The organism is Bacillus sp. ME78, from assembly GCF_903970865.1.
Lineage (GTDB): Bacteria > Bacillota > Bacilli > Bacillales > Bacillaceae_G > Bacillus_A > Bacillus_A cereus.
The window spans coordinates 1-57,671 of sequence record NZ_CAJCKK010000012.1; the positions used below are offsets into that span (position 1 = coordinate 1).

Genomic DNA, 57,671 nt, shown 5'->3' on the forward strand with positions numbered 1-57,671 from the left:
CAGGAGATCGCCGGTTCGACCCCGGTCGGGACCGCCATTTTAATAAGGCTCGGTAGCTCAGTCGGTAGAGCAGAGGACTGAAAATCCTCGTGTCGGCGGTTCGATTCCGTCCCGAGCCACCATTTTGAAGTCGCAAGCCGGCTTAGCTCAATTGGTAGAGCAACTGACTTGTAATCAGTAGGTTGGGGGTTCAAGTCCTCTAGCCGGCACCACTTTCAAAATGAGCCATTAGCTCAGTTGGTAGAGCATCTGACTTTTAATCAGAGGGTCGAAGGTTCGAATCCTTCATGGCTCACCATTTTCAATTTAATGCGGGTGTAGTTTAGTGGTAAAACAAGAGCCTTCCAAGCTCTGGTCGAGAGTTCGATTCTCTTCACCCGCTTTTCAATTATGGGCCTATAGCTCAGCTGGTTAGAGCGCACGCCTGATAAGCGTGAGGTCGATGGTTCGAGTCCATTTAGGCCCACCATAATTGTTCCGCAGTAGCTCAGTGGTAGAGCTATCGGCTGTTAACCGATCGGTCGTAGGTTCGAGTCCTACCTGCGGAGCCATATTTATAGAGAAGTACCCAAGTGGCTCAAGGGGCTCCCCTGCTAAGGGAGTAGATCGCGAACGCGGTGCGAGGGTTCGAATCCCTTCTTCTCTGCCAGTAATTGGCCCGTTGGTCAAGTGGTTAAGACACCGCCCTTTCACGGCGGTAACACGGGTTCGAATCCCGTACGGGTCATACTAAAAGAGATAGCATAATCTGCTATCTCTTTTTTGTTGTATAAAAGTAGACTTTGGATAGTCTGTTTTTTTTATGCAATAGAAGAAATATGAAGTATTCGCTGTTGCAGTTAGGTACATAGAGAGCCGTAAATACAATCATGTTATTTATTTGGACCTGTATGGATATGAAGGAAGTATGACTGTAGCCTCCTATACTTGGAGAAACCGATGAAAATACATCCGGGAGCTACTGTGGAAAATAAATAATATATAGAATACAGCTTTTTTAGGTTGTCATTATTGTCGAGTTTTGTCGGTAAGTCGATATATTGCAAAAATCGCTGATATAATTTGAGTTACGATCGATAAATTTCAATAATCGCTGATATATTTGGAGTTACGGTCGATATATTCTAAAAATCGCCGATATAATTTCACTTACCGACAAAAACATAAGAAAATCCCTTTCACAATCTAAAGAAAACGCCTCCATTGAAATTGATTCCACACCTATTCTAATAACTTTACACTCTATGTGAAAAAGTTCACAAATAGGTCATAATTTGTGAAGTAATTCACAATAATACGTGCTACAATATGAATGTAAAGAAGTTAAACAACATTAAATTAGTATTTTAATTAATTACTTAAACAATCATAAAAAATAGATGTGAACAATAGAGAGGGGAAATTACCATGAAAAAAGGTATCAATCGTGTAGTATTAGTAGGAACAGGAGCTGTAGGTTGTAGTTACGCTTACTCAATGATCAACCAAGGTGTAGCTGAAGAGTTCGTATTAGTAGATGTTAATGAAGCAAAAGCAGAAGGGGAAGCAATGGACTTAAGCCATGCGGTACCATTCTCTCCATCACCAACAAAAGTTTGGAGCGGTAGCTATGCAGATTGTAAAGATGCAGATTTAGTAGTTATCACTGCTGGATTACCACAAAAGCCAGGTGAAACTCGTTTAGACTTAGTTGAGAAAAATACAAAGATCTTTAAACAAATCGTTCGCGGTATTATGGATAGTGGATTCGATGGAATCTTCTTAATCGCAACTAACCCAGTTGACATTTTAACTTACGTAACTTGGAAAGAATCTGGTTTACCAAAAGAGCGCGTAATCGGTTCTGGTACTACTTTAGACTCTGCTCGTTTCCGTTACATGTTAGGTGACTACTTAGATGTAGATCCACGTAACGTTCATGCTTACATCGTTGGTGAACACGGTGACACTGAACTTCCAGTATGGAGCCACGCTACTATCGGTGTACAAAAACTAGAAACAATCTTAGCTAACAACGAACAGTACAATCAAGAAGATTTAGATAAAATCTTCGAAAACGTACGTGATGCAGCTTACCATATTATCGAGCGTAAAGGTGCAACTTACTACGGAATCGGTATGTCACTACTTCGTGTAACTAAAGCAATCTTAAACAACGAGAACAGCGTATTAACTGTATCTGCATACCTTGAAGGTCAATACGGAGAGAAAGATGCTTACGTAGGTGTTCCAGCTGTAATTAACCGCGAAGGTGTACGTGAAATCGTAGAACTTGAGCTAAATGAAGATGAAAAAGCGAAATTCGCTCATTCTGTAAAAGTATTAAAAGAAACAATGGCACCAGTACTATAATAATTGCTAAATAATTCAGAGGTGGGAAACTGCTTCTTACCTCTGAACTTATATAATTTAATATAAATTCCTTTTCCGGTTTCCCTTGTATATCCCCAATATACCCCTTTTGCTGGATAAGGGTCGTTTATAGAAAAGAGCACTCTACTTTACGTAGAGTGCTCTTTATTATCCCGCATTAACGGGCAGTAAGATCCCCACCTCAAAATGCAGCGAAAGCAAAGAAGTTAGTTTGGTGATCAACTGCCCGTAAAAGCCCGATTGGTGAGGGCTGATAATCAGTGGGGGATGAACACCCCCCACTGATTAAAGTTTCACTTTATCATTTTTTAGGCGTTAATCCCAATTTCTTTAAAATATCTGTCAGTGTACCGCTTTTTGATTTTTCTACAGGTGTTTGTGATTTAGATGCATCTGGCCCTTTTTTCAAGAAGTTCTTTTCAACGAAGCGAATATCTTTTTCGTCGACAATCCCATCTTTATTAAGGTCTCCGTCTTTTACAGTTAGTCCTTTTTTACCATAGTTGCTAGCAATAATTTCAGCATCTTTAATATCGATTACTTTATCAGCATTTACATCGCCGGCAAGGTTTTCGTCAGGTCTTGCATAATAATATTGGCCAAGCAGCTTACCGTCTTTTTCAGTACCAAGTTTCGTTGTTAGGCGGCTTGTTAAATGTCCTGGCACTTCTACATATAGGTTATAGTCGCGTTTATTAACTGGAAGTCCATTTAGTTTGAAGTACCCATATTTATCTAGTGAACCTTCAAACTTATGACGGTAAGAATCAGTTGCGTATACTTTTACGCCAAGCTTTGCATAATCAAACTTTTCATCTAAATATCCACGTTCATTTAAGAATGCACCAGGTTTAATATTTCCTTCTACTAGTGAATTTAAGGACATAACTGAGAATGTTTGATCTTGAAGTACACGCATTCTATTTGGTTCTGATTCACCTTGTTTCCAGTAAACAAAAATTGGTGACTCTAATTGAGCGTTTGCTTCATAAAATTCATCATTTTCTACTTTGAAAGTTACATCAATGAACGGGAAATCACCATCTAATCCAGCAAAGTTTTTGTCATCGATAGTGCCGCCAACTGTAACCGAACCTGCCTCTAGTTTCGGTTCATTTACTTTTGCGGTTACTCCTTTTTCGGAAAGTACCTTTTCAAAAGAAGGATTAAATTTTGCATTTGCAAATTTGAAGTTCTTCTCTAGGAAGTTTACATTAAATTGCCCAGCAACAAATTGTTTTACGTGTTTTGCGTTTAGTGTTACTGTGAACTCGTCATTTTTATATAATTCTTTTTTATCGTAACTAGCTTTCGCATATTGAGCACCTTGTGGGATAAACCAGTAGTTATTTACACCGCTTGGATAGTCAGCTCCTGCAGTTGCATAATCGAAAATATATACGCCTGTGTTCATTGGACCTTCCGTTCTGAAGGAGTCAGGTGTAATGCCAACTTTAAAGTCGCCATTTGCATTAATCGGTAAAAACTTATGCAAGTATGGAGAATAGTCATAGTACATAACGCCATTCGCTTCTTGCGTAATGTTTAATCCTTTTCCTTTTAAGTAGTCAACGTTTGAATCGTATACATTTCCTTTAATCCATAGTGCTTTTTTGCCATCTTCTACTGTATAATTTTCTTCATTTAACTCGTAAATACCAGGTTTTAATCCAGTTAGTTTCACTTCTGGTGGGGTATTATCAATTACAACATAATCACCTTTTACACGTGCTTTCCCAGCCTTATCATAACCGACAAACTCAATTGTGTAGTCTCCTTCTGGTAAGTTGATTTTCTCATCACCAATTGGTTTTGCAGGATCATTTGTAAAAGGATACACTTTTCCATTAAAGAATGAGTCTAAGTAGTAATACACATCAGTTTTTAGTCCACTTGTGTTTAATGTCCCAATGAAGCCCAGAGCTTTATCTGTTTTGGAATCTTTTACGATAAGATCTAACGTTTCAAGTTCGCTGTTTAATTGGAATGCCCCGTGAACATACGATTCACCGTATGGATTAAATTTAGATGTATCAGTTGAAATTGCTTTTCTTGATAGTATTGCATTTTCAATACCAGGCTCTGATACACGAATAGAGAATGGGATTTGATATGTTTCTTCTTTATTTTTCGTGTTCGTAATATGAATATATCCTTCATATCGGCCTTGTTTTACACCGGCTGGAACATTAATTTTTGCTTCAATTTCACCTGCTTTGCCAGCATCAAGAGTAATTGTTTCTGGAGCAGAGATTTTTACACCGTTTGCGACAGCATCGTTAATAGTAGACGAAGCTGGTGTATAAGAAATTTCTGTTTTAAATTCTTTTTTCTCTTGTTTATTATGATTAGTTACTTTTATATTGCGTTTTTGTTCAAGAGCTTCACCGTCTTTTTGATAAAACTTACCGAATGCAATAGATCCAGTTTCTTCGGGCACTTCAATTACTTCGTCATTTACAACAGTTTGTGTCGTATCTAATACTTTAAAGCTTGTTTCTGTACGAACGGCGTTGTAAGCATCTACTCGCCCAGCTCCAACTTCATACACCGAATATTTTTCTTTTAAATCATCAGCTGTGTTCATAAGAGACGCTTTTACATCGAACGGAGAGTAGTCTGGGTGTTCTTGTAAAATTAGAGCAGCAACGCCAGCAATATGAGGGGAAGCCATAGATGTTCCTTGCATACGCTCATAGGAAACAGCGTAGTTTTCACCCTCTTGCGGGTCGTTAATATATTCAGGAACTGTTGAAAGGACAGCGACACCAGGCGCTGTAATATCAGGCTTAATATCATCATTTGCTGTAACAGGACCGCGTGAGCTAAAGTCTGCAAGATGATCGCCTTCTGTTTGAATGTAATTAATTTCATCGAAAGTTAAGGATGTGCTACCTTGTTCAATTTGAGCTTTTAGTTTTTCACCGTCTTCTTTCGTTAGGCGGAATGCTGGAATGTATTTTGTGCTTTCACCAACGTAGAAAGGAATTTCTCCATCCACGTTGTTATAAATAATAACGGCCTTTGCACCTGCTTGTTTTGCGTTAGCAATTTTTTCATCAAATGAGGTTGTACCACGTGCAACGAGAGCGATTTTTCCTTTCACATCTTTTTTACTAAACTCGTCAGGCGTACCGATTCCTACAGATTCAATAGGTAAAGTTTGTCCCTTGAAATCTTCTATTTTATCAGTGAAGTTTTTGCCGAACAAAATTAGGTTAGGGAATTGTAATTGTCCAGCATGACCTGATAGTTTCGGTAAGGAAATAGAGCTATCACTGGCTCCAACCGTAATAGCAAATGGCGAAGCACCTGGTGATCCGAGTGTTGATGGATTCGGTCCAGAGTTACCAGCAGCAACGACTGTAACAACGCCTGAAAGCATCGCGTTATTAACAGCGATAGATGTTGGATCAAGAGGATTGTTGCTATCATCACCTAACGATAAGTTAATAACGTTCATACCGTCAGAAATAGATTTATCAATTGCAGCGATAATACCTGAACTATCTCCACTTCCGTATGGACCGAGTACACGATAGTTATACAGTTCAATGTCAGGTGCAACACCTTTTACTGCTGAATCAGATTGGTTCTTCTTTTGAGCAGAAACGATACCTGCTACGTGAGTGCCGTGGGCTGTGTAGAAGGAAGAACCACGGTTATCAAATTCAGGAGCACCAGATTGTTGCCATTCTGAATAAGTAGTTTCCATTGGATCTGCATCATTATTAATAAAGTCCCAACCCTTTACTGAATTTGGATCTACTTTGCTAGAGTCCTCACCAGGTTTTGCGCGATAGCCTTTATATACGTCTTTTAAGTCAGGGTGATTGTAATCAATACCTGTATCTAATACACCAACTTTAATTCCTTTTCCGGTAATGCCCTCATTATGTAACTTATCTACTCCAATTTGCGGGATGCTGTCTGTTAGTTTTTGAGGTGCTTTTTGCTCAGCTTGTTTTGGTAAATTTAATTTCACTTCGTAATCTTTCCAAATGCGTTTTACAACACCAATTCGTAACAACTCTTCAACTGTATTTGCTGGTAATGTCATCGCAACACCATTTATCGCATGCTTATAAGAACGTTTAATTTGTACAGACTGGAAGTTTCCTGATTTTACTGATGGGCTGAATTGATAAAGACGTTTTAGTCCTTTTTCGAATTCTTCATGTTCTTGATCAATACGTGCTTTTGTATTTTCAGGAGCAGACTGTAATCCTTTTTCTTTTTGTTTTAATTCATTAATCTTTACTGGAGCAGTTTGAAATTCTACGATGATATTTACAGGCTCAGAACTACTCGTATTAATATCTGGTGAAATTGTAAAACCAGGGTTGGCATCTACCGTTTGTAATGCTAGGCGTTGTTCTTTAGAAAGCTTCGATAATATAGAATGAGCATTTAAAGATTCAATTTGGTTAATAGGACTTTCAGCAAGTACATTGAACGGAATGGCAGTTGAAAACAGAACGCCAGCCGTTACAATTCCAGTAACAAAACGGTTTTTCTTTTTCATTTATAGGCCTCCGGTAATATATATTTTTAAAAATTATTTCTCCACACCTGCTGTTTGCTCAGCATGGAATGTCCAGTTTAGCTGCAGGGAATCACCTTGAAATCTATTTTGATCTTGGTCGTTATCTTCAAATGAGAAGAGGACATGTAAGTAATCTGTTTCACCAGATTTAATACCATCTATTAAGTTATGACGTTCTAGAGACGTAGCGACATCTTCAGGTTTCATAGTTTTTAATTCTGATAGTTTTGTTTCCCACAAAATCTCATGATCATCGTTTGGATTAGATGGCTGTCCATCATTCACTAGAAACTTGACGATAATGTGATCACCTAAATCTTCACCGACATTATTTTGCGTTGCATCTGTAACTTCATATGATGTTTCAAGTGCTACTTTTGCAATATCCAATGTACCTTTATTTTCAAGCTTGAAGTTCCTTTCAATAAAATCACCTGGTTTTAAATCTTTCACATTAACGATTACACTTGGATTAATAGAAAGATCTAGTGTTCCAGCTTGAAATGAGTTACTTGATGTTTCTGAATCACTGAAATAGGCGAATACACCGCCGAATGTAAGGGATAAGCCAAGTGAAGCGGTGATAATTCCCATTCCTACTTTTTGTTTTAATGACATAAGAAAGCCTCCTAGTTAAATTTGTATAGCAACCGTTCGCAACAAGGATAAATAAGTAAACATAGTAGTCCGCTATGAATTATAGTTACGAAAGATCAGAGTTCTTTATTGAGAACAAGTATATGCTTATGAATTTCGCGTTTCAATAAAAATATGACAAAAAAATGTTGAGAAACATTTTTTTATTACAGATTATTTTGTTTTGATTTTGAGTGGAAAATAGCATGAAAAATAGTATAAACCTAATAAAATAAAGGTTGAGAAAAAAATAATAGGAGGAAATATAGAAGTAGAATGAAGCGTTTACAATGAATATTCGTCAAAATTCGATATTTTACACGGAAATGTGAAGAAAAACTAACATTTTTAAGAAAAAAACGAATGTTTTTTATAAATTAACAAGGATATTGCAGTTTTTCGCAGAAATAGTTAAAGTATAAAAAATTCTGTCATCTAAGTGAGGTGAGCATATTGAATGTAATAAATTGTGAAGAAGTGAAACGAGATGAGTTTCATACAGAAAAGTACTATGAAAGTTATAACATCTTTGGCGCGCATGTTGTGACGGAAGATGAGATTCAAGGGGTACGATTTACAGTGTGGGCTCCTCATGCGAAAGCAATGAGTGTTGTTGGGGATTTTAATGAGTGGGATTATGAGCAACATAAGATGCTACAAGTGACAGAAGAAGGCATTTGGTCCTTATTTATACCGCATATTGAAGAAGGAGAAATATATAAATATGCGATTGAAACGTTGGCTGGTGACGTCATTTTAAAGGCAGATCCGTATGCTGTATATGCAGAAGTAAGACCGAACACGGCATCTGTAGTTTTTGATATAAAAGGATATGAATGGAATGATAAAAACTGGAATCGTAAGAAAAAGAAAAAATCGATTTATAAAGAAGCGATGACAGTTTATGAATTACATTTTGGTTCTTGGAAAAAGAAAGAAGATGGAACGCTGTACTCTTACAGGGAAATGGTTGAAGAGCTCATCCCGTATGTGGTGGAACATCAATTTACACATATTGAAATTATGCCGCTTGTTGAGCATCCATATGATCGTTCTTGGGGATACCAAGGAACGGGATATTATGCAGCGACGAGTAGATTTGGTACGCCGCATGATTTAATGCATTTTGTCGACGAATGTCATAAATATGGAATCGGTGTCATTTTAGATTGGGTGCCGGGGCATTTTTGTAAAGATGCTCACGGTTTATATTTGTTTGATGGTACACCGACCTATGAATATAAAGATAAAGATGTACAAGAAAATCCAGTATGGGGAACTGTCAATTTTGATTTAGGAAAGAGAGAGGTACGTAATTTCTTAATTTCAAATGCGTTATTTTGGATGAGATATTTCCATATTGATGGTTTCAGAGTTGATGCAGTTGCGAACATGTTGTACTGGAATAAAGAAGGACAAGAGCAAAGTAATGAGCATGCTGTTTCATTTTTAAGAGAGTTAAATGAAGCAGTGTTTGCAGAGGATGAAGATTTTCTTATGACGGCAGAAGATTCAACAGCTTGGCCACTTGTAACAACTCCAACGTATGAAGGTGGGCTTGGATTCAATTACAAATGGAACATGGGCTGGATGAATGACGTGCTGAAATATATGGAGTGTGCGCCTGAATATAGGAAACACATTCATGAGAAAATGACGTTTTCTTTACTATATGCGTACTCTGAAAACTTCATATTACCGCTTTCTCATGATGAAGTCGTTCATGGGAAAAAGTCGTTATTAAATAAAATGCCAGGTGATTACTGGGATAAGTTTGCTCAACTTCGTTTATTATATGGATATTTCTTTACTCACCCAGGAAAGAAGTTACTTTTCATGGGAGGAGAATTCGGACAGTTTGATGAGTGGAAAGACCTTGAAGATTTAGATTGGAATTTACATGATTTTGAAATGCATCGTTATATGCATGATTACTTTAATGAGCTCATAGCATTGTATAAGCGCTCAAAACCACTTTGGCAGCTTGACCATTCACCTGAAGGTTTTCAGTGGATTGATGCTAATAATAATGAGCAAAGTATTTTCTCTTTTATCCGCCAAGGGGATAAACAAGAAGATGCGTTAGTTGTCGTATGTAATTTTACGAAAGCTACATATGAAAACTATAAAGTAGGTGTACCAGATTTCGAGTATTATAACGAGATTTTAAACAGTGATGCACAGCAATATGGCGGTTCGGGGCAAGTGAATAAGAAACGTCTTAAGACAATTCTAGAACCGTACCATAATCAAGCGGCACATGTAGAGATTACAATTCCACCATTCGGCGTATCCATATTACGACCAGTGAAGACGAGAAAGGGGAGCAAAAAACAAGATGGCTCAAAAACAAAAGTGCGTAGCAATGTTACTAGCAGGGGGAAAAGGTAGTCGTTTAAGTGCATTAACAAAAAATTTAGCCAAGCCAGCTGTTCCATTTGGTGGTAAATATCGCATTATTGATTTTACGCTAAGTAACTGTGCGAATTCTGGTATTGAAACGGTTGGGATTTTAACACAATATCAACCACTTGAACTTCATAATTATATCGGAATCGGAAATGCGTGGGATTTAGACCGAGTAAACGGTGGGGTCACAGTATTACCTCCTTATGCGGAGTCTTCAGGGGTTAAGTGGTATACAGGTACGGCAAGTGCCATTTATCAAAATTTAAACTATTTAAGTCAGTATGAACCGGAGTATGTTCTTATTTTATCAGGTGACCATATTTATAAAATGGATTACAGTAAGATGCTAGATTACCATATTGAGAAAGAATCAGACGTATCCATTTCTGTTATTGAAGTACCTTGGGATGAAGCGAGTCGCTTTGGCATTATGAATACAAATGAAGAAATGGAGATTGTTGAGTTTGAAGAGAAACCACAATTTCCAAGAAGTAATCTTGCATCAATGGGAATCTATATTTTTAATTGGTCAATTTTGAAAGAGTATTTAGAGATGGATGCGAGAAACCCTGAATCTAGTAACGATTTTGGAAAAGATGTACTTCCGCTTTTATTGGATGAAGGGAAGAAGTTAATGGCGTATCCGTTTGAAGGATATTGGAAAGATGTTGGAACGGTGAAGAGCTTATGGGAAGCGAATATGGATTTGCTTCGCGATGAAACATCACTGAATTTAAACGATCGTAATTGGCGTATTTACTCTGTCAATCCAAACGAACCGCCTCAATATATTGCTGAAAAGGCGAAAGTAGAAGAATCGCTTATTAACGAAGGGTGCGTCATTGAAGGGGACGTGAAGCATTCTGTGTTATTCCAAGGAGTGACGGTGGAAGAAGGAAGTATGGTGATTGATTCTGTCGTTATGCCAGGGGCTAAGATTGGTAAAAATGTTGTGATTGAAAGAGCGATTGTTGGATCAGAAATGGTTATCGAAGATGGAACAATCATTCGTCCAGAAAAGAATGTTGACGATGTAGTATTAATTGCTGAAGGGAAATAGAAAAGGGGGATGAAATGAATGGGAGAAAAAATGTTAGGAATTATTAATGCAACGGGAAGTTTTCCTTCCTTAAAGAAAGTAACAGGGCATCGTTCACTAGCGGCGTTACCGTTTGGGGGCCGTTATCGACTCATTGATTTCATGCTTTCAAATATGGTGAATTCTAGTATTCATAGTGTAGCAGTTTTTACAAGCCATAAAAATCGTTCGTTAATGGACCATGTTGGTTCAGGAAAACAGTGGGATTTAGATAGAAAACGAGACGGACTATTTTTATTCCCGCCAAACTGCCAATGTGACCAAGATGAATTTGGGTCTTTTGCACACTTTAGAAGACATATTGATTATTTTCTAAGAAGCAGAGAAGAGTACGTTGTTATTACGAATAGCCATCTCGTAACAGCATTAAATTTTCAAGCGGTGTTAGAGCGACATATACATACGGCAGCTGATATTACAGAAGTTTGCCATGAAGGGGTTTCGCTTCAAACATACGTGTTAAAGAAACAATTATTGTTAGACTTATTTGAGTCATATAAAGATGTGGAGCAATACAGTTTATTTGATGTAGTGAGAGAAAAACGCGGGAAATCATTACATATTGCTACATATGAGCATACTGGATATGTAGCAATTATTGACTCGATCGAAAGTTACTATAAGCATAGCCTAGAAATTTTGCAACCTGCTATTTGGAAGCAATTATTTAAGAAAGAAGCGCCGATCTTTACGAAAGTAAAAGATGAGCCACCAACTCGTTATTTAAAGGGTGCAGTCGTGAAAAATACAATGATTGCAAATGGCAGTATTATTGAGGGGGAGGTAGAAAACAGTGTTATTTCCCGTTCAGTTAAAATTGGAAAAGGATCAATTATTCGTAACAGTATTATTATGCAAAAGAGCCAAATTGGAGATAACTGTATAATAGACGGTGTTATTATTGATAAAGACGTGAAAATTGGCGACGGTGTCGTATTAAAAGGAAACATCGATGAGCCGTATGTTGTAGAAAAAGGAAGCGTACAAAACAGTACGATTAATAGTTATTCCTAAAGAATCAGTGGGGGCTTTTTCCCCCACTGATTAAAGTTTTAATTTAAATGAAAACTCGAAGGGAGGAAGCTGCAAGAGGAGTAATAAAAACTTTTCGCGCAGTGGGACAACAAGTGAATATTTTATTTGCAGTATCAGAATGTGTACCGTTTGTGAAATCGGGAGGATTAGCTGATGTAGCAGGTGCGCTCCCAAAAGAGCTGAAAAAATTAGGAGTGGACGTTCGTATTATACTTCCGAATTATAGCCTCATTCCACAAAAGTTAAGAGATGGATGTACGTTACATAAAGTAATTAACGTCCCGCTCGGGTGGAGGAATCAATATTGTGGAATTTTAAAAGGTGAGCAAGACGGAATTACGTATTACTTAATAGATAATGAATATTATTTTAAGAGAGATTCTCTGTATGGTCATTATGATGACGGGGAGCGTTTTTCTTATTTCTCAAAAGCAGTGTTAGAGTGTATTCCGCACCTTGACTTTGAAGTGGATGTTCTTCATAGCCACGATTGGCATACGGCTATGGTTAATTTCTTACTTCGTGAAAAGTATCAAGATAACCCGTTATATGAGCGTATTAAAACGGTATATACGATTCATAACTTGCAGTTCCAAGGTGTATTTCCTCCTGAAGTGATGTACGACTTGTTAGAGCTTGGTGATGAATATTTTCATAGTGAGCAGCTAGAGTTTTATGGAAACATAAACTTTATGAAAGGCGGTATTATCGCTTCGGATCAAATTACAGCGGTGAGCCCGACGTATAAAGAAGAAATTCAATATGAATTTTTCGGTGAGAAGCTAGATGGATTACTGCGAAAATATAATGATAAGCTTAGCGGCATTGTAAATGGTATTGATACGAGCGTATATAATCCAGAAACGGATTCGTATATTAAGGCTCAGTATGATGCAGAGTCATTATATGAAAAGAGTGAAAATAAACGCGCTTTGCAGCGTTATTTTGGTTTGCCAGAAAAAGAGGATACACCAATTATTTCAATGGTAACGAGATTAACGAAGCAAAAAGGTCTTGATTTAGTACGCACTGTATTCCGCGAAATAATGGAAGAAGATGTACAATGTATTATTTTAGGTTCAGGTGATTCGGAATATGAGCAATTCTTTGAGTGGATGGCATATGAGTATCCGGAGAAGGTAAAAGTTTATATCGGATTTAATGAAGAATTAGCTCACCAAGTGTATGCGGGAAGCGATTTGTTTTTAATGCCATCGCTGTTTGAACCGTGTGGACTTGGACAACTTATCGCATTAGCATACGGTACGATTCCAATTGTAAGAGAAACAGGTGGATTAAACGATACAGTACATTCTTATGATGAAGAAACTGGAGAAGGAAATGGTTTCAGTTTCACGAATTTTAATGCACATGACATGCTGCATACGATTCATCGTGCAATTGAATTCTATCACGATAAACCAGTGTGGGAGCAGCTTGTAAAACAAGCGATGACTGAAGATTATAGCTGGGAGCAATCGGCTCTTGCTTATAAGGAATTGTATAAAAGTCTCATGGAATAACATGTAGGTGGTGAAAAAATGTTTACTCATGTTGAAAGTTTTAAATCAACTTTTCTAGAAAAGTTAGAGACGATGTATGGGAAAAGTTTCAAAGATTCTACAACTCGTGATCAATATAATACGCTCGGCCATATGGTACGTGAGTATATGAATAGTCAATGGATTGCAACGAACGAGAGTTATCGATCCGGAGAGCAAAAGCAAATGTATTACTTGTCTATTGAGTTTTTGCTTGGACGTTTGCTTGGAAGTAACATCTTGAATTTAGGTATTAGAGATGTATGCGAGCAGGGTTTATCTGAACTAGGGATTTCGTTGCAAGAGTTAGAAGAAGTGGAAGCAGATGCAGGCCTTGGTAATGGTGGGCTTGGACGCTTAGCAGCCTGTTTTCTCGATTCACTTGCATCTTTAAACTTGCCAGGACACGGCTGTGGAATTCGTTATAAACATGGTTTGTTTGATCAGAAAATTGTTGATGGTTATCAAGTTGAATTTCCAGAACAGTGGCTTCTTCATGAAAATGTATGGGAAGTAAGAAGGCATGATCAAGCTGTGGAAGTAAGTTATTTCGGCAGTGTTGAACCGCTAGAAATTGACGGGCGTTTAGAGTTTAGGCATACAAATGCAGAAGTCATTATGGCAGTGCCATATGATGTGCCGGTAGTAGGCTATGAGGCGAGTACTGTAAACACACTTAGACTTTGGAATGCTGAACCAGTTCCTTTCCCGCAAAACTGCAAAGATATTTTGAAATATAAGCGCGAAACAGAGGCTGTATCGGAGTTTTTATATCCAGATGATACGCATGATGAGGGGAAAATACTTCGTTTAAAACAACAGTATTTCCTCGTATCAGCAAGTTTACAAAATATCGTTCGAATGCATAGAGAAAGATATGGTCACCTTCGTCAACTACATGAAAAAATTGCGATTCACATTAACGATACACATCCGGTTTTAGCAATTCCAGAACTGATGCGTATTTTACTAGACGAAGAAAAGTTAACATGGGAAGAAGCTTGGCACATAACGACGCAGACGATTTCTTATACGAATCATACGACGTTATCAGAAGCGCTCGAAAAGTGGCCAATTCACATTTTTAAACCATTATTACCGAGAATTTATATGATTATTGAAGAGATTAATGAACGTTTCTGTCATGAACTTTGGGAACGTTATCCTTATGAATGGCATCGCATCGAAGACATGGCAATTATTGCGCATGATCTTGTGAAAATGGCTCATTTAGCAATTGTCGGTAGCTATAGCGTAAACGGTGTAGCAAAAATTCATACGGAAATATTAAAGCAGCGGGAAATGCGATTGTTTTATGAATTTTATCCAGATAAGTTTAATAATAAGACGAATGGAATTGCTCATAGGCGCTGGCTTATGAAAGCAAATCCACAGTTAACAAATCTCATTTCAGAGGCGATTGGAACAGAGTGGAAGAAAGAACCGATTAAGCTTCAATCGTTGCAAACAGTTCAATATGATGCTAGTTTCCAAGAGAAATTTGCAGAGGTAAAACAAGAGCGTAAAGAGATTTTAGCGGAGCGCATTCATAATACAATGGGGATTACGATTGATCCAAATTCTATTTTTGATGTGCAAGTGAAAAGATTACATGCTTACAAACGACAATTATTAAATGTTCTTCATATTTTATATTTGTATAACCGTTTGAAAGAGGATGCTAGTTTTACATTTTATCCGCGTACTTTTATTTTTGGAGCGAAAGCATCACCTGGCTATTATTACGCGAAAAAAATTATTAAATTAATAAATGAACTCGCAAGAAAAGTAAATAATGACCCGTACGTCAGTCAATATATGAAAGTTATCTTTCTAGAAAACTACCGAGTTTCTTTAGCGGAAGATATATTCCCGGCAGCGGATGTAAGTGAACAAATTTCAACGGCGAGTAAAGAAGCATCGGGAACAGGTAATATGAAATTTATGATGAATGGTGCAATTACAATCGGAACGCTAGACGGAGCTAACATTGAAATAAAAGACCGGGTCGGTGATGATAACTGTTTCATTTTCGGCTTAACAGCGGAAGAGGTTCTTCATTACTATCAAAATGGTGGATATCGTGCAAGTGATTATTATCACCACAATAGGCACATTAAAAAAGTAGTTGATCAATTAACAAATGGTTTCTTTGCACAATCGGGAGCTGAATTTGAAGCGATTTACGATTCTCTTGTTATTCAAAATGATGAATATTTCGTTCTGCGAGATTTTGGCCCATATGCTGAAAGACAAGAAGCTGTCGGTAGAGCTTATGAGAACCGAACAAAGTGGCTAGAAATGTCGATTTTAAATATTGCACAGTCTGGTCATTTTGCGAGTGATCGAACGATTTTGCAGTACAGCAATGAAATTTGGGGTATTGGTAATGCAGTTAAACAGTTTTAAAGAAGTTGCTATATTGGGAGATATATTATCGATTTACCAACAAAAATGGATATTAATAAATAAAACGGGCTTAATAAAATTAAGCTCGTTTTATTTATTTTGCTTAAGAAAGAAATGGAACAGTGGTATATATGATACCTGCCCCATCATACTCTCCTGTCGCAAAGTATGAAAATGTAAAGAAACCTGTGACCGTAAAAATTACAATAAGAAAAAGTGTGAAGATAAATTTTAACATGTAAGGTCCCCTCATCCAAAAATAACTTCATAGAGTATTATAGTATACGAATATTTTATTTCCAATTGTTTACTGGTTAAAAATGAGAAGTCAGACATGTTTTGTATGTTGTAATGGAATGATTATTTGTAATGGATTTTGTATTTTTTGTAAATGTCATATTGTGATGGACGTGTGCATACTCCCAATCATGATCATTAAAATTTATGTTTCGGGGAGGGAGAAGTGGAACGACATCGAACAAGTTGACGAAACGAAAGCTACTAGCTACTTGTAGTTTATAATAATTTCGAAAAGCGATATCTCCTACTTTTGGAGAAGCGAATGTATAAAGTCCATACTGTGCGAAGGCAGTATTTATACGTGCATCTAATATGTGTAATGTGGCAAGCGCACCACCTAGACTATGCCCAGTAGCTAGCAGTTTTTTATGTGCTGGCAATGATACGAGCATATCCATAATAGAATCACGACAAGACTCATAAATAGAGAGAAAGCCGTTATGGACATTTCCGCTATTTAAAGCATAAGGATAAGGTTTTTGATTGACGAGAGAGTCAATAATCCAATCAGGGTCTGTTTGAGTGCCCCTGAAGGCAACGATAATTGTATCCTCAGATTCTAATATAAACCCGAACCATTCTGTTGTTTGAATGGCTTTTCCTTGAAACCCTTGTACATATTGAAAACCATCTGGTATTTCGAAAATACCATTTTGTTTATATTGTTCATACGTTAACTCACAACAAGAAGCTAACAGTATGGCAGTGTCTTTATCAAAGGATAAAGGAGTACGCATTAAGGAAGCCCTCCTTAAGAAAAGGTATAGTTTAATATATGCGGTGAGGAACTTGATTCATGCTTTTGGAAAAAAGACTTGAACCTACAGTTACGTGAGGGAGTATGATTTTTGTAAACATATTGTTAGGAGGAGTGTAAGATGAGCAAAAGGGAAGGCTGTTCAATTGGTGAGTTTGCAAAGAGGACAGGCACATCAATACGGACACTACAATATTACGATGAAATTGGACTACTTAAACCTGGAAAGAATGTTAGCTCTGGTCACCGTGTGTACAAAGGAAAAGATATATTAGAACTACAGAAAATAGTGAGTCTTAAAGTATTAGGATATAGTTTAGAAGAAATACGCGTTATGCTGAAAATGCCAAGTTTGAATGTAAATTTAAAAGAAACGTTGGAACAACAAAGAAAAGCCTTTGAAGAAAAGAGAAGACACATTGAAGTTTCGATAAAGGCGCTTGAACGAACAATGGTATGTCTTGAGGAAGATGAAGAGTTGGATAGTGACATATTAATGAGTCTAATTAACAGCATTCAAAAAGAAAACGAACAACGTTTATGGCTTGAAGGATATGTATCAAAAGACTTGGCTGATGGATTATATAATAAGTCGGAAGAAGAGGGCATAGCACTTGATAAAGAGTTTGTGCGTTTAGCAAAAGAAGTGAAAAGGTTATTTGGAAGACAAATTGAGGATTCAGAAGTGCAAAAATTGGTTGATGAACATATGAAGGCGACTCTTAAGTATGTTGGTGAAGAGACAATGTATTCTTTAGGTAAATTAGAGAATGTAGAAGAACAATATAATAATATGATGCCATCTCCTTACACGGAAGAAGAAGAGACATGGCTTAATGAAGCGATGGAGTATTATATGATTCGAAATGGTATGTATAGCCCTCCGCAGTAAAAATAAAGTGCCATAGTCATAAACTTTAGAGAAATGCCTCCGATGTTTTTTTGCATTGGAGGCATTTTTTACTCTTTTCCATCTAAAAGGTGAACAAGGCCACCTAATATACTACTTTCACCAGTACTTTATAATGCTGGGCTTGTAAGAGGTTTGAAAAAATAGCCTGTATATATTTGAACGATGATTACCTATTTACTTGTGTTTGTTCGCACTATATACCGAAAATTTCGGGAAACGAAACATATTATTTATCTGTTTGTTTTTGCTTTTTTTTCAAATACTCCGCACGTAATTGTTCAAGTTGCTGCTTTTTATCAAATTTGGCAGGCTTCTGTTTTTCATGAAACTTTGCCACAGCTACCTGACTTTTGGAATCCAATTGATATTTTCCCACTTTGTTCACCTACTTTTCTTGTCTTGAAAGAGAATCTATTCAACAAATATAATATACCTTATTTTACTGAAGTAAACCTTATTACTTTATTTCATCTGCTTTTTCTCGTTTGTAGACGTAAATTAAAACACCCTTTCACTGCATTACTGCAAGCAAGGGTGTTTAATTTTAGTATTATATTAGTCGATGGACAAGCCTGCATAAGGGCCCTTTTTACTCTTTCCCATCCAATAAACGACCAAGGCCACCTAATACACTACCTTCACCAGTACTTTGCGCTGCTGGGCTTGTAAGGCGTGCTGCTAATCGGCTAAGTGTTAAGGACTGAATCCAAACTGTTCCAGGACCTTCTAATGTTGCGAAGAATAAACCCTCACCGCCAAATAGAGCTGTTTTTACTTTTCCAACGAACTCGATATCATAGTTAATATCTTTTGTCATGGCAACGAGACAACCTGTATCAATGCGAAGTTTCTCACCAGGTTTTAATTCACGTTTATATACAGTTCCACCTGCGTGCATGAAAGCAAGGCCGTCACCTTCAAGTTTCTGCATGATAAACCCTTCACCACCGAAGAAACCAGTTCCTATTTTTTTCGTAAATTCAATTCCGATAGAAACACCTTTTGCGGCACAAAGAAAGGCATCTTTTTGACAAACTACTTTTCCTTGATATTCTGTTAAATCTACAGGAATAATTTTACCAGGATAAGGAGCAGCAAATGAGACGTGGCGTTTGCCGTGACCTGTATTTGTAAATACAGTCATAAACATACTTTCGCCTGTAACGAGACGTTTACCAGCGCCCATTAATTTGCCGAATAAACCGTTAGATGGGCCAGAACCGTCACCAAAGATTGTTTCCATTTCAATGTAATCTTCCATCATCATCATTGCGCCAGCTTCTGCGATAACGCTTTCTTTTGGATCTAATTCAATTTCAACAAACTGCATATCATCGCCATATAACTTATACTCGATTTCATGTGCTTGCATTTTTTCACCTCATAAATATGTAGTAATTATATTGTACAGAAGTTAAAAGAATTAGAGTACTGTATTTTTGTTAATTTTTGAATAAAAATAGAATGAAAATTTAAGGTTATACTAGGATTATAAAAAATGATGGAATGAAAGTGTTCTCATTTGACGTTTTCGATATAGCATGATATAGTGAAAGCACTATTGAGCTACATAATGTGGTACGGAAATAAAGCACGTTGTATTAAAGGCTGTAAGCTTGTTATACATTCATGTCCTTTATATCCACCTTTTCATGTGGATTCATAGTTTCATTTTTATTTAGGAGGTACATGACATGCAAACAGGTAAAGTTAAATGGTTTAACGGCGAAAAAGGTTTTGGCTTCATCGAAGTTGAAGGCGGAGAAGACGTATTCGTACATTTCTCAGCTATCCAAGGCGACGGCTTCAAAACTTTAGAAGAAGGTCAAGAAGTTTCTTTCGAAATCGTTGAAGGAAACCGCGGACCACAAGCAGCTAACGTTACAAAAAACTAATTAGCTAGCGATAAAAAGCATTCCGATTTTCGGAATGCTTTTTTTTATTCTTTGGAACTAGATTCATTTGAAGATAATTCACCTTTGAAGGTACGTTCTTCAAAATCATCAAGCATTTGTTCATATTCTTCATGCTCTTCTGTAGCGAAAACTTGTGGGTTTTTCCCGTACATATCCGTACCGATAAAGTTTTCAAAATCCTCCACGTAGCCTACGTTTTCTTCACTATTTACATACATGCCATTATAGTTTTTTGAATCTTGTCTTTCTAAATCAGACGGCGTTTCAGATGTTCCGTAATTTGCGACATCTTGCCACGCATCTTCCGCATCGTACTCAACAGAATGGTCCTCATCATGCTTGTGGAAAGAAGGAGACAACACTTCTTCTTCAACTGGCCGTGTATTCATATTTAACTTATTTGTCGCGTGCTGTATGCATGTTGTAGCAGTCGGCATTGCTTCCAATCTTTCAAATGGAATTTCTTCGCCAGACACTTCACAAATGCCGTACGTACCCGCTTCTATTTTTTGTAGGGCATGTTTCGTCTCCTCAAGCTGTTTATGCCAAAGTTCAATAAGCCCGAAGTCTTTTTCCCGTTCATATAGCTCTGTAGCCATATCACCTGGATGGTTGTCATAGCTAGACAGTTCTCCTACTGAATCGCGTTCAGTAGCACGATCTGTATTTTCATGAGTTTGTATCGTTTGTTCCAGTTCTTGTTTTTGTTTTTCTAAAATGGATTTAAATTGACCTACTTGTTGTGGAGTTAACATAGTCGTCCACCTTCCTACAATTCAGTTTCTTTACATAGTATGAGCGTTGAGAGTAGGAATTATGAGATGAATTTCAGATATGAAAAAGGAGCCACATAAGCAGCTCCTTTTATAGAAAGTATCCAAGTAATAATCCGATTCCCATTAGGAAACCGAAGATTGTATTTGTTTTTGCTGTTGCAATCATCGCAGGTACCATTTCCATTGGAATGCTTTTGCCGATAAAGCCTTTCGTCGCTTTAAATGCTTTCGTCGCACTTAAAAATACGATAAGCATCCATGGTGATACGATGCCCACGATAATTAAAGCAATTGTCCAAATGTAGGAAACGATGAACATCGAAGCAAGTACACCAACAGCTCTTTCACGTCCAACGAGAATTGCTAACGTTTTACGACCGTTTTCTTTATCGCCATCCAAGTCGCGAATATTATTAGCTAGTAAAATGGCGCCAATTAAAATGGAGCTTGGAATAGATAGTAAAATGACTTCTGATGTTACAGTTCCAGTTTGAATAAAGAATGAAATCCCAATAATAATGACACCCATAAATAATCCGGCTGTCAACTCTCCAAATGGTGTATATGCAATTGGAAGTGGGCCACCTGTATAAAGGTAAGCAACGGCCATACAAACAAGACCGATTGCAGCAAGCCACCAGCTAGAATTCATACAAATATAAACACCTAATAGTATTGCGATGCCGAAAAATCCAAATGCTAAGTTAAGCACTGTTTTTGGCTGAATGCCATCGCGAACGATAGCGCCGCCGATACCAACTGAACCTTCGTGATCGAGTCCTCTTTTATAATCAAAGTATTCATTAAACATGTTTGTTGCTGCTTGAATGAGAAGACAAGCAAGAAGCATCATAAGGAAAAGAGGAAGATGTATTTGATTTATACCTCCGACCTGCATCGAATATGCTGTTCCGATGAAAACAGGTACGAAAGCGGCTGTTAATGTATGGGGACGTAGTAAACTCCACCAGATGCGCCAGCCTGTTTGCTTACTTGGCTTTGGCGCCGTAGGAGAGGAATTCGTTTTGACGTTCATTTCCATGTTGAATCCTCCTTTGGTCACATATTGTACACAACTAAGTGTAGAAAAAGCATCATTTAGTGTCAACGTTTATTTTCTAGGAAGAGAAGGTGAATTTCTCAGAAATGCTAAACGTTGACAGGCCTTTCGTTTGAGGTGTATCTTAAAATCAAGCGTAATTATGACTATTTTTCGCCCATAGGGGGGGAGACAATTGTGATTCAAACGAAACAAAAAGGCTTGCAAGAAGTTCTTATTGCAGCTATCAAGCGTGCAACTAACGAAAAAACATTGGTTAGTTTTGTAAAACAAATAGACTGGGTGGATCCGCTTCTGTTCTATGCAGCAGGAAAAAGGATTTCATTCGAAAATAGATGTTATTTTGCAGACCCGGCTCAGCATGTAATATTTGCAGGAATTGGCTCTGTTTTCACTATAGCAAATTCTTCTCATAAGCGCTTTCAAACCGCTCGTGACGAGTGGGAGAAAGTAAAAGAGAATGCATTTGTCCAAAGAGATGAATATGAATTTGGAACGGGTCCGCTTTTATTTGGTGGTTTTTCCTTTGATCCAGAAAAAGAGAAAACGGACCTATGGAAAGAGTTTAAAGATACGACATTTTCACTACCAGCATTTTTATTAACTGTAAAAAATGAAAAAGCATGGTTAACGATGAATACATTTGTTGCAGCAACAGATTGTGCAGAAACTCTTTATAATGAAATAATTTCTTTAGAAGAGAAAATTTTTGAGGAGAGTAAATGTGCGCTAAACGGATCGAAATTAACTGTTATTTCTAAAGTAGAAGTGGATCCGAAAGGCTGGATGAAAGCAATTGAAAAAGTACAAGATGAGATGAAGCAGGGTAACGTGCAGAAGGTTGTATTGGCGAGGGAACTAAAAGTAGAGATAAACCATTCGATTGATTCTGCTCTTGTTTTAGAAGCACTTCGCATTGGTCAACCGGATTGTTACGTATTTTCTTTTGATTATAAAGGAGCATGCTTCTTAGGAGCGACGCCTGAGAGATTAATTCGCAAAGAAGATGAGAAATTTACATCGATGTGTCTTGCTGGTTCAATCGGTCATGGTCATTCTATAGAAGAAAGTGAACGAAATAGTAATGCGCTTCTTCATGATGAAAAGAATTTAGCTGAACATGGTTATGTTGTTAACATGATCCGCTCGGTACTAAATGAACATTGCGAATACGTTAATATTCCGGAAAGCCCAGGTTTATTAACAACGAAAAACTTAATTCACTTATATACGCCTGTAGAAGCAAAAGGCGATGCGAGTCTTTTAACAATGGTAGAAGAATTACATCCAACACCAGCTCTTGGCGGGACACCTCGTTTGGAAGCGATGAAACTGATCCGTGATGTTGAATTGTTAGACAGAGGGTTGTATGGTGCACCGATTGGCTGGATAGATGATGAAGGAAATGGTGAATTTGCGGTTGCGCTGCGCTGCGGATTATTAAACGGCGAGAAAGCATCCTTATTTGCCGGTTGTGGTATTGTAATTGATTCAATCCCGCAGCTTGAATATGAAGAAACAAGTTTGAAGTTTAGACCGATGCTTGGTGCTTTGGAGGAATTAATGAAATGAACAATCATATAGAAGCATTATCATATTATTTAGGCGCGTTCGTGGATGAACTGACGCGTCTAGATGTATGTGATGTTGTCATTAGTCCAGGCTCACGGTCAACGCCGATTGCTTTACTAATGGAACAACACGAAGGAATGAACACATATTTACATGTAGATGAAAGATCAGCTGGATTTTTCGCGCTCGGTATTGCGAAAGCGAAAAAACGCCCAGTAGCATTATTATGTACGTCAGGAACAGCAGCAGCTAATTACTATCCAGCTGTATGTGAAGCTTTTCATTCAAGGGTCCCGCTTATCGTCTTAACAGCGGATAGACCGCATGAATTAAGAGATGTGGGTGCACCACAAGCAATGAATCAATTTAATTTATACGGTACTTTTGTGAAACAATTTACAGAGATGGCACTGCCAGAAGCGAGTGAAGCGATGTATCATTACGCTCGTATGACGACGCAGCGCATAGTAGCAAATGCTTGTTTAGCGCCGCAGGGTCCTGTTCATCTTAATTTTCCAGTTCGCGAGCCACTTATCCCTGATTTCTCACTAGGAAGCTTATGGGATAAAGGACGTAGTGAATATACAGGAGTAGTTCAGCAAGGAAACGTGACGATGCCGAGTGAATATGTAGATTCTCTTGTAGGGCGCCTTTCACATATGGAAAAGGGGCTTATTATTTGTGGAGATGATAGTCATTCAGAAATTGCAATGTTTGCAACGCAACTAGCTGAAAAAACTGGCTATCCTATATTAGCAGACCCACTTTCTAATATTCGTAGCGGACACCACGATAAAACGATGGTAATTGACTGTTATGATACATTTTTACGAAATGAGCAGTTAAAAGAAAAATGGAAACCGGACGTGTTAATTCGCTTTGGTGGTATGCCTATTTCTAAATCATTAACGCAGTTCATAAAAAAACAAACGAAAGCAGTTCATATCGTTGTCGATGAATCAGGACAATGGAGAGATCCAGCTCTTGTTGCGACAGAAGTTGTGCAAGCAAGTGACATTGAATTCTGCAAGGCAGTAATAGAAAAAATGCCAGTTATGAAGAAGAATGATTGGTTCGTAATGTGGCAACATATAAACGAAAAAACGAAGGAAACGCTTCGTGAAATGGAAACATATGAAACTGCATTTGAAGGAAAGGTTATTACAGATATTGTGCACGTATTACCAGAAGACGCAACGTTATTTGCGAGCAATAGTATGCCAATTCGTGATACAGACTCATTCTTCTTCACATCGGATAAAAACATCCATGTGATGGCAAACCGTGGCGTAAATGGTATTGATGGAATCATTTCGACAGCTTTAGGAGCGAGCATTATTTGCGATCCACTTGTATTAGTGATTGGTGATTTATCATTTTATCACGATTTAAATGGGCTATTAGCAGCGAAATTACATGAATTAAACATAACAATTGTCGTTGTAAATAATGATGGCGGGGGTATTTTCTCATTCTTACCACAATATGAGAAAAAGGAACATTTTGAATCATTATTTGGAACACCAATTGGACTTGATTATGAGCACGTTGTCAAAATGTACGGTGGTTCATTTAGCCGTGTAAATGGTTGGGAGCAATTCCGTGAAGAAGTACAAAAGGGAGCAACGACAAAAGGTTTACACGTTGTGGAAATTTGTACGAACCGTGATGAAAACTTAACATTGCACCGTACGTTATGGGCAAAAACACAAGACGTAATTACTACATCGTTGCAAGGTGAATCAAAATGAACGTAACACTGCAAGGTGTATCGTATGAATATGAAGTAGTTGGAAGCGGGGAACCACTTCTACTTCTTCATGGTTTTACGGGAAGCATGGAAACGTGGCGTTCTTTTATCCCTTCATGGAGCGAGCAGTTTCAAGTTATTGTAGTAGATCTTGTTGGACACGGAAAGACCGAGAGTCCTGAAGATGTTGCGCATTATGATATCCGAAATGTGGCATTGCAAATGAAAGAACTATTAGATTACCTTCAGATTGAAAAAGCACATATACTTGGCTATTCAATGGGCGGTAGATTAGCGATTACGATGGCATGTCTATATCCAGATTATGTACACTCTCTTTTATTAGAAAATTGTACAGCTGGGCTCGAAAACGAAGAGGATAGAAAAGAACGTCGTGAAAAAGATGATCGACTTGCTAATAAAATTGAGCGAGAAGGCGTTCAAAGTTTTGTTTCTATGTGGGAAAATATTCCGCTTTTTGAAACGCAAAAACGTTTAGCAGAAAACGTACAAGAAGCGGTGCGAAAAGAACGGCTTGCTAACAATCCAAAAGGACTTGCAAATAGCTTGCGCGGCATGGGAACAGGGGCTCAGCCTTCATGGTGGGATGAGCTACACAACTTGAAAATGCCTGTTCTTTTAATGAACGGAGAATATGATGAAAAGTTCTTTCGCATATTAAAAAACATCGAAAAATACGTTTCTGATGCGAAAATTGTCAAAATTGATGGTGCTGGCCATGCAATTCATGTGGAACAACCGGAAAAGTTTGATACAATAGTAAAGGGATTTCTAAAAACTATGCAGTGATGCTTTTTTCAGTAAGAAGGAAGTCACACTTATAGAGGAGATCAGAAATATACAAGGAGGTAGTTGTAATGGCTATTGAATGGGTAACAGAAGGCAATTACGAAGATATTATTTATTCAACATACAATGGTATCGCAAAGATTTCGATTAACCGCCCTGAAGTACATAACGCATTCCGTCCAAAAACGGTAATGGAGTTAATCAATGCATTTGCACACGCTCGTGATGATGCAAATGTTGGCGTTATCATTTTAACAGGAGAAGGTGGACGTGCATTCTGTTCTGGCGGCGACCAAAAAGTTCGCGGTCATGGTGGATATGTAGGTGACGACCAAATCCCACGTCTAAACGTATTAGACTTACAACGTCTAATTCGCGCAATTCCTAAACCAGTTATCGCAATGGTAGCAGGTTATGCAATCGGCGGTGGACACGTACTTCATATCGTATGTGACTTAACAATCGCTGCAGACAACGCTGTATTCGGACAAACAGGTCCTAAAGTAGGAAGCTTTGACGGTGGATACGGAGCTGGTTACTTAGCTCGTATGGTAGGCCACAAGAAAGCTCGCGAAATTTGGTACCTATGCCGTCAATACAACGCACAAGAAGCGCTTGATATGGGCTTAGTAAATACAGTAGTACCATTAGAAGAGCTTGAAGCAGAAACAGTACAATGGGCACAAGAAATTTTAGCAAACAGCCCAATGGCACTTCGTTTCCTAAAAGCTGCATTCAACGCAGACACAGACGGTCTAGCTGGTATTCAACAACTAGCTGGAGATGCAACGTTATTGTACTACACAACTGACGAAGCAAAAGAAGGTCGCGACGCATTCAAAGAAAAACGCAGTCCGGACTTCGGTCAATTCCCTCGTTTCCCGTGATGAAAGCGGAAGCGGCTCGCTTAGAACAAGAGGGCGTTGGAACTCCTGACGTAGAGGCGCTTTTTGCCTCGTAGGAAGGCGTGAAACGACCGACTGTTCTAGCCGCTGTAGCTGGATAAGGTCAAACCGGAAACAAAACAACTAAGAGACTTGATATCATATCAAGTCTCTTTCTTTCATGAAAGGAGAATGAATGATGGAGACGATGCCAAATTGGTTAATGCAACGTGCATTTTTAACACCAGATCGCACTGCAATTGAAATAGAGGAAGAGAAAGTTACTTTTATGGAGCTACATGAAAAAGTAGTATCTGTTTGTGAACACCTCACGTATGTTGGAGTGGAGCGAGGGCAAAAGGTGGCTGTTCTGATGAAAAATGGTATGGAGATGATTACAGTTATTCACGCCCTATCTTATGTAGGTGCAGTAGCTGTGCTTTTAAATACGCGTCTTTCAAGAGAAGAGCTACTTTGGCAAATGGATGATGCTGAAGTTGTTTGTTTAGTGACGGATCAAGATTTTGATGCTAAAGATGTTCCTGTTTATTCATTCGCCGAAGTGATGAATGGACCAAAAGAGGAAGCCTCTATACAAGAAGAGTTTTCTTTAGAAGAAGCGATGACAATTATTTATACATCTGGGACAACAGGCAAACCGAAAGGAGTTATTTTAACGTACGGAAATCATTGGGCAAGCGCAGTTGGTTCGTCGCTTAATTTAGGACTTCGTGATGATGATTGCTGGTTAGCCTGCATGCCGATGTTCCATGTTGGCGGGCTATCTCTTTTAATGAAAAACATTATGTACGGCATGCGTATTTTACTTGTTCCGAAATATGATGCTGATTTTATTCATAAAGCACTTCAAACGAGAGGAGTAACAATTATTTCTGTCGTTTCTAAAATGTTAACTGATTTATTAGAGCGACTTGGGGCAGAGACATATCCATCTTCTTTACGATGCATGTTACTTGGCGGAGGACCAGCGCCAAAACCACTATTAGAAGCATGTGTAGAAAAAGGGATTCCTGTATATCAAACGTACGGTATGACAGAAACATCTTCGCAAATTTGTACGTTATCCGCAGATTACATGTTAACGAAAGTAGGATCAGCTGGAAAACCACTATTTCAGTGCCAACTTCGTATTGAAAAAGATGGCGTAGTAGTGCCACCATTTGCGGAAGGTGAGATTGTAGTAAAAGGACCGAACGTAACAGGCGGTTACTTTAAACGTGAAGATGCGACGCGAGAGACTATTCAAAACGGATGGCTTCATACTGGCGACCTCGGTTATTTAGACGAAGAAGGGTTTTTATACGTATTAGATCGTCGCAGTGATTTAATTATTTCTGGCGGAGAGAATATATATCCAGCTCAAATTGAAGAAGTGTTGCTTTCTCATCCGGCAGTAGCGGAAGCTGGTGTTGTCGGCATGGCTGACGATAAATGGGGACAAGTACCAGCTGCTTTTGTTGTGAAAAGCGGGGCGGTAACAGAAGAAGAAATTCTTCATTTTTGCGAGGAGAAGTTAGCGAAATATAAAGTGCCGAAGAAAGCATGTTTCTTAGAGGAATTACCACGTAACGCTTCGAAAAAATTGTTAAGACGAGAGTTAAGACAATTAGTGGAGGAGATGTAGGTGGAAATAAAAAAAGCGACACTGTATATAACGGAAATGCCACTCGTAATCCCGTTTGCTGCAAGCTACGGGACTTACGAAAAGCGTGAGAGTATCGTTATTGAATTAGAGGATACGGACGGGTACATCGGATTTGGGGAAGTCGTTGCATTCTCTGAACCGTGGTATACGGAAGAAACGGTGAAGACAGCGCTGCATGTACTGCAAGACTTTTTAATACCTGATTTATTAAAGGCTGAAATTTCTCATCCGAATGAGGTACCGGGTCTATTTCAACATATAAAAAGAAACCGAATGGCAAAAGCCGGAATAGAGGGGGCTGTTTGGGATTTATATGCGAAGCGTCAAAAGAAATCGCTAGCGACAGTACTTGGCGGAACTAGTCATGAAATTGAAGTCGGCGTTGTAATTGGGATTAATACGATTCCGGTTATGTTAAAACAAATCGAGAAGTACGCGGAAGAAGGATACGAGCGTTTTAAAGTGAAAATAAAGCCAGAGCATGATTATGAGTTATTAAAAGAAATTCGAAAAGAGTTTCCGCATATCCCGCTAATGGCTGATGCAAATTCAGCATATACATTAGCGGATACAGAGAGGCTGAAACGACTAGATGAATTCCAATTAATGATGATTGAACAACCGTTAGCGGATTACGATTTTCTTGATCACGCGGAGTTGCAAAAGAAAATTGAAACGCCGATTTGTTTAGATGAAAGTATTCATGGTTTAGAAGACGCACGCGTTGCGATTACGCTTGGTAGTTGCCGCATCGTTAACATTAAGCCAGGGCGAGTGGGCGGATTAACAGAGTCGGTTCAAATTCATAATTATTGCATGGAGCATAACATACCCGTTTGGTGCGGCGGTATGGTAGAAATGGGGGTTTCACGAGCGCAAAATGTTGCTCTTGCTTCACTGCCGAACTTTACGATTCCTGGTGATATATCCGCTTCTAGTAGACATTGGCAGAGGGATATTATTTCACCGGAAGTGACGCTTGAGGGCGGGAAAGTGAGGGTGCCGCAAAGCGTTGATGCTGAGTATGAAGTAGATCGCGGAAGGCTGGCGGAAATCACGAAGCAGCGAATTGTTTTTGAGCGGTAAAGGGGAGTTTCCTTAGGCTGCCCGCAAGTAGCGAGAGGATTTTGTCGTTCATTGTCGGTAAGTCGATATATTTCAATAATCGCTGATATAATTTTATTTACAAAGGTTACTTTAACGAGTAGCCTTTTTGTATTGTACAAATTGGATAGACTAGTTTACAATCGAGCGTATAAAAATGGAATGAAAAAGGGGGAGTAAAATGAAACGCATTTCAATTTTAATCGCTGATGATGAGGCGGAAATTGCTGACTTAATTGAGATACATTTAGAAAAAGAAGGGTACCATGTTGTGAAAGCAGCGGATGGGGAAGAGGCGGTTCATATTATTGAAACGCAGCCAATCGACTTGGTAGTTTTAGATATTATGATGCCGAAAATGGATGGTTATGAGGTGACGCGTCAAATTCGCGCGAAACATCATATGCCAATTATTTTTTTAAGCGCGAAAACTTCGGACTTTGATAAGGTGACAGGTCTTGTACTAGGTGCGGATGATTATATGACGAAGCCTTTCACACCGATAGAATTAGTTGCACGTGTAAATGCACAACTGCGTAGGTTTTTTACGTTAAATCAACCGAAAGTAGCGGAGAGTAAATCTGCTTTAGAAATAGGCGGAGTCGTAATTAATCCTGAGCGCAGGACGGTTGATGTGTATGGTGAGCAAATTGAATTAACGCCGAAAGAGTTCGATATTTTATATTTATTAGCGAGTCATCCGAAGAAAGTATACAATGTGGAAAATATTTTTCAGCACGTATGGGCGGATGATTATTATGAAGGTGGAAATACAGTAATGGTACATATTCGTACTTTGCGGAAGAAACTTGGAGAAGATAAAAGAAAGGATAAATTAATAAAAACAGTGTGGGGAGTAGGTTATACTTTCAATGGCTAATATGATGAAAAGTTTTCGATTTAAAATGATTGCCTTATTTGCGTTAAGTATGGTGCTTGCAGCAACTGTAACTTATATAATTTATAAAGGATTGCAGTTGTATTATAAAACGATGGTTCGCTACGAAGAGCCTTTAGCACAATTTAGGTCAATGGTAAGGGAATTTGGAGACATTAACTTCTTTTTAATTTTCTTTATTCCGTTATCTATTATCTTTTTCTTCTTTTTGACAAAACCGTATTTAAAATACTTTGATGAAATTTCTAATGGGATTCATCATCTTGCGAACGGTAACTTTACGAATAAAGTTCAAGTTTCATCAAATGATGAGTTTGGAAATATCGCGCGTGAAATAAATGTTGCAAGTGAAAAGTTAAAAGAAGCTGTTGAAAGAGGAGATTTTGCTGAAAGTAGTAAAGATCAGCTCGTTGTGAATTTAGCTCATGATTTAAGAACACCGTTAACATCCGTGTTAGGATATTTAGATTTAATTCTTAAAGATGAAAATTTAACAAAAGAACAAATTAAACATTTCTCCACAATTGCATATACAAAATCGCAAAGACTGGAAAGTTTAATTGATGAGCTATTTGAAATTACACGTATGAATTATGGCATGCTAAAACTGGATAAAAAGCCGATTGATATAAGTGAGTTGCTTATACAGTTAGAGGAGGAATTGTATCCGTTATTAGAAAAACATCATTTAGAAGCTAGATTGAACGTGGCTCCTCATTTACCGATGCACGGTGATGGAAAATTGTTAGCTAGAGTATTTGAAAACTTATTAACAAATGCCGTTCGTTACGGGTATGATGGGCAATTTGTTGATATGAATGGATATGTTGATAATGGAGAAGTTGTCGTACAAATTATGAATTACGGAGATAGCATTCCGGAAGAAGATTTACCGTATCTTTTTGATATGTTCTATACAGGTGATAAAGCAAGAACTGAGAACCGTGGCGGGACTGGCCTAGGACTATTTATTGCGAAAAATATTGTCGAGCAACATAACGGTACGATTTCTGCTGAGAGCAATGTAGTTAGAACGCTATTTGAAGTACGATTGCCAAAAGACGAGAATGTAACAATTTAATAAAAATTTAAACTTTACCCCACTTTTTATTTTAATAGTTTTTTCTATTCTATACGTAAGTTACGTTAAGGAGGAACTAGAAATGAAAAAGTGGGTATTTATTTCTTTTTTTATAGCATTCACAGTATGTGTAGGCGTTTATATATCACCGTTATTTCAAAAGGAAATCGATGTTAAAATTGTCGGGAAAGATGAGCTAGTAAAGGCGGCAAACACCGAGGGGAAAGAGATTACGAAGGAACAAATTTATAAGGGCGATTTATTATTAGTTAACAGGGATTATCCAGTAAAAAAAGATAGTATTAGGTCTGATATTATAAATGTAAATCATAATAGTGAATTAGTAAGAGGTTATGTAATATTTGATAGAAATCTTCGTTTATCAAAGGATGTTGTGAAAAAGTTTTTGAACGTTGTCGATGCGGCTGGAAAAGAAAGTGTTAACCATTTTTTGATTAGTAGTGGTTATAGAGATTTCCAAGAGCAAAAACAGCTATATGAAAAAATGGGATCTGATTATGCACTTCCAGCAGGATACAGTGAACATAATTTAGGATTATCACTGGACATTGGGTCTACTCAAAAGAAAATGGAGAAAGCGCCTGAAGGAAAATGGATTGAAGAGAACGTATGGAAGCATGGCTTTGTATTACGTTATCCGAAAAATAAAAGTAACATTACTGGAATTCAATATGAGCCATGGCATATCCGTTATGTCGGCCTACCTCATAGCGCAATTATGCAAAAAAAGAATTTTACACTAGAGGAATATTTAGAGTTTTTAAAAGAGGAAAAAGAGGTTTCAACTGAAGTAGAAGGTAAGAAATATACTGTTTCTTATTATAAAGTTTCTGAGAATACGAAAGTGAACGTTCCAGCAAACAAGCAGTATGAAATTTCCGGGAACAATATGGATGGGGTTATTGTGACGGTTCAGGAATAGAGAAAAAGGCTGTGCCATTTGGGACAGCCTTTTCTTATATAAGAAAGGAAGTGACGTTTTTTGTCGGTAAATCGATATTCCTTGTCGAATCGTTAATATATTATAAGTTCTGATAGATATAATTGAAAAATCGTTGATATATTGTAAGTTATGATTGATATATTCAAAAAATCGTTGATATAATTTCCTATACTATTAGTATTTTGGAGGAGCATCTTTTTATGTATTTTTAAACATTATAACGTTATATTTACTTCTCCCTTTTTTTGTGTTACGCTAAACGTGTGAAAGAGATATAAAATGAAACTTTAATGTAAGCGTATTCTTATGGCTTCTTATAGAAAAGGGTGGAAATACAATGACAGAACGATTCGTACTACGTAATGTGAAACGTGTGAACGGGGAAGAGATTGACATTGTAATTGAAAATAACAAAATCGCACAGGTGACGAAAGCTGGTGCTGGCGAGGGTGGAAAGGTTCTTGATTACTCTGGTACTTACGTATCGAGTGGCTGGATTGATTTGCACGTTCACGCTTTTCCAGAGTTTGATCCGTATGGCGATGAGGTAGATGAAATTGGCGTTAAGCAAGGGGTAACGACAATTGTTGATGCGGGTAGTTGCGGTGCTGATCGCATTGCAGATTTAGTAAAAAGTAGAGAGCAGGCAAAGACAAATTTATTTGCCTTTTTAAATATTTCTCGCATCGGTTTGAAACGAATTGATGAATTATCCAATATGGAATGGATAGATAAAGAGAAAGCGATAGAAGCAGTAGAAAAGTATAAAGATGTAATCGTTGGGTTAAAGGCGAGAATGAGTAAAAGTGTCGTTTGTGATAGTGGAATTGAACCGCTGCATGTAGCGCGCGCTTTATCTCGAGAAACATCATTACCGATTATGGTACATATCGGTTCAGCGCCTCCCCGTATAGAGGAAGTTGTACCTCTTTTAGAAAAAGATGATGTGATTACACATTATTTAAACGGGAAAGAAAATAATTTATTTGATGAAGAAGGGAAACCGCTACCTGTGTTGTTAGATGCGGTGAATCGCGGCGTGCATTTAGATGTTGGTCACGGTAATGCTAGCTTTTCTTTTAAAGTAGCAGAAGCGGCGAAGTGTCACGATATTGCCTTTAATACAATTAGTACGGATATTTACCGGAAGAATCGTATACATGGTCCAGTGTATAGTATGGCTCACGTTCTTTCGAAATTCCTTTACTTAGGTTATCCGCTAGAAGAAGTGATTGATGCGGTTACGAAAAATGCGGCAGAGTGGCTTAAGAAACCAGAGCTTGGCCGTATTCAAGAAGGAGATATTGCAAACTTAACTTTATTTACGGTTAAAGATGAGAAGGTTACGTTAATTGATTCAGAAGGGGATCAGCGCATTGCTGAAAAAAGAATTGATACGAAAGGGGTTGTAATTAATGGGTCAGTCATTGAATGCTAAGTACGGATTAAAAAGAGTAATTAATGCGAGCGGTAGAATGAGTATTTTAGGTGTATCTGCTCCTACAGATACGGTAATGGATGCGATGAAACATGGTGGACAAAATTATGTGGAAATTGCTGATTTAGTAGATAAAGCAGGAGACCATATTGCGAGAATTCTAGATTCAGAGGCAGCGGTCGTTGTGAATTCAGCATCGAGCGGAATTGCACTTTCTATCGCTGGTATCGTTACAGAAGGAAATCGCCGTAAAAGTGAAAGACTTCATCAAGAAGTAATCGCGAAAAACGAAGTGATTATGTTAAAAGGTCATAACGTTCAATACGGTGCTCCTGTTGAAACGATGATTTACTTAGGTGGAGGAAAACTCGTTGAAGTTGGCTACGCAAATGAAGGGAAAGCAGAACATATTGAAGATGCGATTGGCGAAAATACAGCAGCAATTCTTTATGTGAAATCACATCATGCAGTGCAAAAAAATATGATTTCTGTTGAAGAAGCATGGGAAGTAGCGCAGCGAAATAACGTACCACTTATCGTTGATGCGGCAGCTGAAGAAGACATTCAAAAATATGTGAAGTATTCAGATCTTGCTATTTATAGCGGTTCAAAGGCGATTGAAGGACCTACTTCTGGTATTGTTGGCGGGAAACGAAAATATATTGAGTGGCTGAAAGTGCAATTACATTGCATCGGAAGAAGTATGAAAGTCGGGAAAGAGACAACTTTTGGCTTACTTCAAGCGCTTAATGAGTACGGAGTAAAAGAAGATAAGAGCGAGCAAGAAAAAGAATTGCTACAAGTACTTATGCCGCTAAAAGAATTAAATGGTGTAAATGTAACGATCGTTCAAGATGAAGCTGGAAGAGCAATCTTTAGAGCTCGTATTCATATTAACGAGAAAGAGTTAAACAAATCAGCAAGAGATGTTGTGACTGCATTACGCGAAGGGGAAATCGCCATTTATACACGTGATTACGGAGTAAGACAAGGATTCTTTGATATTGATCCGCGTCCACTTCAAGGTGATGACATACATGTGATTGAAGAAAAATTGAGAGAAATCGTAGGGGGAAACTAAAATGACAAACATTCAAAAACGTTTTTATAAAGGCCGCGTAGCATTAAATGTATTAGCAAACAATATAGAAAATGCAAAAGATATTTTTGAAGCAGCAGAAGGTTATGTAGTAGTGGGAGTGTTATCAAAAGACTACCCAACAGTAGAAGAAGCTGTTACAGCTATGAAAGCATACGGAAAAGAAATTGATGACGCTGTATCAATCGGACTAGGCGCAGGAGATAATCGCCAAGCAGCAGTTGTAGCTGAAATTGCGAAGCATTATCCTGGTAGCCATATTAACCAAGTGTTCCCTTCAGTTGGAGCAACGCGTGCAAATCTCGGCGAAAAAGATAGCTGGATTAATAGTTTAGTATCACCAACAGGAAAAGTAGGTTACGTAAATATTTCTACTGGCCCAATTAGTGCGGCTGGAGAAGAAAAAGCAATCGTTCCAATTAAAACAGCAATCGCACTTGTGCGTGATATGGGCGGAAATTCATTGAAATACTTCCCGATGAAAGGGCTAGCTCACGAAGAAGAATATCGCGCAGTTGCGAAAGCTTGTGCAGAAGAAGGATTCGCATTAGAGCCAACAGGTGGAATTGATAAAGAAAACTTTGAAACAATTGTACGTATTGCGCTTGAGGCAAATGTAGAGCAAGTTATCCCGCACGTATACTCTTCTATTATTGATAAAGAAACTGGTAATACGAAAGTAGAAGATGTTCGTGAATTATTAGCAGTCGTGAAAAAGCTAGTTGATCAATATGCGTAAGAAAATTGCAGCGTTCGGCGAAGTAATGATGCGCCTGCAAGTACCTGGATATGAATTGTTGTCGCAAGCTAACACGTTAAATTACTCATTTTCAGGTACAGGTGTGAACGTTGTAGCGGCACTTTCTCACTTAGGGCATGAAGGGCTTCTTATTTCAACTTTACCGGAAAATTCGGTTGGAGATGCAGCTGTATCTTACATTCAAAAGTTAGGGATTCAAACTTCTCTTGTTCCAAGAGGCGGTAAATATGTAGGTATGTATTTTTTAGAAAATGGATTCGGTGCACGTGCAAGCCGCGTTACATATTCGAATCGATTAGAAAGTAGCTTCAATACGGCATCTGAAGAGATGTACCAATTTGAAGAAATTGCTAAGGAGATTGATATCGTTCATTTTTGCGGTATTACACTTGCGATGAATGATACTGTACGCCATCATATGAAGTCTTTAGCGAGAGCAGTTAAAGAAAACGGAGGAACCGTCGTTTTTGATTGCAATTATCGTCCATCACTTTGGGGAGAAGACGGATATGAACAGACAAAACCGCATTATGAAGAAATGCTGGGGCTTGCTGATATCGTTATGATGAACGAAAAAGATGCGATGTTCGTTCTTGGAATGAAAACAGAAGAGACGGAGCGAGAAGCGCAGCTGCTGGATCTTATTCCAAAGGTAGCTGAAACGTATCATATCGCTACAATCGCTGGTACTCATCGCTCTATTAACAGCGATAATACACATTCGCTTCGCGGGTTTATATGTAAAGATGGTTCGTTAACTTTTGCAAAAACACTTACGTTTTCTGTATATGATAGAATAGGTGCTGGAGATGCTTATACGAGCGGAATTATTCATGGCGAGATAAAAGAGTTTGCACCAGAGAAAGCTGTTTCATTTGCGTCAGCAGCTGGAATGCTAGCACATACAATCGTCGGTGATACGCCAATGTCATCAGAGAAAGATATACTTCGGGCGATGACGGCATCAGTAGGTGATGTAGAAAGGTAGTGGGTGTAACAGTGAACGTAACGAGGAAAAAAGGACCATTATATTTACAAATAAAAAATATTATTCGTGATCGAATATTGCATGGCGTATATGCGATTCATACGAATATTCCTTCAGAACCGCAATTAGAAGAAGAGTTCAAAGTTAGTAAGATTACAGTGCGTAATGCGATTAAAGAACTCGCTCAAGAAGGATATTTGGAAAAGAAGAGCGGCAAAGGAACGAAAGTGATTCGTAATACTTCTGCGACAAAACTGTCAAAGGGTAAGAAATTTACAGAAGTGTTAGTGGAAGAAGGATATAAAGTACAAAAGAAATTATTAAAAGCAGAAATCGTTCATAATGAGGAAGGAACAGTGCCGTTTCGATTATTCGGTAAAGAGAGTTTTCGTATCGAGCGCCTATATATGTTAAATGATACGCCGTATATTCATTATACGCACTATTTCTCAGCTCGAATGGCGAGTACAGATTTATCGGACTTTGATTTACAATCGCTTTACGATTTAGTTGAGGACCGAGGTATACATTTAGAAAACTTCAGAGATGAATTCGCGGTTGGGCTTGCACCTAATTTCGTTGCAGAAGCGCTAGGTGAAAAAGAGGGAACAGCGTTATTAAAACGTATGCGCTATTCTTATGATGAAGTTGGCGAAGTAATTGAATATAGCGAAGGCTACTACAATACAGAAATGCAGCATTATGTAGTGAATTATGACGTATAAAAAAGAGGGGATGTTCCCTCTTTTTTTATAAAGTAAAACTTTAATTAGTGGAGGAGGGCATCACCCACTAATTATTAGCCCACACCAATCGGGATAAAAGTAAGGAGAATGAGAGATGGATATATACTTATTAATCGTCACGTTACTTGCGATCACAATTGTTATTTTAGGGGTATCATGGTGGAAATGGCATGCATTTATTAGTTTAACAGTTGCGAGTTTGTTTTTAGCTATTATGTCTGGACTGAACTTAACGAAAATAGTGGCTGCCTATGAAACTGGTGTTGGTAGTGTACTAGGTCATTTAGTTGGTATTTTGGCACTTGGAACTATACTCGGGAAAATGATGTCTGATTCAGGAGCAGGCATGCAAGTTGCAGATTTCTTTATTCGATTTTTCGGCGTAAAAAAATTACCTTGGGCTATGTTATTTGCAGGTTTTGTTATAGGGATTCCCGTCTTTTTTGAAGTAGGGATTGTTATTTTATTACCACTTGTAATTTCAATTCGAAAAACAACGAAGCAAAACATATTATTAATTGCTTTACCTGTTATTGCGGGATTATCTATCGTACATGGGCTAGTACCTCCGCATCCAGGTGCCATGACTGCAATCGGTATTTATAACGCGAACTTAGGAAAGGTACTTTTATATTCATTAATTATCGCGTTACCGACGGCTATTATAGCAGGCCCAATATTTGCAAAGTGGGTACATAAGAGGGTTATACCTGAAAATGAACCGGAGCTTGTTCGAGTTACGACAGTATCAACTGATTTGCCAAGTCGTAAAGTTTCATTCTTTATTATTTTATTACCAGTTGTATTGATGATTTTATCAGTAGTTGCACCATATATTTCATTACCGAAAAAATTAACTGAATTTTTCGTGTTTATAGGAAGTCCAGTAATCGCCTTACTTATTTCATGTTTCGCAGCATTTTATTTACTTGGTATCAAACAAGGTATTAATAAAAAGATGATTAAAAAATTAACAGATGAAAGTTTATTGCCTGTCGGTTCTATTATTTTAATAATTGGTGCAGGCGGTGGATTTAAACAAATATTAATTGAAAGCGGCGTTGGAACAGCTATTGCACAAATGGCAGAACATATTTCGTTATCACCAATCGTATTAGCTTTCATGGTAGCTGGTTTAATTCGAATTGCAACAGGTTCAGCTACAGTAGCATTAACGACAGCAGCAGGGATTGTTTCACCAGTTATTCAGCACATGTCTGGTGTGAATTTAGAGCTTCTCGTTATTGCAACCGGTGCAGGTTCATTAATGTTTTCTCACGTAAATGATGCAGGGTTCTGGCTTGTAAAAGAGTATTTAGGTTTGACGGTGAAGGAAACGTTTAAAACGTGGACGGTGCTGGAAACATTGTTATCATTTATTGCATTCGGTTTTGCCCTTTTGTTGAATATGTTTCTTTAGGAGAGGAGGTCAGATTTAAACGAATAAAACCTACAGAGGAAATGTAATTTCTCTGTAGGTTTTATTCGTTTTTTGTGCTTTCTATTACTTAATGGAACGGACATACTGATCTTCTCCATCGTCTTTGACAAAGACTCCTAGCTCATTCAAATCTTTGCGTAAATGCTTCTTTTTTTTCGAGTTTCCTTCTCGAAGGGCATTTCGTCTTTCATACAAAATAGTATTTATGCTTTTATTAAATCGCTCATCCTCTAATTTCCATAAGCTATACTCATGTTTATAAGGATCTTGTTCCACCCAGGGGAAGCCGTGCATTAAGAAAGTATCTTTAATTTTGCTTGGGTTAATGTCAGATGTTTCACGTAACCATTCTCGCTCTTCTTGATCAATGATAACCACTTGACGCTTATCTACAAAAACGGCTTTTACATTTGATCTGGTGATTTGTTTCTTTTGATCGTCCTTATTCACGTGAATGCTTTCCGAAGTAATGTTCATCTTTAAAGCGTCACTATAAATAATTAAAGAAAATAAAATTCCTGCAAAAACACCAATTAGCATGAGGATAATAGGAAGCCAGAAGGGGTTAATAAAATTTAAAAGTTCTATAATTTTTGAATCAGAAAAGAGAGGAATCCTTTTTATAATCTCTATTAATTTAGGTGAAAAATATCCAATAATGCCTAAAAGGATTGGGCTTACTATAGCAAGTAATTTTTCTAAAAAACCTAATCCAATGACAGATGCCTTTTTCATGTGTAGTTCATCCTTTCATATATATTTTTTTAATCAAGGCATATTTAAACAGTGAGTTTCTTCACCATTTTTATGAGCTCATCTGAGTAATTTTCTATGGATATAGATGAATTTGCCTTCAGCATTCTTTCTTCGATTGCTCCTAAAATAAATGAAGCTAATGTGTCGGTTTGGAAAGAATCGGAAAACACGCCATTTTGTTGACCAGTCTTCAAAATATCTAATAACATCGTTCTAAGAGCATCCTCCTCTTCGTCGTCTTCGATTCTGTAATAAGGAACGTTCTCTTCATTTCTTGCATTAAAGACAATCTCAATTAAGGCAATATTATTTTTGTAATGAGTTTCTTGATAAGCCAAGTGTGCTTCAATAAAAGCCTCTAGTTTATTTATTTCAGATTGAGCTAATAGTACTCGATTACTAATAAATTCATGTTGTTTGGCAACTAAAAATTGTAATGTGCGATTCATAAGGTAAAGCTTATCGTTAAAATGATAAGAAATAAGTCCAGTGCTAATCTTAGCTTTTTTTGCTACCTTCGTTAAGCTTAAGTTGTTATATCCAACCTCTTCTAATGTATCAATACATGCAAGAATAATTTGTTCACGCCTAGCCTCTGCAATAAAAGAATCAGTCACGCTATTCAACTCCTAATTTAAATGATTTAAATGATTTAAATGTATAATCAAAAAATTGATTGATCGTTCAATTAAATATTAGTAAGAAATTAAGAGTATGTCAAATGTTTTATGCTTACATCTGGATAAGGCTCATTCGCTTTTTAATAAAGCCCAATTCCTAAAACAAGCCCGTTTTTAGGTAAGCCAAGCTTCCTATTCGCCCTGAAAACATAATATAAATGGAATCCCCTCATTTAGAGCAAGGTGAACTTGTTATGAATGATACTAAAGGAGGAATAGGGTAATGAGCGAAAAGTGTGAACACAGACATGATGATTGTAACCGCAGACATGGTTGCGGAGGCGGTTTTGCGCTTCTAATCGTATTGTTTATTTTATTAATTATCATCGGTGCTAGCTGCTTCGGCGGAGGCGGCGGTTGTGGCTATGGTGGTTATGGCGGTTATGCTGGCGGCTACGGCGGATATTGCTGCTAATTATTAAAAACTATTGAAAATAGCCTTGTGCATATTGCACAAGGCTATTTTATTCATATTTTTATATGCTGTGATAATTTATTAATGTACAGAGAACGGATTAAGAAGAAGAAAATGATCTCGATAATCCCGAAAAAGGTGAGTACGATACATGTCTCTTTTAATAAGGAGAAAGAAAACATGCTTTGTAAAAACTTAACCGCAAATAATGTGTGAACACCAGCAACGATGTAAGGAACGAAAAATAAAATTCCTAATTGAATTGTTGCAGAGCGAAACATTTCTGATTCAGTTAAGCCAAGCTTTGTAATCGTAATATACTTTTGTCTTTCAGTTGTTAAGTCATTATACATACGGAAATATAAAACACTAGCTGCTCCGATAAAGAAAATAAAGCCGAGAAATGCCCAAATAAAGAATTGAGCGACTGCATTTCCTTTACTATGAACGAGTTCATCCGTAGCTGTATAAATATAAAATGGTTTAATGAAATTTTCTTCATTTTTATGTGCTTCATACAAGGTTTCTGCATCATGATCTAAGCTTTTTAATATATTTTTTGTTGGGAAAATTGCATTTTCCCAATTTTCCACGAAGTAGTTATAGACTGTAATTGTTTCAATATGAGGAATCATATTTTCAATTACTTCATCTTGCATCACAATTAAGTGAGGTAATGCAAAGGGAGGCTCAATTCCTTTATTAATAAAACCTTTAATTTGAAATTCCTTTTTATTAGAGCCAAGTGTAATTGTGTTCTGCTTCGCAAATGGGTTAGACACGAGATTTAATAACGCTGGTGAATAGCGAGAAATATTATAAACTTGTGAAGAATCGAGAGTGATTTTTGGTCTGTTTAATTGCTGTGCTATTGCGTTATAATCACTCATTTTCATAATGGCAATTGATTCTTTTGAAGCTGTATCTTTTAAAACGGTAAACTTATATTTGTCATATTGAAAATTAGCATTTGTAAGTTCAGTTTCAATCGTAGTAATATGCTTTTGTTCAAATGCATTAACACCTTCTGATGTATAGGTGAATGGTATTGGATATCGTTCTAGTATGGGTGCTTTCGTATTATTGTTTGCAGCAAATAACCCGATAATAATTGTAAATGCAAGTGCAGATAGCATAGAAACAATAAAGAGTACATTAATATTACTGCGTGTACGAGAAACTAAATCTGAAATCCATAACATATTTATTTGTTTTAAATAAAACTTTCTTCGTTTCTTTAAAATATAGATAAAGAGAAGAAATGTTTGTGAAAAAAATAAATACGTCCCAATTACTACAAGCGGTAAAATAGATAGCATAATTAAGAATACAGATCCATTTTGTGCATTTTTTTCCGTTATGTAGCCTTGCGGATAACCAGCAATATAATAGCATAGTCCTAAACAAGTTAAAGCAAATAGTGAAATCAGTATAGATGGTTTTTTTTCGCTCTTCTCTTTGTTAACGCCCTTAATAAGCTTCGTTGTTTTTCGAGTACGAATAAACATTGGTGTAAATGTAGAAACGATTAAAAATAAGATGATAAACGTTACGGTTGTAACGATAATCGCTTCTGTTGGCCAATATAAATAGAGACCTTTCGCGTTTGTTAATTTCGAAGTGACTAATAAGAAAAAGTTAGAAAATACAAGTCCACCTTGAATGCCGATAAAGATGGATAATATCCCAATTATCATGTTTTCGGTAAATAACAATCTTTTTAATTGTCTCTGTGAGATACCAAGAATAGTGAGTATCCCGAATTGCTGCTTCCGCACATTTAAAAATGTTCCAATTGAATATAAGAGAAAGAAGAACGAGAACATAACAATCACAAGCTGTGCTGTACTAGCTAAATTCATTAGAGGATCACGTTCTTGAAAGCTTTGTACACTCTGTAAGCGTGGATGATACGCGTATACAGTAAATGAAAAGAAAACCATGATAGAAAACGCACTACTTACAAAGTAGGCGAAATATGCTTTTGAATTACGTGAGACATTTTTAAATGCGAATTGCCAAAACGTCATCCACGTCTTCCTCCTAATAAGGCTAGAACATCTAATATTTCTTGATAAAACTTCTCGCGATATAATCCGCGGTGCAGTTCATTGTAAAGCTCTCCATCTTTAATGAAAATAACACGGTTACAATAACTTGCTGCAAACGGATCGTGCGTAACCATTAAAATCGTTGCATCTTCTTCTTTGTTTAATTTCGTAAATAACTCCATTACATCAATAGCGGCTTTTGAATCCAGGTTCCCTGTCGGTTCATCGGCTAGTAAGAGAGAAGGGTGATGAATAACAGCACGTGCTACTGCAGTACGCTGTGCTTGTCCTCCAGAAACTTCAAAAATACGTTTGTCCAAAATATGATCAATTCCAAGCTTTTTTGAAATGTTATCAAGCTTTTCATCCATTTCTTTTAATGGAACATTATCTAATGTTAAAGGTAGTACGATATTTTCACCGATTGTTAGTGTATCTAGTAGGTTAAAGTTTTGGAAAACAAATCCTAACTCTTGGCGGCGGAAAATAGCTAACTTCTCTCTACGAAATGTGTGTGGTTTTTTTCCGTTAATAACGACGTCACCAGAAGTAGGAGAATCAATTGTAGAAATAACGTTTAAAAATGTAGATTTCCCGCTACCAGATGGACCCATAATGGCAACGAATTCCCCTTTATCTACGTGTAAATTTATATTTTTTAAAGCAGTATGAGGGACTTTTCCCTCATATACTTTTGAGACGTTTTTTATGTGTAATACTTCTTCCATAGTAATCACCTTTCTACTTTTAAAACTTAATATGTTGTGATAATTTTTGCATATAAAAGGAACGAATTAAAAGGAAAAATAAAATTTCAACTGTTCCAAAAATCAACAGTACGACTGTAATCTCAGCGAAGAACGAGAGATGTAATATTTCTTGTAGCATCTTTGTCGCAAACATCGTATGGATTGATGCCATAATGTAAGGTACGAAGAAAAGAATCGCAAGCTGAATTGTCGCTGAACGTTTCATTTCAGTCTCAGTTAAGCCAATTTTCGTAATCGTTATATATTTTTCTTGCTCATTTGTTAAATCTGTATACATTCGGAAGTAAAGAACACTACCAGCACCGATAAAGAAAATAACACCTAAGAAAGTACCAATTAAGAAGAACGAAGCGACATTTAGTTTTGTCTTATATAAGGAATCGCTCGCTTCACTTGCATGGAAAGGTGGATGCTCTGCTTGAATTGCTGCATTATCGTTATCAATTTTTGTTATAAACGATGAACCGATATTATGTGCTTTTTCCCAATCTGTAACTTTGAAGTTATATACACTCATTTGTTTGGAAACTGTGGATAAGGATTCTACATTTTCATCAGATAGTATGAGTAATTGGTATATTAAGCTGTTTGGGAATGGGCTATAACTTTTATATTCTTTCACTTGTAGTTGTAAATTGTTTTGAGTAAGTGTAAGAGTATTTTTCTTTTCTTCATTGTGAAGTGTTCCAATAACTTGATCATCTAAGTCTTTCATAAGAATATAAGATTCATTCTTATTTACCGTGAGTTTTTCCCAATTTAATGCTTTAGCAAGTACATTATAGTCACTTTGTTTAATTGCGTAATAGAGCTGCGTGTTATCTTCAGCTGAAGATACCTCATATATATCCGTTTTAAATTTTGTATAAGGAAAGTGCTCTTCATTAAATTTCTGCTCTAACCAGTTTAAATGTTCATCAGCTAACGTATTTTCAGTATGCGATAAATACGTAAACGGGAAAGGGTTTTGTCTAATTGCATCAAACTTTGTAAATTTCCCAAAACCGTATAAGAATGTAATCATTGTAAAAGCGAGTGTTGATAGCATCGCTACAATAAAGAGCATGTTAATGTTTGTCCGAATGCGCGCTGCTAAATCCGAAATCCAAAGCATATTAATTCGTTTCATATAAAACGTTCTTCGCGTTTTTAAAATACGAATAAGTAAAAAACTAATTTGTGAAAAGAAAAAGTATGTTCCAGCTGCAATAAGCGATGGGATGACAAATATACTAGAGACGGCATATAAAAGCCCAATGATGTCACCTAGCGACATAAAATACAACGGATTTGCGGCTAACGCATATCCACATATTAAACACGTCGCACCAAATAGAGAGATGAGCACGGATGCTTTTCTTTCTTTTTGTTGTGTTCCTTCTTTTAAAAGACGTACGGCTTTTCTCGTACGAATGAGCATCGGTGTAAAAGATGATACGAGAATGAAGAGCCCAAGAAAGATGATGATAGTTAAAACGATAGCACTTGTAGGCGGATATAAATATAAACCAGGTACGTGTGTAATTTTGGCGGTAACTAATAAAAAGAACTGTGAAAAGACAACTCCAAGTTGAATGCCAAAAAATATAGAAAGAGCACCAATTAACATATTTTCTATAAATATGAGTCGCTTTAATTGTTTTTGAGATATGCCAAGTACTGTTAAAATCCCGAACTGTTTTTTTCGTACTTTTAAAAAGGTCCCGATTGAATACAGTAAAAAGAAAAATGAAAAGAACACAATGACAACTTCTGAAATTGTCATTAATATGTTCAGAGAATAATTCACGTCTGTCATATGCAATTTAGGATGAAATAAATAAACTGCAAATGAGAAAAAGATTGCGATGGAGAACGCACTGCTTACAAAATAGGCGAAATAAGCTCTGGCGTTCCGCGTCACGTTTTTAAATGCAAACTGCCAAAATGTCATTCACCTGAACCTCCTGATAGGGTGAAGATGAGAAGAGCATAAGAAATACTCTTTTCATCAAGTTTGTTTTAAATATTTTGTCCACTCGTGTATTGTGATAATTTTTGCATATAAAGTGAACGAATGAATATGAAAAATACGATTTCAACGAATCCAAAAATAATAAGAACGGCTGAAACCTCTTTGAACAGAGATAAACCAATTACATCTTGTAGCATTTTTGTTGCGAATATTGTATGAATGGATGCCATAATGTACGGAATGAAAAATAAAATACTAAGTTGAATGGTTGCAGATCGTTTCATCTCTGTATCTGTTACACCGATTTTAGAAATCGTTATATATTTCTCTTGTTCGTTCGTCAAATCCGTATACATTCTAAAGTAAAGAACGCTACCAGCTCCAATGAAGAAAATAACTCCTAAAAATGTCCCAATTAGGAAAAATGCAGCACTGCCTGATGTTATTTTGTATAACGATCCTGCTGATTCAAAGGAACGAATAAGAGGTCCTTCATACTGGGATTTATTTCGATCTTTTTGCACTTTTTCTATAAAATTATCAGCAATTTCATATGTCTGTTCCCAGTTTTGAATTTTGTAATTGTATGCTGATATATGCTTTACGGTGCTAGGTAAGTTATTTACGATAACATCAGGCAAAACTATCGTTTGATATGAAAAGCCAGATGGAATTGCATTCACATGCTCATAGCCTTTCACTCGTAATTTCGTATTTGTACTAGAGAGTGTAATGTAATCTCTTTTGTAGCTTTGCTCAAATTCGTTGAATATGGTGTTATAAGATGTCCCTGTTAGCACATATGCTTCGTTATCATCCATAAATAGTTGTTTCATTCGTAAAGAATCTGCAAGTTTGTTATAGTCACTTTGCTTAATTGCGTATACGTCATTATAAATAGCTATATCTTTATCTTCTTTTAGTGGTGTTTCATATATATCAGCTTTTATTTTTTGATAGGGGAAATGCTCTTTTTGTAATTGTTGCTCAAGCCAATTTAAATGCTCTGTAACAAAAGGGTTCGCATCATAAGAAAAATAAGAAATTGGAAAAGGAGAAGTTCTATTCACCTCTAGCTTAATAAATTTCCCGAATCCATATAGAAACGTAATCATTGTGAAAGCAATTGTAGATAGCATCGCTACAATAAACAGCATATTAATATTCGTTCGAATACGGCTTGCTAAATCCGAAATCCAAAGCATATTAATCCGTTTCATATAAAACTTCCTTCTTTTCTTTAAAATATAAATAAGTAAGAAACTAATTTGTGAAAAGAAGAAATATGTTCCAATTGTAACAAGCGTTGGGATAACGAAAATACTTGAAACCATATATATAACACCGATTTGCGGGCTTACTGATACGAAATATTTAGGATTTCCAGCTAACGCATAACCACCAAATAAACAAATCGCACCAAATAATGAAACAAGTATGGATGGTTTTCTTTCTTTTTGTTTTCCACCATTTGTTTTTAAAAGGTGTACTGCTTTTTTTGTACGAATAAGCATTGGTGTGAATGCAGATACAATGATAAAAAGACTAAGGAAAACAATGGTTGTTAAAATAAACGCGTTAGTAGGCCCGTATAAATATATTCCTGGAACATGCGTAAGTTTGGCTGTTACTAATAAGAAAAATTGAGAAAAAACAACTCCAAACTGCATGCCGAAAAAGATAGATAAAATCCCGATTAACATATTCTCCATAAAAATAAGACGATGTAATTGTTTTCTCGATATTCCTAAAATGGTCAAAATACCAAATTGTTTTTTTCTAACTTTTAAAAAAGTACCAATGGAATATAGTAAAAAGAAGAAAGAGAAAAATACAATTACTACTTCTGAAAATAGCATTAATGCTGAAATTTCAGAGGTCATGTCAAAGTTTTGTAATTTCGGATGGAATAAGTAAACAGCAAACGAAAAGAACACAGCAATGGAAAAGGAACTACTTACAAAGTAAGCAAAATAAGCTCTCGAGTTGCGCGTGACGTTTTTAAATGCAAATTGCCAAAATGTCATAGATTATACCTCCGGCTAGAAGATATAGAAGTAGTTGTATTGCAAAAAATGTATGAGAGTGAGTTCTCATACATTTTGCTTGCATATGTTACGAACATACTTAGGTCACCTTCTCCGTATGTTCTGCTTGATTATTTGCAGCATTGTGGAAGATGATTTTAATCGTCGTTCCTTTACCAACTTCAGAATCTAGTTTGACAGAGTGACCTAAATAATCACAAATTTTACTTACAATATAAAGTCCCATACCAGTAGATTCTCCGAAGGCGCGACCGTTTTTCCCAGTGTAAAACGGTTCAAATACTCTTCGAATATCTTCTTGTGGAATACCAACACCTTCATCACGAACTTCTAAAATAATATCTTTTCCGTTTCGGTAAGCAGATAAGAAAACTTTCTTTCCGCGCTCACCGGAGTAACGAACAGCGTTTGTCATTAATTGATAGATGATAAATTTTAGCCATTTCGCATCAGAAGCAACTTTTAAATCAGAATGGACTTCTAAAACAGGGAAGACACCATTACGAATGAATAGTTCTTTTAATCCATTAATATTTTTTGTTACCGTATCTTTTAATGAAATCGTCTCGACATGGAAATCTTCATGGAAGTTATTTAACCTAGCCATGTATAAAGCCATATCAAGCCCTTGGTTTAGACGCTCTAATTCTTTTTTAAACTTTGGAATTAAATGCTCGTCTTCCATTTCTAGCACCATAAGCTGCATAACAGAAACAGGTGTCTTCATTTGATGTACCCAATGGTTAATGAATAATTGATGTTCTTGTTGTTTTACTTCATACGATTGTAGTTCTTTTTGGAATAGACGGTACTGCGTACGTACGAGTTCATTGACACCGTGAGGCATCGGAGCAGTTGCTCTTTCAATAAACGCATCTTCCATTTTTTCTGGTTGCTCACTTAATCTATGGTACATTCTACGATTGCGAACGTAACGATAAGCGAGGAAACAAATAAATAAGTATAAACTTAAAACGACGAAGTAAAATTTATTATTTTGAAATCCGTCTACTGCATCATAAAGAACGAAAATGATACCGAAGTTTAAAACGTACAGTAGGAAAAATGCAAAATGATCACGTAAAAATAGCTTCATGCTTATTCACTCCAAGTTGCGTTAAAGCGATATCCAAGTCCACGTACTGTTTCAATAGAGTTCTCAATGCCAAGCTCATTAAACTTTTTACGAAGACGTGTAATGTTTACGTTTAATGTATTTTCCTCAACGAAACTTTCGTCATCCCAAAGCGCAGCTAATAAATCTTCACGGCTCGCTGTACGAGGGAATTTAGATAATAACATTTCTGCTAAAATTGCCTCTTTCTTCGTTAAAAGAACTTGTTCAGATCCAAAATGAATTTCTGGACGTTCTGGGAATAGTTTTAATCCTTCTACTTCAACGATACGTTCAGAAATATTTGGTGCATAATCACCGTAAATACGGCGTAATTGTCCTTTAATTTTCGCCATTACAACGTCGTAGTGGAATGGTTTTGTAATGTAATCATCCGCACCGCTTTCAATTGCCATAATTTGTTCCATCTCACCAGCACGCGCTGAAATGAAAATAATTGGACAAGTAGATTCATGACGAATTTGACGGCACCAGTAGAAACCATCGAATTTCGGTAAGTTTACATCAAGTAAAACAAGATGTGGTTTCACAGCGTTAAACGATTCCATAATATCATCGAAATTCTCCGCTACCACAGCCTCATAACCGTACTTCTGAATGTGAGATTGCAGTAATGATGAAATATTTGGATCGTCTTCAACGATTAAAATTTTATACATATGTATATTCCTCCTCAAAAAAACAATTGTAGCTATAGTGTATCATGTGTTTCAAGTCTTTTCATTATGTTGAAAGATAAGCTAGTAAACAGTATAGGTTAAAAGTGAGAAAAGTAAAAAGGGCGCTGGATGAAATTGACAAATAACGGTAATTGGTTTAATATTTAGATAAATATCTAAATGTCTAATTATCGAAAGGAAGAAAGACATTGAATCAAGCATTCAAAGCATTAGCAGATCCAACAAGGCGAAAAATTTTAGACTTATTAAAAGAAGGCGATCTAACCGCTGGTGAGATTGCTGAACATTTCAATATGACAAAACCAAGTATTTCACACCACTTAAGCGCACTTAAAAATGCTGAACTTATTCAAGATGAAAAGAAAGGGCAATTCGTTGTGTACTCTTTAAACACAACGGTCTTTCAAGATTTGTTGACTTGGGTGTTTACATTTACGAATAAGGGGGAAGAGGGGAAATGAAAAAGCATCTTTTTGCAATCTTATTAATTGTTATAACTTGTTTAGCTTGGGCGTTTGCTTGGCCACATTTACCGGATACAATTGCAACGCATTGGAGCGGCGGTAAAGTAGATGGATATTCTTCTAAATTGTATGGAATGCTTTCTATGGTTGGAATTATGATTGTTTTATATATTTTTCTAAACGTGTTACCAAAGATTGATCCAAAGAAAGCGAACTACGAGAAGTTTTCTAAAGCTTTTATGATGATGAATAACGGGATATTACTGCTACTATTTGTAGGGAATATAGATATTATTACAAGTGGATTAGGATACAATTTATTCATTAATCGCGTGCCGGAATTATTAGTGGGTATTTTATTTATAGTCATCGGAAACTATTTACCACAATGTAAACCAAATTATTTTGTAGGTATAAAAACGCCGTGGACGTTAAGTAGCGAAGAAGTATGGAGAAAGACACACCGTTTTAGCGGAAAGGTGTTTGTTGCATTGGGGATCATTATGATTTTAAGTGTTTTTGCACCAGTAACTTGGAAATCTTTCGTAATGGTTGGAATTATTATTGGTGCAGTAGGATTAACGATGGGATATTCATATATTGCTTATAAAAAAGAAATAGGGGCCTAATAAAAAATTATGGGGGAGAGAGGATGAAAAGACACGTATTACCATGGAGTTTAATTATTGGCAGTGCAATTGGATGGTATATTGTATGGCCATATTTACCAGAACAAATTCCACGCCATTATAATGCAGCAGGAGTAGTAGATGGATATTTTTCTAAAATAGAAGCAAGTTCATTCTCGATAGGTAGTATGATAGTGCTCTATATGATATGGCTAGTTTTTGGATTCATAAAAGATAAGTCTACCCAGCAATCCAAAGTCCTTTCCGCAATCCATTATGCAATTCTTTTAATAGGATTCGGTTGTAACTTATTTGCACTATTAGCCGCGTCTAATTATATTGCATCGGGCTCAATTGCATTTAATTTTGGACTTGGAACATTGTTTCTTGTACTAGGTAATTACATGCAACAAACGAAGCCGAACGGGTTAGTAGGCATTCGAATGGACTGGACATTAGAAAATCCTGTAGTTTGGAGAAAAACACATAGATTTGCTTCGAGGGTATTTGTAATAGGTTCACTTTGTATATATGCAGGGGCTTTGCTTCCAGATCCATTTAATATTTTTATAGGGATTGGAATCATATTAATATGCATTATCGTATCAACAATAAAGTCATATAGTATTTATAAAGAAGAGTTGAAAATGTAAACAAAGCTGCTTTTCCTTTTAGGGAAGAGCAGCTTTGTTTTTTTATCACTTCTTCAAAACCGGTATCCAAATTTCACTTTTAAAGTTTGGAGAAGATATGTCTTTCTGTTCATTCCACAATATCTCTGGTCCTTCCGCTAGTTCATAGTTCGAAGAAGGGAACCATTCAGAATAAATACGTCCCCATATATTTTGTAGTGCATCAGGAAATGGGCCGACAGCTTCGAATATAGCCCATGTTGAAGCTGCGACTTCGAGTTGTTTAAACTGCTCTGGACAATCCTTTGTTGTGGCTACTCCAATATAGTGATCAAGTTCTCCTTTTTCCTCCATTCTTCCTTCAGAAAAATTAGTAGAAGCACTAATAATTCCAGTAGGTTCAATGTTTGAAAGGGACTTTAATGTTTGAATAGACTCTGGGTTTAAACTTTTCCACATAGAAGCAATTTCTTCATTTACACCGTTAAAAACGATTGGTACTCGTTTTGTAATACCTATAATTCGAAAGGGCTCTTTTTCTTCAATTCGATAGTTCATTTCATTTCCTCCTTGAATGGATAATTGGAAGGTCATTGGTGAATAAGCCTTCAAAGAATGGCTACTATTTCGGGCCTCTGAAGGTGTTATACCGTGCAAGTTTTGAAATGCACGAGCGAATGAATCTGGTGAGTTGTATCCATATTTTATAGCGATATCAATGACTTTTACATTGTTGTTTTTTAGTTCAAAGGCAGCGAGAGTAAGACGTCTACAGCGAATATATTCTGATAGTGATATGCCAGCTAAAAAAGAAAACATTCTCTTGAAATGATATTCGGAGCAGTAAGCTATTTTTGCGACTTCTTTAAAATCAATTTCATGTGTAAGGTTGTTTTCGATATACTGCATTGCAGCATTCATATTTTTAAGTGAATCCATATTATGACCTCCTCTGTACATAGAATAGCAGGAACGAAATAGCTCCATCCGACATTTCGTGCACAACTTTGTAGGTGCATTTTTTACCTTACAAAATTGTAATGTTCCTGTAAGGAGAATGAATGGATGGTATGATATCCCAATGTTATAGTAACAAAGTACTTTAATTCATTACGTTAACTTTTTGATTTCTTTACTTATGTGTCTTACATAACTGTCATGTTTGTGTAAGAAACATCGATAGTGGCAAGAGTAGAGAGTGTATATAGTTGAAAATAGAGAATAGATGAAATGAGGGATGTCGAGATGAAAACAGTGCTAGAAGCAAAAAATATTGAAAAAGTATATGACACGGGTGGTAATAAATTTGCAGCGTTAAAAGGTATTAACTTACAAGTAAAAGAAGGTGAGTTCGTTGGAATTATGGGACCTTCTGGTTCTGGTAAGACGACTCTACTAAACGTTCTTTCTACAATTGATAATGCGACGAACGGTGAAATTTTAATTGATGGAAAAGATATCGTAAAAATGAATGACGATAAGTTAGCGTTATTCCGCCGCGATCATTTAGGTTTCATTTTCCAAGATTATAACTTATTAGATACGTTAACGGTGAAAGAGAATATCGCTTTACCACTTGCGTTATCAAAGGTGAAAGCGAGTGAGATTGATCGCCGCGTTCTTGAAATCTCAAAGAAATTCGGTATTGATCATATTTTAAGTCAGTTCCCATATCAAGTATCTGGTGGACAGAAGCAGCGCTGCGCAGCATCACGTGCAATTGTTACGAATCCAAGTATGATTTTCGGAGACGAGCCAACTGGAGCGCTTGATTCTAAATCTGCAACAGATTTACTTGAAAGTATGAAGTCGTTAAACGAATATGATAACTCAACAATTTTAATGGTAACGCATGATGCATTTGCAGCAAGTTATTGTAAACGAGTTATTTTCATTAAAGATGGTGAACTATATAAAGAATTGCACCGCGGTGAATCGACGCGTAAACAGTTCTTCCAAAAAATTGTTGATGTAATGTCTTCTATTTCTGGGGGTATGGCTGATGACCTTATCTAGCATTGCCCTCCGCAACATACAGCGGAACTTTAAAGACTACTTTGTATATTTTGCATCTATGATTTTTAGTATCGTTATTTATTTTACATTTAAAGCACTGCAATACAATTCACAAATGGAAAAAGCTGCAGAAGCTTCAAAAAAAATTAGCGGAGCGTTCCAAGTTTCAAGTGTCATGCTTATCATTTTCGTAGCAGTGTTTATTATATATTCGAACGGTTTCTTTACACGTAAACGTAAAAAAGAAGTTGGCTTATATTCGTTATTAGGTATCCGTAAAAGACAAATTGGTAAAATGCTCTTTTATGAAAATATGTTAATGGGATTAATGTCTTTAATTATCGGTATTGCGATTGGTAGTGTCCTTTCAAAATTATTCCTTGAACTGCTAGTAAGCATGATGGGATTAAACTTAAATGTTCATTTTGAAGTACCGATGGCTGCCATTATTGATACAGCACTTATTTTCTTTGTGATTATTTTATATACATCACTTCAAGGATATCGTTTAATTTATCGATTTAAGCTAATTGAACTTTTCCGCGCCGAACGTGAAGGAGAAGCAATGCCAAAAGGATCAGTTATTATGGCATTAATTTCAGTTGTCTTAATCGGTTCAGGTTATTTTTTAGCATTAATGTTCATGAAGGCAGTTAAATATGCAGACTTTATGGCAGTTGCACTTTATATTTTACTGGCAACAGTATTAGGTACGTACTTACTATTTATGTTCTTTACAGTATTTGTATTGAAACGTGCAAGAACGAATAAATCATCGTTTTATAACGGTATGAATATGGTAACGACGTCACAGCTACTATATCGTATTAAAGGAAATGCAAAGTCACTTGCTACAATTTCTATTTTAAGCGCGGTAACATTAACAGCGGTTGGTACGTCAGTTACGATGTATTACAACACATTTACGCAATCAAAAGCAGTAGCACCATATAGCTATTCTTATGAGAAGAAAGATGCAGAATTAGATAAGAAAGTAAATGCGATTTTTGCAGAAGAGAAGAAAAATCACCCGATCCAAGAGCAATTTGAAATTGAGACAGTTCCTGTAAAAGGGAAGTTTGAAGGAGATAAAGTTGATTTCATCTTTAATATGAACTACAGTATCTCAGAGAAATATCAATTTATGTCTCAATCTGAATTTAATAAGCTTGCTAAGAAAATCGACGCAGAAACAGTGAATGTAGCTGCTGATGAAGCATTTATATATGATAGTTCGTATATTGAAGGACATGAGTTTAGTCCACAATATAAAGGAAACAAAGCAGTATTCCAAATTGGGAACGAAACGAAGCAGTTAAAAATCCAAGGTGCAAATGACGTTGCGATTACAAATTTAGGTGAATTAGTTGTTGTCGTTTCAGATGAAATGTATGAACAAGCGAAACAAGCATTTGGAACACGTATTGTAAAAAATATTGATGTGAAAGATGAGAAAAACAGTAAAGTGTTAACGGAAAAATTAACAAAAGTGATGCCAGCTGGTGAATCAGAAATGGTGTTATCATTTAGAGATTTCTATACTGGTTTCCATATGGGGCTTGAAGGAACAGGATTAATGATGTTTATTGGAATGTTCTTAGGGCTTGTATTCTTACTAGCAACAGGTTCTATCATTTACTTTAAACAATTAACAGAAGCAAATGCTGATCGTGAGCGTTATGTTGTACTTCACAAAATAGGGGTCACAAAACAAGAAATGAAAAAAGCTATTGCAAAACAAGTAAGCTTTATCTTTGCGATTCCGTTAGTAATCGGAATCCTGCACAGCTTGTTTGCATTAAAAGGTTTAGGGAACATACTACCATTTGAAATTATGATTCCGCTTCTCATTAGTATTGGAGTATACGGCGCGATTTATATTGGATATTACTTCTTAACGGTTCGTTCTTATTATAAGATCGTGAGTGCGAAGTAATAAGGGGCAGCTATCGCTACACGCGATAGCTGTTTTTTTTATTCTTCATAAAATCTTAAGAAACTTCCTCAATTTTTATTAAGAAACGATAGTTATACTTAGACACAAGTTAAAAACTATCGAACGAATGAGGAGAGGTTTACATGCAGCTCATTACATTTTTACATGAATTTATAAAGCATCCAAAACATACTGGTGCAATTGCGCCAAGTTCAAAAATATTAGCAAAGAAAATGGTCGATGTAATTGATTTTAATAAAGCGAAATGTATTGTAGAGTTAGGGCCTGGCACAGGGGTTTTTACGAAAGAGATTATGAAGAGAAAAAAGAAGGAAACAATATTTCTTCTTATTGAAATTAATGAAGTATTTTTCAAAGAATTAAAAAGAAAGTTTAAAGATGAGCAGAATGTCATTGTTGTACACGGTTCAGCTGAAAATATAAAGAAGTATATGGAGGAGCTCAATATAGAATGCATTGATTACGTTTTATCAGGGTTGCCTTTCACTTCTTTACCAGAAGAAGTTTCAAAGCGCATTTTAAATAATGCGATGGAAGCGATACATGAGAATGGTGAGTTCATTACATTTCAATATTCACTTGTGAAAAAAGGGTTTATACAGCATTTCTTCCCTGAAATTACACTAGAAAAAGTATGGCTCAATTTCCCGCCAGCCTACGTCTTTAGTTGCAAAAAAGAACTAAGGAGAGCGTATGCATAATGGAATTACATGAATTATTATCCTATATCGAGCAATACGGTTATTGGGCATTATTTTTCTGTTTATGGTTAGGTATTATCGGTATGCCAATTCCAGATGAAATGATTGTTATGAGTGGTGGTTTCGTATCTTCAGTAGGGATATTAAGTGTTGTTCCTTCATTTGTATTAACATATTTAGGTGTTGTATCAGGGCTTTCTTTAGGATATATATTAGGGAAGGTATTTGGCACGAAGGTACTCCATAAATTGATGAAAAAGAAAAAAGCAAAGTATTTAATAAAATCACAAGAAATGGTTGATAAATACGGACAGTACGCGTTAGTTACAAGCTATTTCATACCAGTTGTAAGACATATCGTGCCGTATTTAGTTGGAATGAATAACATGTCATTTAAGACGTATGCATTGTATTCTTATACGACAGGATTTGTTTGGACACTCGTTTACTTTGTGCTCGGTGCTTTATTTGGACAACATATTGAAAGAATTGTAGCAGTTGCGATAGAGTATGGTTTGTATTTTGGCGTGATTGTTTTTATAGTTACAGGTATTCTTTATTTATATAGACAAAAAAGAATCACACTGATGAGTAAATAGAAGTAAAGAAAGTTTCTTCCAGTATGAAGGACAAGATAGGATTATAAGTATAAAATTATCTTTATTTAATGGTAAAATATAGGTAATTAGTTAAGGAAGGAAGAGCGTTGTGCTACTTATTTTTAGCCTTATCTTAATTGGAATTATGTGCAGTATGAAAATAGTATCCTTACACATGATAGAACGACAAAAGGTAGAGGAACGATATGTATATTTTCCAAAATGTGATACGAAAATTAGAAGAGGAAATTCAGCTCCTTTTTGTTCGAAATGTAATTTAATATTTTAAAAAGAAAAAGTCCGAAATCACTTTATATAGTTTCGGACTTTTCCTTTTTAAGTAAACATTAATCCACCTAGTTCTCTTTCGTTTGTTTATTAGCTAAAATGGAATATGGATAACAATAGTATGTAAACGAAAATAAATATAGATGTACATATGGAGTGCTATATTTGGAGATTTTAATCATAGTAGGATGCCTATTAATAGGAATTATTTTGATTAGTATAAGTAATTATCGATTTATAAAAGAATTAAAAGAAAAAAATTCAAAGAAAGAGAAATGGAAAGTAGTAGCTGGAAATTTGATAGAGTTATTTAGTGATCCATTGCATGGAGCGCCGTTCTATTTTTTAACTGGGGGTCTCTTTTTTGTAATCGGACTGTTGTTATTTCTTTCTATGGGAATGGGTTGGCTTGAAATTGATTAAGGCGTATTAATAAAGATGTTTGATCATGTTAGTGAAGTGGCTTGGAAGTTAAACCATAAAGTGCTGCTGATGAACGATAAAGGAAAAACTGTATGGATGTTAACCTTTTTAGAGAAGGATATCCCATTATTATGAAGTCTTTCGCAGAGATGGATCGAGAAGTTTTGAGGGTTTTATTACCTGATGAAAGAGGGATTCTTCCTACGAGGCCAGAGTGTGATGAATGTTATAAGACTCAATTGGATGATATTGAGGAGAGTTGATAAAAAAGAGCTTGAAACTATTCAAGCTCTTTTTTTATCACTATTTATGTCCTAAAATATGCTCAATCTCATGCAAACTTAATTTACTTGCCTTAGCAATCGTTTCAAGTGGTATACCAAGATCATACATATTTTTAATCATTTGAATTTTTCCCTGCTGAACTCCTTCTTTTCGACCTTGTTCAATGCCTTTTTCAATGCCTTTTTTAATTCCTTGTTTCATCCCTTGTTCCATTCCT

51 protein-coding genes and 8 tRNA genes (1 of these 59 running past the window's edge) are annotated in these 57,671 nt (G+C 36.6%); 41 read left to right on the plus strand and 18 right to left on the minus strand.

Annotation, left to right across the window (positions count from 1 at the left end):
* Positions 1-46: 46 nt before the first annotated feature.
* The 9 genes from H6481_RS14870 to H6481_RS14910 all read left to right on the plus strand — a co-directional run bounded on the left by H6481_RS14870 (position 47) and on the right by H6481_RS14910 (position 2,352).
* A tRNA-Phe gene (locus tag H6481_RS14870) sits at positions 47-122 on the plus strand.
* 14 nt (positions 123-136) lie between these two features.
* Positions 137-212 (plus strand) — tRNA-Thr (locus tag H6481_RS14875).
* A 10-nt stretch (positions 213-222) separates the two neighbouring features.
* A tRNA-Lys gene (locus tag H6481_RS14880) sits at positions 223-298 on the plus strand.
* Positions 299-311: 13 nt separating this feature from the next.
* Positions 312-382 (plus strand) — tRNA-Gly (locus tag H6481_RS14885).
* Positions 383-392: 10 nt separating this feature from the next.
* Positions 393-469 (plus strand) — tRNA-Ile (locus H6481_RS14890).
* 7 nt (positions 470-476) lie between these two features.
* Positions 477-551 (plus strand) — tRNA-Asn (locus H6481_RS14895).
* A 7-nt stretch (positions 552-558) separates the two neighbouring features.
* Positions 559-649 (plus strand) — tRNA-Ser (locus H6481_RS14900).
* 6 nt (positions 650-655) lie between these two features.
* A tRNA-Glu gene (locus tag H6481_RS14905) sits at positions 656-727 on the plus strand.
* A gap of 680 nt (positions 728-1,407) precedes the next feature.
* Positions 1,408-2,352, plus strand: a complete 945-nt coding sequence (locus H6481_RS14910; RefSeq protein ID WP_000715346.1) for an L-lactate dehydrogenase — start codon at positions 1,408-1,410, stop codon at positions 2,350-2,352.
* A 322-nt stretch (positions 2,353-2,674) separates the two neighbouring features.
* Here the strand turns inward: H6481_RS14910 and H6481_RS14915 are convergent, their stop codons facing one another.
* Together H6481_RS14915 and H6481_RS14920 are read right to left on the minus strand one after the other, a co-directional pair.
* The gene (locus tag H6481_RS14915; RefSeq protein WP_071731781.1) at positions 2,675-6,898 is read right to left on the minus strand and encodes a S8 family serine peptidase; all 4,224 of its coding nucleotides are present in this window, start codon (positions 6,896-6,898) and stop codon (positions 2,675-2,677) included.
* Between the two features lie 33 nt (positions 6,899-6,931).
* Positions 6,932-7,537: a CalY family protein gene (locus tag H6481_RS14920; protein WP_000053928.1), complete on the minus strand. Its 606-nt coding sequence runs from the start codon at positions 7,535-7,537 to the stop codon at positions 6,932-6,934.
* A gap of 471 nt (positions 7,538-8,008) precedes the next feature.
* Between H6481_RS14920 and glgB the strand changes: the two genes are divergently transcribed.
* From glgB to glgP, 5 genes are all read left to right on the plus strand, one after another.
* A complete protein-coding gene (gene glgB, locus H6481_RS14925; RefSeq protein WP_063548917.1) occupies positions 8,009-9,946 on the plus strand; it encodes a 1,4-alpha-glucan branching protein GlgB in 1,938 nt (645 codons plus the stop codon).
* The gene (gene glgC / locus H6481_RS14930) at positions 9,894-11,024 is read left to right on the plus strand and encodes a glucose-1-phosphate adenylyltransferase (RefSeq protein WP_000057604.1); all 1,131 of its coding nucleotides are present in this window, start codon (positions 9,894-9,896) and stop codon (positions 11,022-11,024) included. The genes glgB and glgC overlap by 53 nt, the downstream gene beginning before the upstream one ends.
* Positions 11,025-11,042: 18 nt before the next feature.
* Positions 11,043-12,077 carry a glucose-1-phosphate adenylyltransferase subunit GlgD gene (gene glgD / locus H6481_RS14935; protein ID WP_000504162.1) on the plus strand — a complete coding sequence of 345 codons (1,035 nt, stop codon included), beginning with the start codon at positions 11,043-11,045 and terminating at the stop codon, positions 12,075-12,077.
* A gap of 113 nt (positions 12,078-12,190) precedes the next feature.
* On the plus strand, positions 12,191-13,621 hold the full coding sequence (gene glgA, locus H6481_RS14940) for a glycogen synthase GlgA (protein WP_071731787.1): 1,431 nt from the start codon (positions 12,191-12,193) through the stop codon (positions 13,619-13,621).
* An 18-nt stretch (positions 13,622-13,639) separates the two neighbouring features.
* Positions 13,640-16,048 (plus strand): glycogen phosphorylase, encoded by a 2,409-nt coding sequence (gene glgP / locus H6481_RS14945; RefSeq protein WP_071731782.1) that lies wholly within the window; start codon positions 13,640-13,642, stop codon positions 16,046-16,048.
* Between the two features lie 103 nt (positions 16,049-16,151).
* Here the strand turns inward: glgP and H6481_RS28835 are convergent, their stop codons facing one another.
* The gene (locus H6481_RS28835) at positions 16,152-16,286 is read right to left on the minus strand and encodes a hypothetical protein (RefSeq protein WP_016079902.1); all 135 of its coding nucleotides are present in this window, start codon (positions 16,284-16,286) and stop codon (positions 16,152-16,154) included.
* A gap of 76 nt (positions 16,287-16,362) precedes the next feature.
* Positions 16,363-17,085 (minus strand): lipase family protein, encoded by a 723-nt coding sequence (locus H6481_RS14950; protein ID WP_001260112.1) that lies wholly within the window; start codon positions 17,083-17,085, stop codon positions 16,363-16,365.
* Between the two features lie 141 nt (positions 17,086-17,226).
* On the opposite strand from H6481_RS14950, the gene H6481_RS14955 reads away from it, so the two are divergent.
* On the plus strand, positions 17,227-17,997 hold the full coding sequence (locus H6481_RS14955) for a MerR family transcriptional regulator (RefSeq protein ID WP_000043962.1): 771 nt from the start codon (positions 17,227-17,229) through the stop codon (positions 17,995-17,997).
* Between the two features lie 247 nt (positions 17,998-18,244).
* Here the strand turns inward: H6481_RS14955 and H6481_RS14960 are convergent, their stop codons facing one another.
* Positions 18,245-18,394 (minus strand): hypothetical protein, encoded by a 150-nt coding sequence (locus tag H6481_RS14960; RefSeq protein WP_000521642.1) that lies wholly within the window; start codon positions 18,392-18,394, stop codon positions 18,245-18,247.
* A gap of 213 nt (positions 18,395-18,607) precedes the next feature.
* Positions 18,608-19,390: a TIGR00266 family protein gene (locus H6481_RS14965; protein WP_001147841.1), complete on the minus strand. Its 783-nt coding sequence runs from the start codon at positions 19,388-19,390 to the stop codon at positions 18,608-18,610.
* A 322-nt stretch (positions 19,391-19,712) separates the two neighbouring features.
* Between H6481_RS14965 and cspD the strand changes: the two genes are divergently transcribed.
* Positions 19,713-19,913, plus strand: coding sequence for a cold-shock protein CspD (cspD, locus tag H6481_RS14970; protein ID WP_001193052.1), 201 nt, complete (start codon positions 19,713-19,715; stop codon positions 19,911-19,913).
* Positions 19,914-19,957: 44 nt separating this feature from the next.
* Here the strand turns inward: cspD and H6481_RS14975 are convergent, their stop codons facing one another.
* Together H6481_RS14975 and H6481_RS14980 are read right to left on the minus strand one after the other, a co-directional pair.
* Complete coding sequence (locus H6481_RS14975) at positions 19,958-20,689, minus strand: yteA family sporulation protein (RefSeq protein WP_182812170.1); 732 nt, start codon at positions 20,687-20,689, stop codon at positions 19,958-19,960.
* A gap of 109 nt (positions 20,690-20,798) precedes the next feature.
* On the minus strand, positions 20,799-21,752 hold the full coding sequence (locus H6481_RS14980; protein ID WP_071731783.1) for a 1,4-dihydroxy-2-naphthoate polyprenyltransferase: 954 nt from the start codon (positions 21,750-21,752) through the stop codon (positions 20,799-20,801).
* Positions 21,753-21,947: 195 nt separating this feature from the next.
* Here H6481_RS14980 and H6481_RS14985 point away from each other — a divergent pair, with 195 nt between their 5' ends.
* The 15 genes from H6481_RS14985 (at position 21,948) to gntP (ending at position 38,950) form a co-directional block, all read left to right on the plus strand.
* Complete coding sequence (locus H6481_RS14985) at positions 21,948-23,342, plus strand: isochorismate synthase (RefSeq protein WP_071731784.1); 1,395 nt, start codon at positions 21,948-21,950, stop codon at positions 23,340-23,342.
* On the plus strand, positions 23,339-25,093 hold the full coding sequence (gene menD / locus H6481_RS14990) for a 2-succinyl-5-enolpyruvyl-6-hydroxy-3-cyclohexene-1-carboxylic-acid synthase (RefSeq protein WP_063548911.1): 1,755 nt from the start codon (positions 23,339-23,341) through the stop codon (positions 25,091-25,093). The genes H6481_RS14985 and menD overlap by 4 nt, the downstream gene beginning before the upstream one ends.
* The gene (menH, locus tag H6481_RS14995; RefSeq protein ID WP_063548909.1) at positions 25,090-25,902 is read left to right on the plus strand and encodes a 2-succinyl-6-hydroxy-2,4-cyclohexadiene-1-carboxylate synthase; all 813 of its coding nucleotides are present in this window, start codon (positions 25,090-25,092) and stop codon (positions 25,900-25,902) included. Before menD ends, menH begins: the two co-directional genes overlap by 4 nt.
* A 68-nt stretch (positions 25,903-25,970) precedes the next feature.
* Positions 25,971-26,789 carry a 1,4-dihydroxy-2-naphthoyl-CoA synthase gene (menB, locus tag H6481_RS15000; protein ID WP_000963892.1) on the plus strand — a complete coding sequence of 273 codons (819 nt, stop codon included), beginning with the start codon at positions 25,971-25,973 and terminating at the stop codon, positions 26,787-26,789.
* Between the two features lie 196 nt (positions 26,790-26,985).
* Positions 26,986-28,431 carry an o-succinylbenzoate--CoA ligase gene (locus tag H6481_RS15005; protein ID WP_071731785.1) on the plus strand — a complete coding sequence of 482 codons (1,446 nt, stop codon included), beginning with the start codon at positions 26,986-26,988 and terminating at the stop codon, positions 28,429-28,431.
* The gene (menC, locus tag H6481_RS15010) at positions 28,432-29,538 is read left to right on the plus strand and encodes an o-succinylbenzoate synthase (protein ID WP_063548905.1); all 1,107 of its coding nucleotides are present in this window, start codon (positions 28,432-28,434) and stop codon (positions 29,536-29,538) included.
* Between the two features lie 199 nt (positions 29,539-29,737).
* Positions 29,738-30,436, plus strand: coding sequence for a response regulator transcription factor (locus H6481_RS15015; RefSeq protein WP_000822510.1), 699 nt, complete (start codon positions 29,738-29,740; stop codon positions 30,434-30,436).
* Entirely contained in the window at positions 30,429-31,535 is a 1,107-nt protein-coding gene (locus tag H6481_RS15020; protein WP_000002599.1) for a HAMP domain-containing sensor histidine kinase, read from the plus strand. The genes H6481_RS15015 and H6481_RS15020 overlap by 8 nt, the downstream gene beginning before the upstream one ends.
* Positions 31,536-31,617: 82 nt before the next feature.
* Entirely contained in the window at positions 31,618-32,478 is an 861-nt protein-coding gene (locus H6481_RS15025; protein WP_000759402.1) for a D-Ala-D-Ala carboxypeptidase VanY, read from the plus strand.
* Between the two features lie 358 nt (positions 32,479-32,836).
* Positions 32,837-33,937 carry an amidohydrolase/deacetylase family metallohydrolase gene (locus tag H6481_RS15030; protein ID WP_000139935.1) on the plus strand — a complete coding sequence of 367 codons (1,101 nt, stop codon included), beginning with the start codon at positions 32,837-32,839 and terminating at the stop codon, positions 33,935-33,937.
* Complete coding sequence (locus tag H6481_RS15035; RefSeq protein WP_063548899.1) at positions 33,915-35,018, plus strand: DgaE family pyridoxal phosphate-dependent ammonia lyase; 1,104 nt, start codon at positions 33,915-33,917, stop codon at positions 35,016-35,018. The genes H6481_RS15030 and H6481_RS15035 overlap by 23 nt, the downstream gene beginning before the upstream one ends.
* A gap of 1 nt (position 35,019) precedes the next feature.
* The gene (locus H6481_RS15040) at positions 35,020-35,775 is read left to right on the plus strand and encodes a KDGP aldolase family protein (protein ID WP_000181907.1); all 756 of its coding nucleotides are present in this window, start codon (positions 35,020-35,022) and stop codon (positions 35,773-35,775) included.
* A complete protein-coding gene (locus tag H6481_RS15045; RefSeq protein ID WP_182812173.1) occupies positions 35,768-36,784 on the plus strand; it encodes a sugar kinase in 1,017 nt (338 codons plus the stop codon). Before H6481_RS15040 ends, H6481_RS15045 begins: the two co-directional genes overlap by 8 nt.
* Positions 36,784-37,509 carry a GntR family transcriptional regulator gene (locus H6481_RS15050; RefSeq protein WP_000539259.1) on the plus strand — a complete coding sequence of 242 codons (726 nt, stop codon included), beginning with the start codon at positions 36,784-36,786 and terminating at the stop codon, positions 37,507-37,509. The genes H6481_RS15045 and H6481_RS15050 overlap by 1 nt, the downstream gene beginning before the upstream one ends.
* A gap of 115 nt (positions 37,510-37,624) precedes the next feature.
* The gene (gntP, locus tag H6481_RS15055) at positions 37,625-38,950 is read left to right on the plus strand and encodes a gluconate permease GntP (RefSeq protein WP_000356187.1); all 1,326 of its coding nucleotides are present in this window, start codon (positions 37,625-37,627) and stop codon (positions 38,948-38,950) included.
* Between the two features lie 84 nt (positions 38,951-39,034).
* Here gntP and H6481_RS15060 read toward each other — a convergent pair whose 3' ends face one another.
* Together H6481_RS15060 and H6481_RS15065 are read right to left on the minus strand one after the other, a co-directional pair.
* On the minus strand, positions 39,035-39,706 hold the full coding sequence (locus tag H6481_RS15060; RefSeq protein WP_000710352.1) for a hypothetical protein: 672 nt from the start codon (positions 39,704-39,706) through the stop codon (positions 39,035-39,037).
* Positions 39,707-39,750: 44 nt separating this feature from the next.
* A complete protein-coding gene (locus tag H6481_RS15065; protein WP_000132248.1) occupies positions 39,751-40,344 on the minus strand; it encodes a TetR/AcrR family transcriptional regulator in 594 nt (197 codons plus the stop codon).
* Positions 40,345-40,630: 286 nt separating this feature from the next.
* Between H6481_RS15065 and H6481_RS15070 the strand changes: the two genes are divergently transcribed.
* Positions 40,631-40,822: a YjcZ family sporulation protein gene (locus H6481_RS15070; protein WP_001290392.1), complete on the plus strand. Its 192-nt coding sequence runs from the start codon at positions 40,631-40,633 to the stop codon at positions 40,820-40,822.
* 53 nt (positions 40,823-40,875) lie between these two features.
* On the opposite strand, the gene H6481_RS15075 is transcribed toward H6481_RS15070, so the two are convergent.
* The 6 genes from H6481_RS15075 to H6481_RS15100 form a co-directional block, all read right to left on the minus strand.
* Positions 40,876-42,852: an ABC transporter permease gene (locus H6481_RS15075; protein ID WP_071731789.1), complete on the minus strand. Its 1,977-nt coding sequence runs from the start codon at positions 42,850-42,852 to the stop codon at positions 40,876-40,878.
* A complete protein-coding gene (locus H6481_RS15080) occupies positions 42,849-43,601 on the minus strand; it encodes an ABC transporter ATP-binding protein (protein WP_000393250.1) in 753 nt (250 codons plus the stop codon). The genes H6481_RS15075 and H6481_RS15080 overlap by 4 nt, the downstream gene beginning before the upstream one ends.
* A gap of 19 nt (positions 43,602-43,620) precedes the next feature.
* Entirely contained in the window at positions 43,621-45,576 is a 1,956-nt protein-coding gene (locus tag H6481_RS15085) for an ABC transporter permease (RefSeq protein WP_071731790.1), read from the minus strand.
* A gap of 68 nt (positions 45,577-45,644) precedes the next feature.
* Entirely contained in the window at positions 45,645-47,624 is a 1,980-nt protein-coding gene (locus H6481_RS15090; RefSeq protein WP_182812176.1) for an ABC transporter permease, read from the minus strand.
* A 100-nt stretch (positions 47,625-47,724) separates the two neighbouring features.
* Positions 47,725-48,741, minus strand: coding sequence for a sensor histidine kinase (locus H6481_RS15095; RefSeq protein WP_182812179.1), 1,017 nt, complete (start codon positions 48,739-48,741; stop codon positions 47,725-47,727).
* Between the two features lie 2 nt (positions 48,742-48,743).
* Complete coding sequence (locus H6481_RS15100) at positions 48,744-49,439, minus strand: response regulator transcription factor (protein WP_000276738.1); 696 nt, start codon at positions 49,437-49,439, stop codon at positions 48,744-48,746.
* Positions 49,440-49,648: 209 nt separating this feature from the next.
* On the opposite strand from H6481_RS15100, the gene H6481_RS15105 reads away from it, so the two are divergent.
* From H6481_RS15105 to H6481_RS15115, 3 genes are read left to right on the plus strand one after another with little or no spacing between them, the layout of a single operon-like run.
* Positions 49,649-49,921: an autorepressor SdpR family transcription factor gene (locus tag H6481_RS15105; RefSeq protein ID WP_001070531.1), complete on the plus strand. Its 273-nt coding sequence runs from the start codon at positions 49,649-49,651 to the stop codon at positions 49,919-49,921.
* Complete coding sequence (locus H6481_RS15110) at positions 49,918-50,553, plus strand: SdpI family protein (protein WP_000716359.1); 636 nt, start codon at positions 49,918-49,920, stop codon at positions 50,551-50,553. Before H6481_RS15105 ends, H6481_RS15110 begins: the two co-directional genes overlap by 4 nt.
* 23 nt (positions 50,554-50,576) lie before the next feature.
* Positions 50,577-51,206 (plus strand): SdpI family protein, encoded by a 630-nt coding sequence (locus H6481_RS15115; RefSeq protein ID WP_182812182.1) that lies wholly within the window; start codon positions 50,577-50,579, stop codon positions 51,204-51,206.
* 45 nt (positions 51,207-51,251) lie between these two features.
* Here the strand turns inward: H6481_RS15115 and H6481_RS15120 are convergent, their stop codons facing one another.
* Positions 51,252-52,124 (minus strand): AraC family transcriptional regulator, encoded by an 873-nt coding sequence (locus tag H6481_RS15120; RefSeq protein WP_182812185.1) that lies wholly within the window; start codon positions 52,122-52,124, stop codon positions 51,252-51,254.
* 306 nt (positions 52,125-52,430) lie between these two features.
* On the opposite strand from H6481_RS15120, the gene H6481_RS15125 reads away from it, so the two are divergent.
* The 6 genes from H6481_RS15125 (at position 52,431) to H6481_RS15150 (ending at position 57,169) form a co-directional block, all read left to right on the plus strand.
* Positions 52,431-53,201, plus strand: coding sequence for an ABC transporter ATP-binding protein (locus tag H6481_RS15125; RefSeq protein WP_000859655.1), 771 nt, complete (start codon positions 52,431-52,433; stop codon positions 53,199-53,201).
* Entirely contained in the window at positions 53,188-55,137 is a 1,950-nt protein-coding gene (locus H6481_RS15130) for an ABC transporter permease (protein ID WP_097920456.1), read from the plus strand. Before H6481_RS15125 ends, H6481_RS15130 begins: the two co-directional genes overlap by 14 nt.
* 143 nt (positions 55,138-55,280) lie before the next feature.
* Positions 55,281-55,859 (plus strand): rRNA adenine N-6-methyltransferase family protein, encoded by a 579-nt coding sequence (locus H6481_RS15135; RefSeq protein WP_001176064.1) that lies wholly within the window; start codon positions 55,281-55,283, stop codon positions 55,857-55,859.
* Complete coding sequence (locus tag H6481_RS15140; protein WP_182812187.1) at positions 55,859-56,458, plus strand: DedA family protein; 600 nt, start codon at positions 55,859-55,861, stop codon at positions 56,456-56,458. The genes H6481_RS15135 and H6481_RS15140 overlap by 1 nt, the downstream gene beginning before the upstream one ends.
* Positions 56,459-56,567: 109 nt before the next feature.
* Positions 56,568-56,747, plus strand: coding sequence for a hypothetical protein (locus H6481_RS15145; protein ID WP_182812190.1), 180 nt, complete (start codon positions 56,568-56,570; stop codon positions 56,745-56,747).
* A gap of 164 nt (positions 56,748-56,911) precedes the next feature.
* Positions 56,912-57,169 carry a hypothetical protein gene (locus tag H6481_RS15150; protein ID WP_182812193.1) on the plus strand — a complete coding sequence of 86 codons (258 nt, stop codon included), beginning with the start codon at positions 56,912-56,914 and terminating at the stop codon, positions 57,167-57,169.
* A 303-nt stretch (positions 57,170-57,472) separates the two neighbouring features.
* On the opposite strand, the gene H6481_RS15155 is transcribed toward H6481_RS15150, so the two are convergent.
* Positions 57,473-57,671: the final stretch of an Rpn family recombination-promoting nuclease/putative transposase gene (locus H6481_RS15155; protein ID WP_182812196.1), read on the minus strand. The gene runs 761 nt beyond the window's last position; only the last 199 of its 960 coding nucleotides appear in the window; its start codon lies off the right edge, out of view; its stop codon occupies positions 57,473-57,475.

Excerpts from the sequence above, each read along its gene's own strand:
- H6481_RS14910 (WP_000715346.1), top strand. The coding sequence starts at position 1,408 with ATGAAAAAAGGTATCAATCGTGTAGTATTAGTAGGAACAGGAGCTGTA.
- H6481_RS14915 (WP_071731781.1), bottom strand. The coding sequence starts at position 6,898 with ATGAAAAAGAAAAACCGTTTTGTTACTGGAATTGTAACGGCTGGCGTT.
- H6481_RS14920 (WP_000053928.1), bottom strand. The coding sequence starts at position 7,537 with ATGTCATTAAAACAAAAAGTAGGAATGGGAATTATCACCGCTTCACTT.
- glgC (WP_000057604.1), top strand. The coding sequence starts at position 9,894 with ATGGCTCAAAAACAAAAGTGCGTAGCAATGTTACTAGCAGGGGGAAAA.
- glgD (WP_000504162.1), top strand. The coding sequence starts at position 11,043 with ATGGGAGAAAAAATGTTAGGAATTATTAATGCAACGGGAAGTTTTCCT.
- glgP (WP_071731782.1), top strand. The coding sequence starts at position 13,640 with ATGTTTACTCATGTTGAAAGTTTTAAATCAACTTTTCTAGAAAAGTTA.
- H6481_RS28835 (WP_016079902.1), bottom strand. The coding sequence starts at position 16,286 with ATGTTAAAATTTATCTTCACACTTTTTCTTATTGTAATTTTTACGGTC.
- H6481_RS14950 (WP_001260112.1), bottom strand. The coding sequence starts at position 17,085 with ATGCGTACTCCTTTATCCTTTGATAAAGACACTGCCATACTGTTAGCT.
- H6481_RS14955 (WP_000043962.1), top strand. The coding sequence starts at position 17,227 with ATGAGCAAAAGGGAAGGCTGTTCAATTGGTGAGTTTGCAAAGAGGACA.
- H6481_RS14965 (WP_001147841.1), bottom strand. The coding sequence starts at position 19,390 with ATGCAAGCACATGAAATCGAGTATAAGTTATATGGCGATGATATGCAG.
- cspD (WP_001193052.1), top strand. The coding sequence starts at position 19,713 with ATGCAAACAGGTAAAGTTAAATGGTTTAACGGCGAAAAAGGTTTTGGC.
- H6481_RS14975 (WP_182812170.1), bottom strand. The coding sequence starts at position 20,689 with ATGTTAACTCCACAACAAGTAGGTCAATTTAAATCCATTTTAGAAAAA.
- H6481_RS14980 (WP_071731783.1), bottom strand. The coding sequence starts at position 21,752 with ATGGAAATGAACGTCAAAACGAATTCCTCTCCTACGGCGCCAAAGCCA.
- menD (WP_063548911.1), top strand. The coding sequence starts at position 23,339 with ATGAACAATCATATAGAAGCATTATCATATTATTTAGGCGCGTTCGTG.
- menH (WP_063548909.1), top strand. The coding sequence starts at position 25,090 with ATGAACGTAACACTGCAAGGTGTATCGTATGAATATGAAGTAGTTGGA.
- menB (WP_000963892.1), top strand. The coding sequence starts at position 25,971 with ATGGCTATTGAATGGGTAACAGAAGGCAATTACGAAGATATTATTTAT.
- H6481_RS15005 (WP_071731785.1), top strand. The coding sequence starts at position 26,986 with ATGGAGACGATGCCAAATTGGTTAATGCAACGTGCATTTTTAACACCA.
- H6481_RS15015 (WP_000822510.1), top strand. The coding sequence starts at position 29,738 with ATGAAACGCATTTCAATTTTAATCGCTGATGATGAGGCGGAAATTGCT.
- H6481_RS15020 (WP_000002599.1), top strand. The coding sequence starts at position 30,429 with ATGGCTAATATGATGAAAAGTTTTCGATTTAAAATGATTGCCTTATTT.
- H6481_RS15025 (WP_000759402.1), top strand. The coding sequence starts at position 31,618 with ATGAAAAAGTGGGTATTTATTTCTTTTTTTATAGCATTCACAGTATGT.
- H6481_RS15030 (WP_000139935.1), top strand. The coding sequence starts at position 32,837 with ATGACAGAACGATTCGTACTACGTAATGTGAAACGTGTGAACGGGGAA.
- H6481_RS15035 (WP_063548899.1), top strand. The coding sequence starts at position 33,915 with ATGGGTCAGTCATTGAATGCTAAGTACGGATTAAAAAGAGTAATTAAT.
- H6481_RS15040 (WP_000181907.1), top strand. The coding sequence starts at position 35,020 with ATGACAAACATTCAAAAACGTTTTTATAAAGGCCGCGTAGCATTAAAT.
- H6481_RS15045 (WP_182812173.1), top strand. The coding sequence starts at position 35,768 with ATGCGTAAGAAAATTGCAGCGTTCGGCGAAGTAATGATGCGCCTGCAA.
- gntP (WP_000356187.1), top strand. The coding sequence starts at position 37,625 with ATGGATATATACTTATTAATCGTCACGTTACTTGCGATCACAATTGTT.
- H6481_RS15060 (WP_000710352.1), bottom strand. The coding sequence starts at position 39,706 with ATGAAAAAGGCATCTGTCATTGGATTAGGTTTTTTAGAAAAATTACTT.
- H6481_RS15070 (WP_001290392.1), top strand. The coding sequence starts at position 40,631 with ATGAGCGAAAAGTGTGAACACAGACATGATGATTGTAACCGCAGACAT.
- H6481_RS15075 (WP_071731789.1), bottom strand. The coding sequence starts at position 42,852 with ATGACGTTTTGGCAATTCGCATTTAAAAATGTCTCACGTAATTCAAAA.
- H6481_RS15080 (WP_000393250.1), bottom strand. The coding sequence starts at position 43,601 with ATGGAAGAAGTATTACACATAAAAAACGTCTCAAAAGTATATGAGGGA.
- H6481_RS15085 (WP_071731790.1), bottom strand. The coding sequence starts at position 45,576 with ATGACATTTTGGCAGTTTGCATTTAAAAACGTGACGCGGAACGCCAGA.
- H6481_RS15090 (WP_182812176.1), bottom strand. The coding sequence starts at position 47,624 with ATGACATTTTGGCAATTTGCATTTAAAAACGTCACGCGCAACTCGAGA.
- H6481_RS15095 (WP_182812179.1), bottom strand. The coding sequence starts at position 48,741 with ATGAAGCTATTTTTACGTGATCATTTTGCATTTTTCCTACTGTACGTT.
- H6481_RS15100 (WP_000276738.1), bottom strand. The coding sequence starts at position 49,439 with ATGTATAAAATTTTAATCGTTGAAGACGATCCAAATATTTCATCATTA.
- H6481_RS15110 (WP_000716359.1), top strand. The coding sequence starts at position 49,918 with ATGAAAAAGCATCTTTTTGCAATCTTATTAATTGTTATAACTTGTTTA.
- H6481_RS15115 (WP_182812182.1), top strand. The coding sequence starts at position 50,577 with ATGAAAAGACACGTATTACCATGGAGTTTAATTATTGGCAGTGCAATT.
- H6481_RS15120 (WP_182812185.1), bottom strand. The coding sequence starts at position 52,124 with ATGGATTCACTTAAAAATATGAATGCTGCAATGCAGTATATCGAAAAC.
- H6481_RS15125 (WP_000859655.1), top strand. The coding sequence starts at position 52,431 with ATGAAAACAGTGCTAGAAGCAAAAAATATTGAAAAAGTATATGACACG.
- H6481_RS15130 (WP_097920456.1), top strand. The coding sequence starts at position 53,188 with ATGACCTTATCTAGCATTGCCCTCCGCAACATACAGCGGAACTTTAAA.
- H6481_RS15135 (WP_001176064.1), top strand. The coding sequence starts at position 55,281 with ATGCAGCTCATTACATTTTTACATGAATTTATAAAGCATCCAAAACAT.
- H6481_RS15140 (WP_182812187.1), top strand. The coding sequence starts at position 55,859 with ATGGAATTACATGAATTATTATCCTATATCGAGCAATACGGTTATTGG.